Annotated in this window: 49 protein-coding genes and 1 pseudogene (2 of these 50 running past the window's edge); 37 read left to right on the plus strand and 13 right to left on the minus strand. The window is 64.2% G+C overall.

The window, feature by feature from the left end:
• From AC1DQ3_RS06800 to AC1DQ3_RS06810, 3 genes are all read left to right on the plus strand, one after another.
• Positions 1 to 571, plus strand: the 3' end of a protein-coding gene (locus AC1DQ3_RS06800; RefSeq protein WP_477119414.1) for a PepSY-associated TM helix domain-containing protein. The gene continues 662 nt to the left of window position 1, outside the view; 571 of the gene's 1,233 nt are visible here — the last part of the coding sequence; its start codon lies off the left edge, out of view; its stop codon occupies positions 569 to 571.
• A gap of 105 nt (positions 572 to 676) precedes the next feature.
• Positions 677 to 1,357: a helix-turn-helix transcriptional regulator gene (locus tag AC1DQ3_RS06805; protein ID WP_477119415.1), complete on the plus strand. Its 681-nt coding sequence runs from the start codon at positions 677 to 679 to the stop codon at positions 1,355 to 1,357.
• Between the two features lie 153 nt (positions 1,358 to 1,510).
• Positions 1,511 to 1,714 (plus strand): hypothetical protein, encoded by a 204-nt coding sequence (locus AC1DQ3_RS06810; RefSeq protein WP_477119416.1) that lies wholly within the window; start codon positions 1,511 to 1,513, stop codon positions 1,712 to 1,714.
• A 44-nt stretch (positions 1,715 to 1,758) separates the two neighbouring features.
• Here AC1DQ3_RS06810 and panC read toward each other — a convergent pair whose 3' ends face one another.
• From panC to AC1DQ3_RS06825, 3 genes are all read right to left on the minus strand, one after another.
• Positions 1,759 to 2,607 (minus strand): pantoate--beta-alanine ligase, encoded by an 849-nt coding sequence (panC, locus tag AC1DQ3_RS06815; RefSeq protein ID WP_477119417.1) that lies wholly within the window; start codon positions 2,605 to 2,607, stop codon positions 1,759 to 1,761.
• A gap of 141 nt (positions 2,608 to 2,748) precedes the next feature.
• Entirely contained in the window at positions 2,749 to 3,630 is an 882-nt protein-coding gene (locus tag AC1DQ3_RS06820) for a segregation and condensation protein A (protein WP_477119418.1), read from the minus strand.
• A 44-nt stretch (positions 3,631 to 3,674) separates the two neighbouring features.
• A complete protein-coding gene (locus AC1DQ3_RS06825) occupies positions 3,675 to 3,863 on the minus strand; it encodes a DUF3460 family protein (protein ID WP_477119419.1) in 189 nt (62 codons plus the stop codon).
• A 209-nt stretch (positions 3,864 to 4,072) separates the two neighbouring features.
• Here AC1DQ3_RS06825 and AC1DQ3_RS06830 point away from each other — a divergent pair, with 209 nt between their 5' ends.
• The 3 genes from AC1DQ3_RS06830 to bamE all read left to right on the plus strand — a co-directional run bounded on the left by AC1DQ3_RS06830 (position 4,073) and on the right by bamE (position 10,707).
• Positions 4,073 to 5,953, plus strand: a complete 1,881-nt coding sequence (locus tag AC1DQ3_RS06830) for an autotransporter assembly complex protein TamA (protein ID WP_477119420.1) — start codon at positions 4,073 to 4,075, stop codon at positions 5,951 to 5,953.
• A 64-nt stretch (positions 5,954 to 6,017) separates the two neighbouring features.
• Positions 6,018 to 10,097: a translocation/assembly module TamB domain-containing protein gene (locus tag AC1DQ3_RS06835; protein ID WP_477119421.1), complete on the plus strand. Its 4,080-nt coding sequence runs from the start codon at positions 6,018 to 6,020 to the stop codon at positions 10,095 to 10,097.
• A 61-nt stretch (positions 10,098 to 10,158) separates the two neighbouring features.
• Positions 10,159 to 10,707 (plus strand): outer membrane protein assembly factor BamE domain-containing protein, encoded by a 549-nt coding sequence (gene bamE / locus AC1DQ3_RS06840; RefSeq protein WP_477119422.1) that lies wholly within the window; start codon positions 10,159 to 10,161, stop codon positions 10,705 to 10,707.
• A gap of 55 nt (positions 10,708 to 10,762) precedes the next feature.
• Here bamE and metG read toward each other — a convergent pair whose 3' ends face one another.
• Together metG and AC1DQ3_RS06850 are read right to left on the minus strand one after the other, a co-directional pair.
• Positions 10,763 to 12,832, minus strand: coding sequence for a methionine--tRNA ligase (gene metG / locus AC1DQ3_RS06845; RefSeq protein WP_477119423.1), 2,070 nt, complete (start codon positions 12,830 to 12,832; stop codon positions 10,763 to 10,765).
• 314 nt (positions 12,833 to 13,146) lie between these two features.
• On the minus strand, positions 13,147 to 13,779 hold the full coding sequence (locus AC1DQ3_RS06850; RefSeq protein WP_477119424.1) for a YiaD family glycine zipper/OmpA-like lipoprotein: 633 nt from the start codon (positions 13,777 to 13,779) through the stop codon (positions 13,147 to 13,149).
• 319 nt (positions 13,780 to 14,098) lie between these two features.
• On the opposite strand from AC1DQ3_RS06850, the gene apbC reads away from it, so the two are divergent.
• From apbC to AC1DQ3_RS06925, 15 genes are all read left to right on the plus strand, one after another.
• Entirely contained in the window at positions 14,099 to 15,187 is a 1,089-nt protein-coding gene (apbC, locus tag AC1DQ3_RS06855; protein WP_477119425.1) for an iron-sulfur cluster carrier protein ApbC, read from the plus strand.
• Between the two features lie 5 nt (positions 15,188 to 15,192).
• Positions 15,193 to 15,780 carry a DUF3305 domain-containing protein gene (locus tag AC1DQ3_RS06860; protein WP_477119426.1) on the plus strand — a complete coding sequence of 196 codons (588 nt, stop codon included), beginning with the start codon at positions 15,193 to 15,195 and terminating at the stop codon, positions 15,778 to 15,780.
• Between the two features lie 16 nt (positions 15,781 to 15,796).
• Entirely contained in the window at positions 15,797 to 16,417 is a 621-nt protein-coding gene (locus AC1DQ3_RS06865; protein WP_477119427.1) for a DUF3306 domain-containing protein, read from the plus strand.
• Positions 16,418 to 16,522: 105 nt separating this feature from the next.
• A complete protein-coding gene (locus AC1DQ3_RS06870; protein ID WP_477119428.1) occupies positions 16,523 to 18,694 on the plus strand; it encodes a 4Fe-4S binding protein in 2,172 nt (723 codons plus the stop codon).
• Positions 18,695 to 18,802: 108 nt separating this feature from the next.
• Positions 18,803 to 19,441 carry a TorD/DmsD family molecular chaperone gene (locus AC1DQ3_RS06875; RefSeq protein ID WP_477119429.1) on the plus strand — a complete coding sequence of 213 codons (639 nt, stop codon included), beginning with the start codon at positions 18,803 to 18,805 and terminating at the stop codon, positions 19,439 to 19,441.
• Positions 19,442 to 19,605: 164 nt separating this feature from the next.
• The gene (locus AC1DQ3_RS06880; protein ID WP_477119430.1) at positions 19,606 to 19,821 is read left to right on the plus strand and encodes a formate dehydrogenase; all 216 of its coding nucleotides are present in this window, start codon (positions 19,606 to 19,608) and stop codon (positions 19,819 to 19,821) included.
• Between the two features lie 57 nt (positions 19,822 to 19,878).
• Positions 19,879 to 22,899, plus strand: a complete 3,021-nt coding sequence (locus tag AC1DQ3_RS06885; protein WP_477119431.1) for a molybdopterin-dependent oxidoreductase — start codon at positions 19,879 to 19,881, stop codon at positions 22,897 to 22,899.
• 43 nt (positions 22,900 to 22,942) lie between these two features.
• Complete coding sequence (gene fdh3B / locus AC1DQ3_RS06890) at positions 22,943 to 23,608, plus strand: formate dehydrogenase FDH3 subunit beta (RefSeq protein ID WP_477119432.1); 666 nt, start codon at positions 22,943 to 22,945, stop codon at positions 23,606 to 23,608.
• Positions 23,605 to 23,838, plus strand: coding sequence for a hypothetical protein (locus AC1DQ3_RS06895; protein WP_477119433.1), 234 nt, complete (start codon positions 23,605 to 23,607; stop codon positions 23,836 to 23,838). The genes fdh3B and AC1DQ3_RS06895 overlap by 4 nt, the downstream gene beginning before the upstream one ends.
• 52 nt (positions 23,839 to 23,890) lie before the next feature.
• Positions 23,891 to 25,102 (plus strand): formate dehydrogenase subunit gamma, encoded by a 1,212-nt coding sequence (locus tag AC1DQ3_RS06900; RefSeq protein WP_477119434.1) that lies wholly within the window; start codon positions 23,891 to 23,893, stop codon positions 25,100 to 25,102.
• Between the two features lie 60 nt (positions 25,103 to 25,162).
• On the plus strand, positions 25,163 to 25,564 hold the full coding sequence (locus tag AC1DQ3_RS06905; protein WP_477119435.1) for a hypothetical protein: 402 nt from the start codon (positions 25,163 to 25,165) through the stop codon (positions 25,562 to 25,564).
• A 13-nt stretch (positions 25,565 to 25,577) separates the two neighbouring features.
• Positions 25,578 to 26,120 (plus strand): superoxide dismutase family protein, encoded by a 543-nt coding sequence (locus AC1DQ3_RS06910; protein WP_477119436.1) that lies wholly within the window; start codon positions 25,578 to 25,580, stop codon positions 26,118 to 26,120.
• Positions 26,121 to 26,183: 63 nt separating this feature from the next.
• Positions 26,184 to 27,014: a formate dehydrogenase accessory sulfurtransferase FdhD gene (locus tag AC1DQ3_RS06915; protein ID WP_477119437.1), complete on the plus strand. Its 831-nt coding sequence runs from the start codon at positions 26,184 to 26,186 to the stop codon at positions 27,012 to 27,014.
• Positions 27,015 to 27,205: 191 nt separating this feature from the next.
• Positions 27,206 to 27,772 carry a dCTP deaminase gene (gene dcd, locus AC1DQ3_RS06920; protein ID WP_477119438.1) on the plus strand — a complete coding sequence of 189 codons (567 nt, stop codon included), beginning with the start codon at positions 27,206 to 27,208 and terminating at the stop codon, positions 27,770 to 27,772.
• Between the two features lie 143 nt (positions 27,773 to 27,915).
• Positions 27,916 to 30,180: an Orn/Lys/Arg family decarboxylase gene (locus tag AC1DQ3_RS06925; RefSeq protein ID WP_477119439.1), complete on the plus strand. Its 2,265-nt coding sequence runs from the start codon at positions 27,916 to 27,918 to the stop codon at positions 30,178 to 30,180.
• 206 nt (positions 30,181 to 30,386) lie between these two features.
• On the opposite strand, the pseudogene AC1DQ3_RS06930 reads toward AC1DQ3_RS06925, so the two are convergent.
• The 6 genes and pseudogenes from AC1DQ3_RS06930 to AC1DQ3_RS06955 all read right to left on the minus strand — a co-directional run.
• Positions 30,387 to 30,693: pseudogene (locus AC1DQ3_RS06930) on the minus strand (IS4 family transposase); the annotation flags it as partial.
• A gap of 188 nt (positions 30,694 to 30,881) precedes the next feature.
• Complete coding sequence (locus AC1DQ3_RS06935) at positions 30,882 to 31,802, minus strand: methionyl-tRNA formyltransferase (RefSeq protein ID WP_477119440.1); 921 nt, start codon at positions 31,800 to 31,802, stop codon at positions 30,882 to 30,884.
• Entirely contained in the window at positions 31,802 to 32,515 is a 714-nt protein-coding gene (locus AC1DQ3_RS06940; protein WP_477119441.1) for a polysaccharide deacetylase WbmS family protein, read from the minus strand. Before AC1DQ3_RS06940 ends, AC1DQ3_RS06935 begins: the two co-directional genes overlap by 1 nt.
• A gap of 242 nt (positions 32,516 to 32,757) precedes the next feature.
• Positions 32,758 to 33,594, minus strand: a complete 837-nt coding sequence (locus AC1DQ3_RS06945; RefSeq protein ID WP_477119442.1) for a class I SAM-dependent methyltransferase — start codon at positions 33,592 to 33,594, stop codon at positions 32,758 to 32,760.
• 98 nt (positions 33,595 to 33,692) lie between these two features.
• A complete protein-coding gene (locus tag AC1DQ3_RS06950; RefSeq protein WP_477119443.1) occupies positions 33,693 to 35,432 on the minus strand; it encodes a TRAP transporter large permease in 1,740 nt (579 codons plus the stop codon).
• Positions 35,429 to 35,971: a TRAP transporter small permease subunit gene (locus tag AC1DQ3_RS06955; RefSeq protein WP_477119444.1), complete on the minus strand. Its 543-nt coding sequence runs from the start codon at positions 35,969 to 35,971 to the stop codon at positions 35,429 to 35,431. Before AC1DQ3_RS06955 ends, AC1DQ3_RS06950 begins: the two co-directional genes overlap by 4 nt.
• An 862-nt stretch (positions 35,972 to 36,833) precedes the next feature.
• Between AC1DQ3_RS06955 and AC1DQ3_RS06960 the strand changes: the two genes are divergently transcribed.
• The 9 genes from AC1DQ3_RS06960 to AC1DQ3_RS07000 all read left to right on the plus strand — a co-directional run bounded on the left by AC1DQ3_RS06960 (position 36,834) and on the right by AC1DQ3_RS07000 (position 48,458).
• A complete protein-coding gene (locus tag AC1DQ3_RS06960; protein WP_477119445.1) occupies positions 36,834 to 38,138 on the plus strand; it encodes a nucleotide sugar dehydrogenase in 1,305 nt (434 codons plus the stop codon).
• Between the two features lie 9 nt (positions 38,139 to 38,147).
• Positions 38,148 to 39,209 (plus strand): Gfo/Idh/MocA family protein, encoded by a 1,062-nt coding sequence (locus AC1DQ3_RS06965; RefSeq protein ID WP_477119446.1) that lies wholly within the window; start codon positions 38,148 to 38,150, stop codon positions 39,207 to 39,209.
• A gap of 1 nt (position 39,210) precedes the next feature.
• On the plus strand, positions 39,211 to 39,771 hold the full coding sequence (locus tag AC1DQ3_RS06970) for an acyltransferase (protein ID WP_477119447.1): 561 nt from the start codon (positions 39,211 to 39,213) through the stop codon (positions 39,769 to 39,771).
• A gap of 17 nt (positions 39,772 to 39,788) precedes the next feature.
• Entirely contained in the window at positions 39,789 to 40,892 is a 1,104-nt protein-coding gene (locus AC1DQ3_RS06975; protein WP_477119541.1) for a DegT/DnrJ/EryC1/StrS family aminotransferase, read from the plus strand.
• Positions 40,893 to 41,192: 300 nt separating this feature from the next.
• Positions 41,193 to 43,022: an asparagine synthase (glutamine-hydrolyzing) gene (asnB, locus tag AC1DQ3_RS06980; RefSeq protein WP_477119448.1), complete on the plus strand. Its 1,830-nt coding sequence runs from the start codon at positions 41,193 to 41,195 to the stop codon at positions 43,020 to 43,022.
• A complete protein-coding gene (locus AC1DQ3_RS06985; RefSeq protein WP_477119449.1) occupies positions 43,019 to 44,143 on the plus strand; it encodes a glycosyltransferase family 4 protein in 1,125 nt (374 codons plus the stop codon). The genes asnB (AC1DQ3_RS06980) and AC1DQ3_RS06985 overlap by 4 nt, the downstream gene beginning before the upstream one ends.
• Positions 44,140 to 45,387, plus strand: coding sequence for a glycosyltransferase family 4 protein (locus AC1DQ3_RS06990; RefSeq protein WP_477119450.1), 1,248 nt, complete (start codon positions 44,140 to 44,142; stop codon positions 45,385 to 45,387). The genes AC1DQ3_RS06985 and AC1DQ3_RS06990 overlap by 4 nt, the downstream gene beginning before the upstream one ends.
• Positions 45,384 to 46,415, plus strand: coding sequence for an MraY family glycosyltransferase (locus tag AC1DQ3_RS06995; RefSeq protein WP_477119451.1), 1,032 nt, complete (start codon positions 45,384 to 45,386; stop codon positions 46,413 to 46,415). Before AC1DQ3_RS06990 ends, AC1DQ3_RS06995 begins: the two co-directional genes overlap by 4 nt.
• Positions 46,416 to 46,583: 168 nt before the next feature.
• Positions 46,584 to 48,458, plus strand: a complete 1,875-nt coding sequence (locus AC1DQ3_RS07000) for a polysaccharide biosynthesis protein (RefSeq protein WP_477119452.1) — start codon at positions 46,584 to 46,586, stop codon at positions 48,456 to 48,458.
• Between the two features lie 57 nt (positions 48,459 to 48,515).
• Here AC1DQ3_RS07000 and wecB read toward each other — a convergent pair whose 3' ends face one another.
• Both wecB and AC1DQ3_RS07010 read right to left on the minus strand, forming a co-directional pair.
• Positions 48,516 to 49,607 carry a non-hydrolyzing UDP-N-acetylglucosamine 2-epimerase gene (gene wecB, locus AC1DQ3_RS07005; protein WP_477119453.1) on the minus strand — a complete coding sequence of 364 codons (1,092 nt, stop codon included), beginning with the start codon at positions 49,605 to 49,607 and terminating at the stop codon, positions 48,516 to 48,518.
• Between the two features lie 166 nt (positions 49,608 to 49,773).
• Positions 49,774 to 50,283 carry a GNAT family N-acetyltransferase gene (locus tag AC1DQ3_RS07010; protein ID WP_477119454.1) on the minus strand — a complete coding sequence of 170 codons (510 nt, stop codon included), beginning with the start codon at positions 50,281 to 50,283 and terminating at the stop codon, positions 49,774 to 49,776.
• 179 nt (positions 50,284 to 50,462) lie between these two features.
• Here AC1DQ3_RS07010 and AC1DQ3_RS07015 point away from each other — a divergent pair, with 179 nt between their 5' ends.
• From AC1DQ3_RS07015 to AC1DQ3_RS07045, 7 genes are all read left to right on the plus strand, one after another.
• Entirely contained in the window at positions 50,463 to 51,440 is a 978-nt protein-coding gene (locus AC1DQ3_RS07015; protein ID WP_477119455.1) for an NAD-dependent epimerase/dehydratase family protein, read from the plus strand.
• Entirely contained in the window at positions 51,437 to 52,597 is a 1,161-nt protein-coding gene (locus AC1DQ3_RS07020; protein ID WP_477119456.1) for a DegT/DnrJ/EryC1/StrS family aminotransferase, read from the plus strand. The genes AC1DQ3_RS07015 and AC1DQ3_RS07020 overlap by 4 nt, the downstream gene beginning before the upstream one ends.
• 119 nt (positions 52,598 to 52,716) lie before the next feature.
• Complete coding sequence (gene asnB, locus AC1DQ3_RS07025; protein ID WP_477119542.1) at positions 52,717 to 54,633, plus strand: asparagine synthase (glutamine-hydrolyzing); 1,917 nt, start codon at positions 52,717 to 52,719, stop codon at positions 54,631 to 54,633.
• Positions 54,630 to 55,556: an NAD-dependent epimerase/dehydratase family protein gene (locus tag AC1DQ3_RS07030; RefSeq protein WP_477119457.1), complete on the plus strand. Its 927-nt coding sequence runs from the start codon at positions 54,630 to 54,632 to the stop codon at positions 55,554 to 55,556. Before asnB (AC1DQ3_RS07025) ends, AC1DQ3_RS07030 begins: the two co-directional genes overlap by 4 nt.
• Positions 55,534 to 56,217, plus strand: a complete 684-nt coding sequence (locus AC1DQ3_RS07035) for a metallophosphoesterase family protein (protein ID WP_477119458.1) — start codon at positions 55,534 to 55,536, stop codon at positions 56,215 to 56,217. Before AC1DQ3_RS07030 ends, AC1DQ3_RS07035 begins: the two co-directional genes overlap by 23 nt.
• A gap of 3 nt (positions 56,218 to 56,220) precedes the next feature.
• A complete protein-coding gene (locus tag AC1DQ3_RS07040; protein WP_477119459.1) occupies positions 56,221 to 57,306 on the plus strand; it encodes an ATP-grasp domain-containing protein in 1,086 nt (361 codons plus the stop codon).
• Positions 57,303 to 57,671: the start of a class I SAM-dependent methyltransferase gene (locus AC1DQ3_RS07045; RefSeq protein WP_477119460.1), read on the plus strand. 786 nt of this gene lie beyond the right edge of the window; only the first 369 of its 1,155 coding nucleotides appear in the window; the start codon lies at positions 57,303 to 57,305; the stop codon falls past the right edge of the window. The genes AC1DQ3_RS07040 and AC1DQ3_RS07045 overlap by 4 nt, the downstream gene beginning before the upstream one ends.

Raw genomic sequence — 57,671 nt, forward strand, 5'->3', positions numbered from 1 at the left:
TTCAGGCTGGTACCTGAACCTGCCCAAATGGGTGACGCCGGTTGTCGCCAGCGTGATGACGGTGACGCCGCCCGGCAAACCGGCATCGGCGCCTGCGCCCGCCGGCACGCCCGCGCTGGGCGCAGCGCAGGCCGTGAGCGCGGCACAGGCGCTCTATCCGGCAGCGCTGGTCACGCGCGTGAGTTTTCCGCGCAAAGCCGGCGATCCCTTCGAGGTCCGCGTGCGCCAGCCTGGCGAGGTGCGGCAGGGCAGCGGTGCCACCCGGATCTGGCTTGATGCCTACACGGGCAAGCGCCTGGGCGTACGCGACCCGATGGATGCGCCCGCCGGCGATACCTTCCTCAACTGGATGTACCCGTTGCATACCGGCGAAGCCTTCGGTTTGCCCGGACGGGTCTTTATCTCGGTGTTCGGACTGGTGCCGCTGCTGTTCGCCGTGACCGGGGTACTGATCTGGTGGAAGCGGCGGCGCGGGCATCGGCGCCACGTGGCCCGGATGCTGCAGCGCGCGGGGAGCGGGCAGCCGGCTCAGGCCGAGCCTGTTCTGGCGCGGCAGGCCCTGGAAAGATAAAAAAGAAGCGGCCCTAACAAAAAGTGTTCAAATAGTTCGTCCGGCAGCGTTTATATGTCCAATATATTGGACAAAAAACGGGAATCAGACTAGTGTACTGAACATATGCCAGCCTTTTCGGATACCACCACCGTCCTTGAACGCCAGTTGCTGCTGCAATTGGGCGATCGCATCAAGCGCCTCAGAAAGGCGCAAGGCATCAATACGGTCGAAATGGCCCGGCGAGTGGGCATTTCAAGAACCACACTTAGCTCAGTGGAAGCAGGAGACCCGGCGCCGACGATTGGCACGTACCTGCGTGTCATGTCAGTTCTGGGCGTTGCTGGCGACTTGGCCTTGTTGGTCAGTGACACCTTCCAGCCGCCTCCAGCTAGCTCCGCGGCGGGAAAGTCCAGACGCCCGCGCCCCCAGGTGCAGGTTCTGGTCACTACTGATTCTGGGCAACATCAGGCTCAAGACCTGCAGAGCATGGCGCTTCACAAGGAGGCGATCCGGCTGATTCAGGAAGACCCGGCGTTACTGCAGCGCGCCTTGGATACACTCGGGCAGTGGCGCGCCAAGGGCGGGGCTCGCTCCCAGTCCCTTTGGGAGGAATGGGAGGCGATTCTTATTCGACGCTCGTGGCGCAAAGTTCTTGGCCGGACGAGGCGTGCCCAGGAACTTCGCCAAGCTTCGCCTTTGCCAACGGTATTACCTGAAAACGTCAGGCGTGATGTGCTTGCCCAGATGCAAGCACTGAAGAAGGGGGTTGTTTTGGGCGACAAAAGGGAAGAGGGGCTCACATGAACCGCGAAGATTTGGACCCACGGTTATTACGCGCAGGGTGTCGGGCCAGAGACGGCCTGCCTGCCAGCCGGTTGGGAAGCTCGCCTGCAGCGTATTCAGAACGCCGGGACCAACGGCCGTGTGGCCTATTGCCTGGATGTGCTTGATCTCTTCATGGCCAAGGCGGTGGCTGATCGAGACAAGGACCGGATCTTCAACATGGCGCTGCTGCAATACGGCTTTGTAGCGCCAGACAAGGCGCTCGAGATGGTCGATGACATGCCGATCGATAAGGCCGCGAAGGGGCGGTTACGTGCACGGATCAAGCGCTGGACGAAGACCTTGCGAGAACAAGGACACCCGATCGCTGATGAGTAGGACAGCCGAAATTCATGGAGGCGCGGCGATCGCCGCGCCCGGGGTCAGATCTCGAGGTTGTCGATCAGCCGCGTAGCCCCCAGCTTGGCCGCCGTCAGGATCACCAGCGGCTCGCCGGCCACATATTCGTCGCGGGTCGGCGGCTGCAGGTCTACCTGCTTGCGAATGGCAATGTAGTCCGGCTTCCAGCCGCGCGCCTGCAGCGCGGCCTGGGCATTGGCCTCGATCGCGGCCAGGTCGGCGCTGGCGCTGTTGGCGGCCAGCACGGTATTGCGCACGTCATGCAGCGTCTTGTAGAGCACCGGTGCCTCGGCGCGCTCGTCGGGCGTCAGGTAGCGGTTGCGCGAGGACAAGGCCAGGCCGTCCTCGGCGCGCACGGTCTCGGCCGGCACGATGTCGATCGGCAGCGCGAACTGGTTCGCCATGCGGCGCACGATCATCAACTGCTGGTAGTCCTTCTTGCCGAACACGGCCACGCGCGGCTGCGCGCAGGAGAACAGCTTCATCACCACGGTGCAGACGCCCTTGAAGAAGCCGGGGCGGAACTCGCCTTCGAGGATGTCGCCCAGGTCGTGCGGCGGCTCCACGCGGTATTCCTGCGGCTCGGGGTACATATCCCGCTCGGTGGGGGCGAACAGCACGTACACGCCTTCCTTTTGCAGCTTCTCGATGTCGTCCTGCAGCGTGCGCGGGTACTTGTCGAAATCCTCATTGGGGCCGAACTGGAGCCGGTTGACGAAGATCGACGCGACCACCGGGTCACCGTGCTGGCGCGCCAGGCGCATCAGCGACAGGTGGCCTTCGTGCAGGTTGCCCATGGTCGGCACGAAGGCCGCCCGGTTCTGTCCGCGCAACTGGTCCCGCAACTCGTGAATGGAGGAGATGACTTTCATGAAGTTGGTGTGCTGGTCGTGATAGGAGTGACCCTGGCGCTATGCGCGCCCGAGAAGGCCGGTCTGGTGCTCTTGGTGGCGCCGACTGTCGGCGGATTGTAGAGCATGTGGCCCGGGGAGGTCGGTGCTCCTGGTGCCCGCCTAGCTGGGAATGTACGCCAATCGCACATAAATGGGCGCAAAGGGCTCCGCCTGGGTGATCTCCACCAGCGCTTCGCGCGACAGCTCCAGCATGGCGATGAAGTTGACCACCACCACGGGCACGCCCTTGCCGGAGCGCACGGCTTCGTCGAAGAGTTCGGAGAACTCCATGAAGCGGGTGTGCTGCAGGCGGCGCAGGATATGGCTCATATGCTCGCGCACCGACAACTCCTCGCGCGAGATCTTGTGGTGCTGGTTGAGCCTGGCACGCTTGAGCACATCGGCCCAGGCGGCTTGCAGGTCGACGACCTCGACATCGGGGAAACGCGGCGCGAGGCTTTGCTCGATATAGACCTGCGAATGCAGGAAATCGCGGCCGAGCTGCGGTATCTGGTCGATGCGCATGGCCGCCAGCTTCATCTGCTCGTATTCGAGCAGGCGGCGCACCAGTTCGGCACGCGGATCCTCTTCTTCCTCGTCGCTGTCGGATTTTTTCACCGGCAGCAGCATGCGCGACTTGATCTCGATCAGCATCGCCGCCATCAGCAGATACTCGGCGGCCAGTTCAAGATTGCTCTTGCGGATCTGCTCGATATAGGTGAGGTACTGGCGCGTCACCTGCGCCATCGGGATATCGAGGACGTTGAAGTTCTGCTTGCGGATCAGGTAGAGCAGCAGGTCCAGCGGCCCTTCGAACGCTTCCAGGAAGATTTCCAGCGCATCCGGCGGGATGTACAGGTCCTGCGGCAGCTTGAACAGCGGCTCGCCGTACAGGCGCGCGAAGGCCATGCCGTCGAGGGCGGCCGGCGTGGAATCCTTCTCGGGTGCCACGCTGGGCAGTTCGACCGGGGGCTTCAGCTTGTCCTGCTCGCTCTGGTTCATCTAGGGAACGGGGCGTCGATGGGCGTCGATGGACGGATATGGCTTCAGTCCAGCGAGTAGACGTAAGGCTTCTGCGCCACGCGCGAGGCGTCGGCGCGGGCACGCTCTTCGAGGTTGATCGGGGTCTTGTCCCACAGCAGCGCGCGGCCCTGGCGTTGTTCCGCTTCCAGGGAAGGGCGCTCGTCCTTGAGCGACTTCAGGAACTGGGTGATATCCGATTCGTAGAGAGCCATGGCGTGAAACAGTGTGAATTGACGAACGAGCCCGGATTTTACCGTATCGGCAGGGCCAGCAACGCGATTGCGCGCGATTCCGCCATTTTGCTCCCCCCGTCCCATGCGTGGCGCGGCTGCCGGGGCGTTCTTTTTGGCGCCATCGGGCAGGCTGGCCGCGTGGGTGTGGTCAAATATCGACTTTGCTTGACGTGCACCAATCGATGAGGATGGATCCAGCGAACCCGCGCACCGTGCATGCCGGCTCTGTCGCCGCCTCCGGCGGACGGCTGGGGGCGCCGGTCGTGCTGCGCCGCCTGGTGCCGCCGTTGCTGGCTGCCATGGCGCTGTGCGCGGGGCCTGCTGCCGCCGCCTACAAGGTCGAGGTGGACGCGCCCAAGGCGATCAAGGACATCCTGCAAGAACACCTGGACCTGTCGCGCTACCGCACACGCGACGACATCTCGCCTGACCAGTTCAGCTACATGGTCGAAACGGTCGGCGACCAGGTCCGCCAGTTCACCTCCACCGAAGGTTATTTCGATCCGCAAACCACCGCGAAAGTGGAGGGCAGCGGCGATGCGCGCACCGTGACCATCACGGTGGACCCTGGCGCACGCACCGTGATTCGCGCGGTAGACGTGAACGTGAGCGGCCCCGCCGCCACCCAGTCGCCGGAGCAAATTGCCGAAATCCGGGCCAGATGGGGCCTGCCGGCGGGCGAGCCGTTCCGCCAGGCGGACTGGTCCAAGGCCAAGGAAGACGCGCTGGTGGAGCTGCAGAGCCATACCTACTACGGCGCCCGCCTGGCCGGCTCGCAGGCGCGCATCGAGCCGGACGAGCATGCGGCGGACCTCAGCGCGCGTTTTGCCAGCGGCCCGGCCTATAGCATGGGGCCACTGAAGATCAGCGGACTGCGGCGTTATCCCGAGCAGATCATCCGCAACGTCAATCCGCTGTCAGAGGGCGAGCCGTACCGCGTGGAGCGCCTGCTGGAATTCCAGCGAGCGCTCCAGAACCAGCCCTATTTTTCCAACGTGCAGATCGACCTGGGCCAGCAGGAGTCGACGGATGAGGGCAAGGTGACCGAAGCCGGCACGGCCAGCGATGCCGCGCCACCAGTCGACATGAACGCCGACAAGGTCACCGTGCCGGTGTACGTGCGCGTGCGCGAGTATCCCGTCCACCGGCTCTCGTCCGGCGTGGGCTACACCACCGATACCGGCGCCCAGATCGAAGGCCGCTATTCCTACTACAACCTGTTCAACCGCGCCTGGGTGTTCGACGCGCAGGCGCGCATCGAGCAAAAGCGCCAGTACGCGTTCGCCGAGGTTGCCATGCCGCCCGATAGCAGGACGTACCGCAACAGCGTCTACGGCAGCTACGAGCGCACCATCGACCAGGAAAGCACCGACCTGACCAGCCTGCGCACGGGCCTGAAGCGCTCCCGCTCGCGCGAGAAGTACGACACCACCATGTCGCTGGACTACTACGATGACAACCTCCAGCCCTTCGGCCAGGCGGACCAGCTCAGCCGGGCGCTGGTGCCCGCCTTCGCGTGGGTGCGGCGCGACGTGGACAACCCGGTTTTCCCGCGCCGCGGCAACGTCATCAACACGCAGATTGGCGTCGCGGGCAAGCACCTGCTGAGCGACGAAACCTTCCTCCGCCTCTACGGCCGCATCCGCCAGTACATTCCGGTGGGCAAGCGCGACCTGGTGGTGGCCCGGCTGGAGCTGGGCGCCGATATCACCCACGGCGACGTCACCAAGGTGCCGGCCTCGCTGCGCTTTCGCGCCGGCGGCACCGACTCGATCCGGGGCTACAGCTACCAGTCGATCGGCACCCAGAGTGGCGCCAGCGTGCTGCCCGCCAAATACCTCGGCACCGCCAGTCTGGAGTACCAGTACTGGTTCCTGCACGATTGGGGCGCCGCGGTATTCTGGGATGTGGGTACCGCCACCGACAGCCTGACCGGCGTCAAGCTCTTCAACGGCGTGGGCATCGGCGCGCGCTGGCGCAGCCCGGTCGGGCCGGTGCAGCTCGATATCGGCTACGGCATCCAGGACAAGCAGTTCCGTCCGCATATTTCATTGGGGGTCGCGTTCTGATGACAATGCGAACCCGCCGGCAGGCCGGCCATCCCCATCCACGCAGCCATATGGTGCTGGCCGCATGAGCATCCCCGACATGCCTCCCGTTCCCGCGCGCGACAAGAGCGCACCGGGGCCCGAGCGCCCGCGCCGCGGCCGCTTTGGTCGCTCGGGGCGCTGGCTGGCGTGGCTGGCCGTGGTGGTGCTCGTGCTGGTGATGGCTGCGCTGGCGGCCACGGTGCTGGCCCTGCGCACCGAGGCCGGCACGCGCCAGTTGTGGTCGCTGGCTACGCGCCTGTCCGCCGGCACCTTGTCCGGCAAGCTGGAGGGCGGCACGGTGGCCCACGGCCTGCGCCTGCGCGACGTGGTGTTCGCGAGCGGCGAGACGCACGTGACGGTGGACCGCCTCGAAGGCAGCTGGTCGTTCAACTGGTCGCCGGCCCGCTTGCATGTCGACTGGCTGCGCATTGGCGCGGTCACGCTGCGCTTGCCCGCGGCGCAGCCGGAGAGCGCGCCCGCCACGCTGCCCAAATCGCTCGAGCTGCCCCTGGCGGTGGACGTGGATGTGCTGACGCTGCAACGCCTGGCCTGGCTGCAGGGGCCGCCGGCCACGCCCAGCGAGATGGTGTTTGCCGGCCTGGCGGGCTCGCTGCATTCCGACGGGCAGCGCCATCGCGTTGGCATCGAGCGCCTGGTCACGCCGTATGGCAAGCTGGCCGCCAATGCACAGATCGCTGTCCAGGCGCCGTTCGCGTTGAATGGCGCGGCCCTGCTGGAGGGCAGCTGGCAGCAGGAGTCGTTCAGCCTCAGCGCCAATCTGCGCGGTTCGCTCGCCGCCCTGCGCGCGCAAGTCGAGGCCAGCGGCGATCGCCTGCACGGCCGCGCCGAGGCCGACCTGACACCGTTCGGCAAAGTGCCGTTTACCCATGTGCGGGTCAACGGCGAGCACATCAATCCGCGCCTGTTCAGCCCCTCGGCCCCGCAAGCCGACCTGTCCGTGCAGGCCGAGCTGCGCCCCGTGGCCGGCGCGAAGCCCGCCGGCGCCGGCGACAAGATGCCCCTGCGGGTGGCGGGCGACGTGCACATCGTCAACCATGAAGCCGGCAAGCTCGACGCCGAGCGCCTGCCGGTGGCATCGGTGCAGGCGCACATCGAAGTGAGCGAGGCGGCGCAGTCGGTGCGCGACCTGCGCGTGGCGCTGGCCGGCGGCGGCGAGATCAGCGGCGGCGGCACGCTGCGCGAGGGCCGCGGCGGCTTCGACCTCGACGTGCGCAATCTCGACCCGCAAGCCCTCTACGGCAGCCTGAGGCGCGTGCGCTTGTCCGGCCCGGTCATCCTGCGGCTGGAGCCCGGACGCCAGAGCGCGGCGCTGGATCTTGCCGGCGGCGAGTTCAAGCTGTTCGCCGATGTGCGCCTGGATGCCGAGGCCTTGACGCTGACCGCGCTGCGCGCCGGCATCGGCGCGGGCACGCTGAACGCCGAGGGCAAGCTTTCGCTGAAGGATGAACAGCCCTTCAGCTTCAAGGGCAAGCTCACGAATTTCGATCCCGCGCGCGTCGCCGCGGTGGCGCCCGGCCGTATCAATGCGGATTTCACCACCAGCGGCACGCTCGCGCCGCAGCGGCGCGTGGCGCTCGACTTCGCGGTGCGCGACAGCGTCTACGCCGGGTTGCCGATGCGCGGCGAGGGCAAGCTGCGCCTGGCCGGCGAGCGCCTGCTGCCGAGCCAGGCCACCATCGACATGGCCGGCAACCAGGCCCGGCTCAACGGCAGTTTCGGCGCGCGCGGCGACCGCCTGCAACTGCATGTGGACGCGCCCCAGCTGGAGCGGCTCAAGTTCGGCGTGGCCGGCGTGCTCAAGCTCGATGCCGACATCACCGGCACCCTGTCGCGGCCGGAAATCGTGGGCACCTATAGCGCCCGGTCGCTGGTGGTGGGTCCGCACCATGTGGCCAGCGCCAGCGGCAGCGCCGAGCTGCGCGGGGGGCTGGACGGCACGCTCGCGCTGCAACTGAGCGCGCGCGACTATCGCGGCCCGGTTGCCACGCTGCGCACGCTCGACGTGACGCTCAGCGGCACGCAGACCAGGCACAGCTTCGAGCTGAAGGCGGCGGGCGCGCTGCGTGACAGGCCGATGCAGCTGACCCTGGCCGGGCAGGGCGCGTGGCAGGGCAAGGCCGGCTGGAACGGCACCATCCGCACCCTGGAAGAACGCGGCATCGCCAATGTGCGGCTGATCGCGCCGACGCAGCTCCTGGTGGCCGACCAGCGTGTGCGGCTGGGCCCCGCCGGCCTGCAGTTCGAGCACGCCCGCGTCAATGTGGACGCGTTCGAGTTCGATCATGGCCGCATCCGTACCCAGGGCAAGCTCGACGGCCTCCAGCTTGCCAATGTGCTGCGGCTCGCCGAGGCGCTGACTGGCGAAGCGCCGCCGGTGCGCTCGGACCTGGTGCTGGATGGCCGCTGGAACATCACGCTGGCCGAGACCGCCTCCGGCTTTGCCGAACTGCGGCGGCGCAGCGGCGACGTCTCGGTGAGCGCGGGGCGCGGCTACACCACGCTGGGTCTTGGCGAAACCGGGCTGCGTGCCGAGTTTGCCGGCAGCCGCCTCAACCTGCGCGGCGGCGTCGAAGCCTCGCGGATCGGCAAGGTGGTGGTGGATGCGTCTGCCGGGCTGATCCAGGAGCAGGGTTTGATGACGGTGACGCCGGCCTCCACGCTGGCGGGCAAGGTGTCGCTGGAGGTGCCGAAGATCAAGGCGCTGGAAGCGTTCAGCGGGCCGCAATACGCGTTCGACGGCACGCTGGCGGCTTCCCTGCAGCTGGCCGGCACGGTCGGCAACCCATTGCTCACCGGCAAGATCGACGGCAGCGGTATCGCTCTCACGCTGTACGACCTGGGCATCCGGCTCACCGACGGTATTGTGCATGTGGTGCTCGACCAGAACACCATCGAACTCAAGCAAGTGGAGTTCCGCGGCGGCGACGGCAAGATCGTGGCCACCGGCAACGTGAAGCTGGGCGAGACCAATCCCAACCTGACCGGCAAGATCGTGGCCGACAAGCTCCAGCTGTTCGCCAGCCCCGAGCGCACGCTGATCGTTTCCGGCGATGCCAGCATCGTCAACGAGAACCGGCAGATCGTGATTCGCGGCAAGTTCCGCGTGGACCACGGCCTGTTCGACCTGCCCAAGGCCGGTGCCCCGGAACTGGGCGACGACGTGGTGGTGGTGCGCCGCCGCGACCAGCGCGCAATCAAGACCGCCGCCACGCCCGTGCCAGAAGAGAAGCCGGCCGCCCGCTTCAGCCCGCTGATCGACCTCACGCTCGACCTGGGCAACAGCTTCCGCTTCCGCGGCGCCGGCGCGGACCTGCGCCTGGGCGGCGAGCTCGGCATCCGCAGCGCGCCGCTGACGCCGCTGCGCGCCACCGGCACCATCCGCGTGACCGACGGCACCTATGAGGCGTTCGGGCGCAAGCTGAACATCGAGCGCGGCATCATCAACTTCAACGGGCCGGTGGACAATCCTAATGTCAACATCCGCGCCATGCGCCGCAACCAGGAAGTGGAGGCTGGCGTGGAGGTGACGGGTACCGTGCGGCTGCCCCGGGTCAAGCTGGTGTCCGAGCCGAATGTGCCGGAGGAGGATAAGCTGTCATGGCTGATGTTCGGCTACGGCGCGGAAGGCGCCGGCGCCGGCCAGCAGCGGCAACTCGGCGCCGGGGCCCTGGGTGGCGCGGCGCTGGGCGTGCTCGGCGGACGCGCGGGCAAGGGCATCGTGCAACATCTTGGCATCGACGAGTTCTCGATCGGGCCCAGCACGTCCGGGCTCAACGACCAGCAGGTGGTAACCGTGGGCAAGACCGTGACCGAGCAGATCTCGGTGGGCTACGAACAGAGCCTGACCAGCGCCACCAATGTGGTCAAGCTGACCTGGGCCTTCTCGCGGCGCTGGTCGCTGATTGCCAAGGGGGGCTCGATCAACGGGCTCTCGGTGCTGTTTAACCGCCGCTTCAGTAACTGGGGCAATTTGTTCAGCGGCACCTCCAACCGTGCCGGAACCGAAAGGAGCCAGACCGATGCCAGCCAAGTTTCCGACAGCAGTGCAAAGGGCAACGCGCCAGGCGCCGCCTCGGCTGCGGCCGCGCCCGCGCAGCGCTGAGACGCGGTCTGCCGCCTCCACCACGTTCGCCACTGCCGCGTCTTGCCGACGCCTTGCCGCCATGGGACTGATTTCCTCCGTGCTCGCCCTGTTCGGGTGCGACCAGCAAAAGGTCGACGAAGCCATGAAGAAGGCGGGCGATACCGCGCGCGCCACCTGGAACTCGGTCAAGCCCGACAGCCAGTTGTTCAAGGGTATCGTGGCAGGCGAGTCCAGTGAGGACGACGTGCGGCGCCAGGCCGGGCGCCCGGAGATCGTGTGGGAGGAAGATGACGGCGGGCGCCGCCTCGAATATCCGCGCGGGCCGGAGGGTGCCACCACCTGGATGGTGACGATCGGCGCCGATGGCAAGGTGCGCGCCATCGAGCAGGCCCTGACCGCGGAAAACTTCGCGCGGGTGCGTGCCGGCATGAGCCGCGACGCGATCCGCCGCCTGCTCGGCAAGCCCACCAAGGTGGAGGCCTTCGCGCTCAAGAAGGAAGAGGTGTGGGGCTACCGCTGGTGGGAAAGCCCGCAGGAAAAGGCCTTCTTCAACGTGCATTTCGACGCGCAGGGCACGGTGACGCACACCTCGCGCAGCGACGATCCCTCGAAGATGCAGGGCGGCTAGTCCGCCGCCGCGGCGCCAACCGGCGCCGCGCCATGGCGTATCGAGTATCGGCGGATCAGCGGATGCGCATGCCCGGCACCGCGCCTTCGTGCGGCTCCAGGATCCAGAGCCCGGGCGTGGCTTTCTCGTCCGCCGCGGAAGCGGCCAGCACCATGCCTTCGGACAGGCCGAACTTCATCTTGCGCGGCGCCAGGTTGGCCACCATCACCGTGAGCTTGCCCACCAGTTGTTCCGGCTTGTAGGCGGACTGGATGCCGGAGAAGACGTTGCGCGTCTTGCCTTCGCCCAGGTCCAGCGTGAGCTGCAGCAGCTTGTTCGAGCCTTCTACCGTCTGGCAAGCCACGATCCTGGCCACGCGCAGGTCGATCCTGGCGAAGTCGTCGATGGTAATGGCCCCGTCGATCGGTTCGATCGACGGGGCGGCCGCGTCCGCCGCGGCCGCCGGCGCGGTGGCTTGCAGCGAGTCGCGGTTGGCGGCCAGCAGCGCATCGACCTGCTTGGCATCCACGCGGGTCATCAGGTGCGAGTACGGCTGCACCGGGCGCGAGGCCGACAGCTGCTTGTCGATGCCGCGCCAGTCCAGCGGCTCGATATTGAGGAAGCGCTCCACGCCGGCGGCCATCTGCGGCACCACTGGCTTGAGATAGACCGTCAGCAGGCGGAAGGCTTCCAGCGAGACCGAGCAGGCCGCGTGCAGGGCCGTGCGCTTGCTTTCGTCCTTGGCCAGTTCCCACGGCTTTTCGGTATCGACGAAGGCGTTCACGGCATCGGTGAGTTCCATCACCAGGCGCAGCGCCTTGCTGTACTCCCGGCCTTCGTAGAACTGCGCCACCTGCGGCGCGGCTTCACGCAGTTGCTTGAGCAGCGGATGGGCCAGCGCGGCTTCGTCCACCACGCCTTCGAAACGCTTGACCAGGAAGCCGGCGGCGCGGCTGGCGATATTGACGTACTTGCCGATCAGGTCGCTGTTCACGCGCGCGATGAAGTCATCGAGGTTCAGGTCGAGGTCTTCCATGCTCGCGTTGAGCTTGGCGCCGAAGTAGTAGCGCAGCCATTCCGGGTTCATGCCGGTATCGATATAGCTCTGCGCGGTGATGAAGGTGCCGCGCGACTTGCTCATCTTGGCGCCGTCGACCGTCAGGAAGCCGTGCGCGAACACGTTGGTGGGCGTGCGGTAGCCCGAGAAGCGCAGCATGGCCGGCCAGAACAGCGTGTGGAAATACAGGATGTCCTTGCCGATGAAGTGGTACTGCTCGGCGTTGGAGTGCGGGCCGACCCAGGCGTCGAAATCGATGCCCTTCTTTTCGGCCAGGTTCTTGAAGCTGGCGTAGTAGCCGATCGGCGCATCCAGCCACACGTAGAAATACTTGCCGGGCGCACCGGGAATCTCGAAGCCGAAGTAGGGCGCGTCGCGCGAGATGTCCCAGTCCGACAGGGTCGAGGCCTCGCCTTCGGCGCCCAGCCACTCCTGCATCTTGTTGACCGCTTCCGGCTGGGCCAGGTCGCCCACCCACTCGCGCAGGAAGGTTTCGCAGCGCGGGTCGGAAAGCTTGAAGAAGTAATGGGCGGAGGACTTGCGCACCGGCGTGGCGCCGGACACCACCGAGTACGGATTCTTCAGGTCGGTGGGCACGTAGGTCGTGCCGCAGACCTCGCAGGAATCGCCATACTGGTCCTTGGCGCCGCACTTCGGGCATTCCCCCTTGATGAAGCGGTCCGGCAGKAACATGTTCTTGACCGGGTCGTAGAACTGCTCGACCTCGCGCTCGGCGATCAGGTCCTGGGCCTTGAGAGCCAGGTAGATCTTCTCGGAGAGCTGCTTGTTCTCATCGGAGTCGGTGCTGTAGTAATTGTCGAACGACACCATGAAGCTGTCGAAGTCGCGCTTGTGCTCGGTCCACACGCGGTCGATCAGCTGCCTGGGCGTGATGCCTTCCTTTTCGGCCCGCAGCATCACCGGGGTGCCGTGGGTGTCGTCCGCGCCGACGTAGTACACCTCGTTGCCCATCATGCGCTGGAAGCGCACCCAGATGTCGGTCTGGATGTACTCCACCAAGTGGCCGATATGGATCTGGCCGTTGGCGTATGGCAGGGCAGATGTGACGAGGATGCGACGTGCGGTCATGGAAGAATTGCCGGTCAGGAGGGGGTTGGACAGTAAGGCGGGGGCGCCGCCGCGAAATACAGGCGGGCACCGTGAGAGGGCTATTCTAGCAAGCGAGGCAGGCAGCGCGTGCACTCCGGGCGGGCGGAGCGGGAAGCGCGTGTTTTTAGTGATCTGTAAATCACTAAAAAGCATCCGGGCAAAAAAAGCGCCGGTTAGGTACCGGCGCAGCTTTCCACAACGGAAAAGGAGGAGAAATCAGGTACCGCCCGGGAGGTCAGCCACCCATCGCGAGCCAGCAACGGTGACAAGCGGTACCTGTTTCTATGACAGCATCATCGCTGAATTGGTTTCAAATAAATTTCGACACGGCGGTTTTGTGCACGACCCGCCTCAGTGGCGTTGTCCGCCACCGGCTGGGTTTGCCCCCGGCCTTCGGCTGCCAGGCGGGTCCGGGCCACACCGTGGTCACCCAGGTAGCTGGCCACGCTTTGCGCGCGGCGCTGCGACAACTGCATGTTGTAGCCGGAATTGCCGGTGCTGTCGGTATGGCCAACCACGGTGGCCGAGATGTCCTGTTGCTGGGCAAGGGTCTGCGAGACCTGGTCGAGCACCGAGCGGAACGAGGGCTTGATGGTGGCGCTGTCCGTGTCGAAGGTCACGTGGCTCGGGATATTCATCTTGAGCGAGCCGTCCGGCTGCTCGGTGATCTGGGTGCCCGTGCCCGCCGTGTCCTTGTTCAGCTTGCCGCGGATCGCGTTCCAGTTGTAACCCGTGGCGCCGCCGACGGCCCCGCCCACTGCCGCGCCCACAAGCGTGCCGGTCGTGTTGCCGCCGATCAGGTTGCCGAGGCCGGCGCCTACTGCGGCGCCCACGCCGGTCCCAACCGCGGTATGCGTTCCCTGTTCTGTAGCGCAGCCGGCGGCAAGAATGGCGACAACGGCAAGGCTGGCAAGCTTAAGTTTCATGCTTTCTCCTTCAGGACGAATCTGAATTCTGTTGAGACGACTGTTGAGGTGGTGTTGGCAACACCGATAGAAATAACGCGGAAGTCACGTGAATACAAGGGCCCGCGCCGGATTCCGCGGGCCTGCGTTCCTGGCGCACTACAATAGGAAGATGAAGCCGCGCGCACAAGCCTGATGCTGTGACAGTTGTAAGTGCGTGTAATTCCACGCCCCTGTCATGGGCTTGTCGTCCGCGCGCCACCCGTGCCCGGCGCTTCGTTCATACTTTGATACAGTACGCGCCTTCCCCCTATTCCCATATTCAGAAGCGGAGATTGTCTTGAGCCTCACCGTCGACCAGGTTACCGAAGTCCTGCGCACCGTGATCGACCCGAACACGGGCCGGGATCTGGTGTCCACCCGTTCTGCCCGCAACGTCCGGGTCGATGGCGGCGAAGTGTCGCTCGAAGTCGAGCTGGGATACCCCGGCAAGAGCCAGCTGGAACCGATTCGCAAGCAGGTGGTTGATGCACTGCGGCAACTGCCGGGCGTGACCGGCGCCAGCGTGGCCGTCAGCATGAAGATCGTGGCCCATGCGGTACAGCGCGGCGTCAAGCTGCTGCCGGGCGTGAAGAACGTGATCGCCGTGGCGTCGGGCAAGGGCGGGGTGGGCAAGTCCACCACCGCCGTCAACCTGGCGCTGGCGTTGTCCGCCGAGGGCGCCCGGGTGGGCATGCTCGATGCCGACATCTACGGTCCCAGCCTGCCGATGATGCTCGGCATCGACGGCCGCCCCGAGTCGGCCGACGGCAAGACCATGGAGCCGCTCGAAGGCCACGGCCTGCAGGCCAACTCCATCGGTTTCCTGATCGAGCAGGACAATCCCATGGTCTGGCGCGGCCCGATGGTGACCTCGGCGCTGGAGCAGTTGCTGCGCCAGACCAACTGGCACGATCTCGACTACCTGATCGTCGACATGCCGCCCGGCACCGGCGATATCCAGCTGACCTTGTCGCAGAAGGTACCGGTTACGGGTGCCATTATCGTCACGACACCGCAGGACATCGCCTTGCTGGACGCCAGGAAGGGCCTGAAGATGTTCGAGAAGGTGGGGATTCCCATTCTCGGCCTTGTCGAGAACATGGCGGTCTACTGCTGCCCGAACTGCGGTCACGTCGAGCATATCTTCGGCGAAGGCGGCGGCGAGAAGATGTGCGAGGACTATGGCGTGGACCTGCTGGGCAGCCTGCCGCTGAACCGCTCGATCCGCGAGCAGGCCGACACGGGCCGCCCCACCGTCGTATCCGACCCCGACAGCCCGATCGCTGAGCTTTACCGCGCCATGGCGCGCAAGGTGGCCGTGAAGGTGGCCGACCGTGCCCGCGACATGACCAGCAAGTTCCCCAGCATCGTGGTGCAGAACACCTGAGCGCCATGGGCACGCCGGCCGACTCCATCGCGGGCATTCCGGCCACCGGGGCCGAAGCCGTGCCGGCTGGCCGGCCCAGTGTCACCGTGGCCGTGGTGATGCGCCGCGTGGCGCTGCGCAGTCCCTGGCAGCCCTGGAAATGGGAGCTCGACGCCGTGCTGCCGGATCTCGGCGAGTTCGGCGCCGCGTCCCACTGCCTGGCGCAGGACGAGCATGGCGCGCGCTGGCTGTATCCGGGCTACGAAGTCACCCTGTTCCGCGACGAGGCCGAGGGATACTACCTCAACCTCACCGCCACCGCGCCCTGCTGGTTCGTGCTGTGGCGCATGGCGGAGGAGGGCGGCCAGGCTGTTCAGGCTGTTGTCCCAGCATCGGGCGGCGGCGAGCCGCTGCCCGTGCCGGTCACCGTGACGCTGTCCTACAACGAGGCCGGACGCTGGCTCGATGCCGGCGAAACCGTCGAGAATGTGCCGCTGGCACCTGAGCAGCTCGACTGGCTGCAAGCCTACGTGGCCGAGCATTATCGCCCCGAACCCAAGAAACGCCGCCGGCCGGAATCGTTCAAGGCGCCACAGGACCGGGCGCGCTACTGATGCAGGCAGGTCGCCCATGAGCGATGACTCCTTCCTGTCGCGCTGGTCCCGCCGCAAGGCCGCGGCGCGCCAGGGGCAGCCGCTTGCGCCCGAGCCGGCGCCGCCCGTCCACGCCGACCCGCCGGTGCGCGTTGCCCAGCCGCCGGCTGAGCCAGCCCCGGCGGCCGAGCCGCTCCCGACGCTGGCCGACGCCGCCTTGCTGCGGCCAGGCGACAGCATTGCGCGCTTCGTGGCCCGCGGCGTCGACGAAACCGTCAAGCGCGCCGCGCTCAAGACATTGTTTGCCGATCCGCATTTCAATGTGATGGACGGGCTCGATACCTATATCGACGACTACGGCAAGCCCGACCCGATCCCCCTCGACGTGCTGCGGCGCATGCGCCAGTCCGAGACGCTCGGCCTGTTCGCGCCGACCGAAGACGAACTGGCCGCGGCGCGCGCGGCGGAACAGGCGGCGGAAGCGCCCGGAGCGCCTGTGGAGGAGCCGCAGCGGGCAACCTCGGATCAGCCCGCGGCACTGGAGTCCCCGGATACCGTGCCGCCTGGAACGCAGCCTCATGCACCGCTCGCCGCCGGCCACGCGTTGCCCGGCACTGCGCGCCAGCCGGACGATTCCGCTCCAGGCAAACACGCGTAGCCGCCGCTGCCGCCGCGGCCTACAATGGGCTTCCCCCCCCCAAGATTGGCCGTCGGCAAGACTCCTTAAGAAATGGGGCAGCCAGGCCGGCCAGCCGCATTCACCATGCCGACGCTGATTTGCAATTGCAACGACACCATGCCGCTTGACGGGGCTGCCTTGTCGGGCAATGGCCCCAACGCCGCAGCCGGCACCGGGCCGCAGCTCAAGGTCCACCATTTGCTGTGCCGCCGCGAGATCGGCGACTTCACCGAGGCGCTCGATGGCACGGACGACGTCATCGTGGCCTGTACGCAGGAGCGCGCGCTGTTCACCGAGGTGGCTGCCCGGCGCCAGGCCGACGGTGGGATGACGGCGCCGGTGCGCTTCGTCAATATCCGGGAAACCGGTGGCTGGTCGCAGGGTGCGCGGCGCGACCCCAAGACCGCCAATGCCAAGATCGCCGCGCTGCTGGCCGTTGCCGCGCTGCCCGATCCGGAACCGGTGCCCGTGGTGGACTACCACGCGGGCAGGGCCGTGCTGGTGCTCGGCCCTGCCGCCCGCGCCATGCCCTGGGCCGGCAAGCTGGCCGAATCCGGCATGGAAGTGTCGGTACTGCTTGGTGGCGCCGGCGAGGCCATGGCCGCAGCCGGCCAGCCCGCCTCGCGGGACTTCCCGGTGCACAGCGGCAAACTGGTCAAGCTCGGCGGCTGGCTCGGCGCCTTCGAGGCCAGTTGGGAGACCGGCGCGGGGCGCAGCAACCCGATCGACCTGGATCTTTGCACGCGCTGCAACGCCTGCATCGAGGCTTGCCCCGAGGACGCCATCGATTTCAGCTACCAGATCGACCTGGACCGTTGCCGTTCGCACCGCGCCTGCGTGAAGGCTTGCGGCGCCGCCGCCGCGATCGACTTCGAGCGTCCCGTCAAGACCGCCACCGAGCGCTTCGACCTGGTGTTCGACCTGGCCGATGTGGCGGCCTTCACCATGCACGCGCCGCCGCAAGGCTACCTGTACGCCKGCGCGGATCCGATGCGCCAGCAGACGCAGGCACTGGCCCTCATCCAGATGGTCGGTGAGTTCGAGAAGCCGAAGTTCTTCCAGTACAAGGAGAAAATCTGCGCGCACGGCCGCAACAAGACCACCGGCTGCACGGCCTGCATCGATATCTGTTCCGCCGAAGCGATCCGCTCGCAGTGGCATGACGGGCGCGGCCGGATCGAGGTCACGCCCAACCTGTGCATGGGCTGCGGCGCCTGCACCACGGTGTGCCCGACCGGGGCCATCAGCTACGCCTATCCCAAGCCGGATTACCTCGGCGAGCGCCTGCGCATCCTGATCTCGACCTATCGTGCGGCGGGCGGCCGCGACGCCGTGCTGCTGCTGCATGGCGAGGCATACGGAAACGCGTCCATCCTGGCGCTGGGCCGCGCCGCGCGCGCCGGCCAGGCCCGCGGCGTGCCGCCCAACGTGATGCCGGTGGCGCTGTTCCATCCGGCCGCGAGCGGACTCGAGTTGTGGCTGTCGGCCATTGGCTGGGGAGCCAGCCGCGTCGCCGTGATGCTCACGGGCGACGAAGCGCCGCAATATCGCACGGCGCTGGCGGAGCAGATGGCAGTGGGGCAGGCCATCCTGGCGGGCCTCGGCTATGAGGGCGAATACCTGTCGCTGGTGGATGGCCCCGATGCCGCCACGCTGGACGCGCAACTGGCGCAATTGAGCGCGCCCGGCCCCGGCCGGCCGGCGTTGCCGCCGGCGCCTTTCCACGCCGCTGCCGCCAAGCGCGAGACGCTGGATTTCGCGCTCGACCACCTGGTGCGCAACGCCCCGCGCCCGCAGGCCAGCGTGCCGCTGCCAGCCAGCGCGCCGCTGGGCGCGGTGGCAGTGGATACCGGGCGCTGCACCCTGTGCATGGCCTGTGTCGGCGCCTGTCCCTCGCAGGCCCTGCGCGATAACCCCGAGCGTCCGGTGCTGGGCTTCCTGGAGCGCAACTGCGTACAGTGCGGCTTGTGCGAAAGCACCTGCCCGGAAGATGCCATCACCCTGGTGCCGCGCTTGCTTACCGGCGAGGCCGCGCGCCGTACCGTGACGCTCGCCGAGACCGAGCCATTCCACTGCATCCGCTGCGGCAAGCCGTTTGGCACCGCGCAGATGATGCATGCCATGCTGGACAGGCTGGCGGACCACCCGGCGTTCGCCGGCGAGGCTGCCGAACGCCTGAAGATGTGCGGCGATTGCCGCGTCATCGATATGATGGAAAAGAGCAGCGGCACCCCCAGTGGTACGGCAGTGCAGTAGCTCAGCCCCGTGGGGGCGCAAGCCGTCTTGCCGCGTGGGTGGCAAGGCGCGCCTGCGCCGGCCAAATCCGCAATCCGATCTCCCGGTACCCTTGAGAACCATCACGAAATGACAGATTTCCAGCCGATCCAGCTGATCCCCCCGGTCATCGAAGCCACGGCCAATGCCGAGGACACCGCCCGCGCGGACCTGTACGGCCTGCTGGCCACCTTGTTGTATCGCGCTCCCGATGCCGCGCTGCTGCACCATATCGCCGCCAACCGTGCCATTGGCGAAGACGCCGCGACCAGGCTGGGCGAAGCCTGGAATGGCTTGTGCAACGCAGCATCGATCGCCACGGCCGCCGGGACTGCCGACGAATACCAGCAATTGTTCATCGGGGTGGGCAAGCCGGAAGTCCTTCTCTACGGCTCCTACTACCAGACCGGATTCCTCAACGAACGCCCGGTGGTGGCGCTGCGCGACGACCTGGCGCGCTATGGCCTGGTGCGCCAGGACAATGTCAGCGAGACCGAGGACCATATCGCCACGCTGTGCGAGGTGATGCGCTTCCTGGTGGCGGGCGAGGATGCGGGCATTGCCAGTCTTGCCGAGCAGCAGTACTTCTTTTCGCGCCATCTGCAGTCATGGGTGGAGACGCTGTGCGATGCCATGGCGGCCCATCCGCAAGCCCGTTTTTACGTGCAGGTGGCCGTTTTGCTGAAAGCCTTCATGGCGGTCGAGGCGATCGCGCTCGACATGCATTGAGCCTTCGGGACGGATGGCCGGAAGCGGGCGCGCAAGCCGTCTTCAAGCGCCGGCATCAGTAGAAACCCGCGCATGGCATGGTCTTTCGACACATATCAACCTAATATAAATAAAAGACTACATGACTTGATTGGCAACCGGTTTCATTTTGCCAGGGAGTTCCCATGAAGGACGAGCAGCACAGGGCCGCACGCCGTACATTCCTTGCCGGCGCAGGTGTCGTTGCCGCTGCCGGCGCCGCCGCCGCGCTGACCTCGCGCGGTCCCGCCGTGCCCGTTACGGCCACAACCTCGGCCATTCCGGATGTCACGCCCAGCGACAACGAGGGCTACCGGGTTACCGAACATATTCGCAAGTACTATCGGACAGCGCTGGTGTGAGCCGCGTCGCGCCTTTGCGCGCGTCTCGCCCGGCCTGGTTCCATCCAGGGGTGATCCATGATCTTGACCCGCAAGCGCGCGGCGCAGGGCAGCGCATCCTCGCAGCTGGCTGGCACCGTCGCCGGGCACGCCACCGGCCGGCTTTCCGAGCGCCTGGCCGCCGGCCTGGCCGGCGCGATGCCCACCATGGACCGCCGCAGCTTTCTCAAGCGCTCCGGCATCGGGGTAGGCGCCGGCCTGGCCGCCGCGCAGCTGACGCTGCTGCGCCGGGCGGATGCCGCGGACGCGGGGAGCGCGGCGAGCGCTGAAGGCAACAGCAATATCGTTGTGCGCCGCACCGTCTGCGGCCATTGCTCGGTGGGCTGCGCGGTCGATGCGGTGGTGCAGAACGGCGTGTGGATCCGCCAGGAGCCGGTCTTCGATTCGCCGATCAACATGGGCGCGCACTGCGCCAAGGGCGCCGCACTGCGCGAGCACGGCCACGGCGAGTATCGCCTGAAGTACCCGATGAAGCTGGTCGACGGCAAGTACCAGCGCATCAGCTGGGACCAGGCGCTCGACGAAGTCACCGCGAAGATGAAGGAGATCCGCCAGCAGACCGGGCCGGACTCGATGTTCTTCATCGGCTCCTCCAAGCACAGCAACGAGGGCGCATACCTGCTGCGCAAGTGGGTGTCGTTCTTCGGCACCAACAACACCGACCACCAGGCGCGCATCTGCCACTCCACCACGGTGGCCGGCGTGGCCAATACCTGGGGCTACGGTGCGATGACCAACTCGTACAACGATATGCAGAACGCCAGGGCAGCGCTGTATATCGGCTCCAACGCGGCCGAGGCGCACCCGGTGTCGATGCTGCACCTGCTGCATGCCAAGGAAAACGGCTGCAAGGTGATCGTGGTCGATCCGCGCTACACCCGCACGGCGGCCAAGTCCGACCACTATGTGCGGATTCGCTCCGGCACCGATATCGCCTTCCTGTTCGGCATGCTGTACCACATCTTCAAGAACGGCTGGGAAGACCAGAAGTTCCTGAACGACCGCGTCTACGGCATGGACAAGGTCAAGGAGGAAGTCCTCGCCAAGTGGACGCCGGACAAGGTCGAGGAAGTCTGCGGCGTGCCCGAGGCCGAGGTCTACATGGTCGCCGAGATCATGGCCAGGAACCGCCCCAGCACGCTGGTGTGGTGCATGGGCCAGACCCAGCACTCCATCGGCAATGCCATCGTGCGCGCCTCCTGCATCGTGCAGCTGGCGCTGGGCAATATCGGCGTGTCGGGCGGCGGCGCCAACATTTTCCGCGGCCACGACAACGTGCAGGGCGCTACCGACGTAGGCCCCAACCCCGACTCGCTGCCGGGCTACTACGGACTCGCCGCCGGCGCATGGAAGCACTATGCCGCGGTGTGGGGCGTGGACTACGAATGGATCAAGAAGCAATACGCCTCGCAGGCGATGATGGAGAAGTCCGGCACCACGGTGTCGCGATGGATCGATATCGTCACCGAGAAGCCCGAGCTGATCGACCAGGACAACAATGTGCGCGGCGTGGTCTTCTGGGGCCACGCACCCAACTCGCAGACGCGCGGCCTGGAGATGAAGAAGGCGCTGGACAAGCTCGACCTGCTGGTGGTCATCGACCCCTATCCGTCGGCCACCGCGGCGATGGCCAATATGCCGCCGCCCGAAGGCGACAAGGTCAACCCGAACCGCGCGGTCTACCTGCTGCCGGCCTGCACGCAGTTCGAGACCTCCGGCACCTGCACGGCCTCCAACCGCTCGCTGCAATGGCGCGAGAAGGTGATCGAGCCGCTGTTCGAATCCATGCCGGACCACACCATCATGCAGGCCTTCGCGGAGCGCCTTGGGTTTGGCAAAGAGCTGTCGAAGAACTTCAAGATGCTGGAGGTCAAGCGCGCCGGGCGTACCTGGATGGAGCCGGAACCCGAGTCCATCCTGCGCGAGATCAACGCCAGCAACTGGACCATCGGCTACACCGGGCAATCGCCCGAGCGGCTCAAGTCGCATATGCGCAATATGCAGATGTTCGACGTGCGCACGCTGCGCTGCAAGGGCGGCAAGGATCCGCTGACCGGCTACGACCTGACCGGCGATTATTTCGGCCTGCCGTGGCCGTGCTACGGCACGCCGGAACTCAAGCACCCCGGCACGGCCAACCTGTACGACACCAGCAGGCACGTCATGGATGGCGGCGGCAACTTCCGCGCCAACTTTGGCGTGGAGCGGGATGGCGTCAACCTGCTGGCCGAGGACGGCTCGTATTCGAAGGGCGCGGACATCACCACCGGTTACCCCGAGTTCGACCACGTGCTGCTGAAGAAACTGGGCTGGTGGGATGAGCTGACCGATGCCGAGAAGCAGAAGGCCGAGGGCAAGAACTGGAAGACCGACCTGTCCGGCGGCATCCAGCGCGTGGTGCTGAAGAACCACGGCTGCCATCCCTTCGGCAATGCCAAGGCCCGCGCCATCGTGTGGAATTTCCCCGACCCGATTCCGCAGCACCGCGAGCCGCTATATGGCACGCGGCCGGACCTGGTCGCCAAGTACCCGACGCACGACGACAAGATGGCGTTCTGGCGCCTGCCCACGCTGTACAAGTCGCTGCAGCAGCGCAATATCGAGAACAAGCTCTACGAGAAGTTTCCGATCATCCTCACCTCGGGCCGCCTGGTCGAGTACGAGGGCGGTGGCGAGGAAACCCGTTCCAATCCGTGGCTGGCCGAGCTGCAGCAAGAGAACTTCGTCGAGATCAACCCGCGCGCGGCCTCCGAGCGCGGCATCCGCAACGGCGACTACTGCTGGGTCAGGACACCCACCGGCGCGCGGATCAAGGTGCGCGCCCTCGTGACCGAGCGGGTCGGCGTGGACACCGCCTTCATCCCCTTCCACTTCTCGGGCTGGTGGCAGGGCAAGGACCTCAAGGACTCCTACCCCGAAGGCGCGATGCCGATCGTGCGCGGCGAGGCCGTCAACACCGCCACCACCTACGGCTACGACGCGGTGACGATGATGCAGGAAACCAAGACCACGATCTGCCAGATCGAACGGTTCGCCTGATTGCGACAGAGACAGAGACTGGGATCAAGGGCAAGGAACGACCATGGCACGCATGAAATTCATCTGTGACGCCGAGCGATGCATCGAATGCAACAGCTGCGTTACCGCCTGCAAGAACGAGCACGAAGTGCCGTGGGGTGTCAACCGGCGCCGCGTGGTGACGATCAACGACGGCATCGTCGGCGCCGAGAAATCGATCTCGGTGGCCTGCATGCACTGCTCGGACGCGCCCTGCATGGCGGTTTGCCCGGTCGATTGCTTCTACCGCACCGATGACGGCGTGGTGCTGCACGACAAGGACGTCTGCATCGGCTGCGGCTACTGCTCTTACGCCTGCCCGTTCGGCGCGCCCCAGTTCCCCAGCGAGGGGACTTTCGGCGTGCGCGGCAAGATGGACAAGTGCACCTTCTGCGCGGGCGGGCCGGAGAAGAACGGCAGCGAGGCAGAGTTCGAGAAATACGGCCGCAACCGGCTGGCGGAAGGCAAGCTGCCCCTGTGCGCGGAAATGTGCTCGACCAAGGCGCTGCTGGGCGGCGACGGCGACGTGATCGCCGACATCCTGCGCAACCGCGTGATCAAGCGCGGCAAGGGCGGCGATGTGTTCGGCTGGGGCACGGCCTATGGCAACAAGGGTGCCGCGCAGGGCGCGCCGGGTGCGCCCGCAGCCCCGGCTGCCGCGCCACCCGCATCGGGAGCGCAGCCATCATGACCCGCCTGCTCCTGATCCTGCTGGCCGCCGCCAGCACCGCGCTGGCCGCCTGCGGCGAACGCCCGCAGACCGCCACCGCGGCGCACAAGAAAACCGACGCGCCGGCCTACGAGGGCGCGCCGGGCGATCCTTTCGTGGTCAAGGGCTGGACGCCGGGCGACAAGACCAGCTGGCAGAACCAGATCCACGAGCGCAACCAGTACCAGAACGAATACAACCGCACGCCATGACCCCGGCGCTGCGAAGCCCGGGGGTAACCCTGGCCGACCCGATGGAGGACATATGAAGCCGACGCGCAGTCCTGGCTGGTTCCGCTATCTGGCGGGGGCGGCCTGTGCGCTGGCCATGGTGCTGGCGCCGCTTGGGGCCGCGCAGGCCCAGGCGCCGGCCGCGGGTGGTGCATCCGCCGCACAGGCCGCCGGCGTGCCCGCCGATGCCAACAATCCGGCCACGCACCCGGCGCAGCCGTTCGCGGGCATCGCCTCGGAGAACATCTTCAACGTGCCGCGCCGCGACATCGCGGCCGAGGCCCAGGCCCAGCAGGCGCGTACGCAGTCGCAGCCCGGCAATAACGCGCCGGTATGGCGCGAGGTGAATTCCGACCAGGCGCACTACAGCAGCCTGCCCGCCAAGGAAGCCGGCGTGCTGATCCAGCGCACCGGCCAGAAGTGGCGGCTGTTCCGCAACGGCGTGATCACGGTCTGGGGCGGCTGGCTGGTGGTGCTGGTGCCCGCCGCGATCCTGGCCTTTTTCGCCTGGCGCGGCGCCATTCCCCTCAAGACGCCGCGCACCGGCCGCATGATCCAGCGCTTCACGCCCGTGGAGCGCATGGTGCACTGGACCATGGCGATCGCCTTCGTGACGCTGGCGGTGTCGGGCATCGTCATGCTGTTCGGCAAGCATTTCCTGTTGCCGCTGATGGGCCATACGCTGTTCGGCTGGCTGACCTACCTGCTGAAGAACGTGCACAACGTCGTCGGGCCGGTCTTCACCCTGGCGGTGATCGTCGGCTTCGTGATCTTCGTGCGCGACAACCTGCCGGCCCGCGAGGACTGGCAGTGGGTCGCCAAACTGGGCGGGCTGGTCTCCGGCAAGCACGTGCCAAGCGGGCGCTTCAACGCCGGCGAGAAAGCCTGGTTCTGGGGCGGGCTGGTGCTGTTCGGCCTGATCCTGTCCGCCTCCGGCTGGGTGCTCGACATGATCGTGCCCGGCATGGATTTCTACCGTGCCACCATGCAGATCGCCAATGTGGTCCATGGCATCGCGGCGGTGCTGATGATCGCCATGGCTTGCGGCCATATCTACATGGGCACCATCGGCATGGAAGGGGCCTACCGCGCCATGCGCGACGGCTGGGTCGACGAAGCCTGGGCCCAGGAGCACCATGAGCTCTGGTACGACGATATCAAGTCCGGCAAGATCCCCGCGCAGCGTGCTGCCGAGCCGAAGCCCGGCGAGCACGCCGGCGGCCGGGCCAGCACCGGCGAGGCCTGAACGGACACGGGCCCGCGCGCCAGCCCCGGAGCCAGAGAACGAGGAAGAGGAACCCGACCGATGACACGCATCCTGATGCTGCTTGCCCTGGCCCTTTGCGGCACAAGCGCCCTGGCCAGGCTGCCGCCCCCCACCGAGGCGCAAAAGCTCAAGGCCGACGAGGCCAAGGCCCGCGCCGGCTGGTCCGACAAAGTGGCCGCCTACCAGCTCTGCCTGGCGCAGGACAAGGTGGCGGCACGTTACTACAGCGAGATGAAAACCAGGGGCAAGGACGTGCCACCTGCGCCCGCTGCCGCGCCATGCGCCGATCCAGGCCCGTTCGTGGCCCCGCCGCCTGCCGCCGCCGATGCCGCCAGCATCGCCGGAGGGCCTTCCACGGCGCCCGGGGTGGCGCCTTCTGATCACAAACCGGCCGCAGCGCCGGGCACGGGAGCGGTACAATCGCCCCGGACATCACCGTGAGAGGAGGTTCGGCATGACGCATGTACGTGTACTTTTCGGTCTGGCGGTAGCGGGAGCCTTGGCCGGCGGCCTGGCAGGCTGCTCCAGTATGGGGATGGGCGGCGGATCGGATACCGCCGTCGCCGCCCTGGAGTCCAGGAGCGGCACCGCGACGCAGGGCACCGTGACATTCACCCAGCGTGGCGATACGGTGCTGGTCAAGGCCGACGTGACGGGCCTGCCGCCGAATACCGAGCACGGCTTCCATGTGCACGACAAGGGCGATTGCTCGGCACCCGACGCCATGAGCGCCGGCGGCCACTTCAACCCGACCGGCAAGCCGCACGGATCGATGTCGATGCCCGACCACCATGCCGGCGATATCAACAACCTGAAGGCCGACGACAGCGGGCGCGCCCAGGCCAGCTTCGAGCTGACCGGCGTGACCGTGGCCCCCGGCCCTACCAGCGTGGTGGGCCGCGCCGTGGTCGTCCACAAGGATCCGGACGACTACAAGACCCAGCCCACCGGCAACTCCGGCGGCCGTATCGCCTGCGGCGTGATCGCCAAGTCCTGACGGACGGGGCAGGGCGGCGCGCACCGGCAGCACCCGGCGCGCGCGCCCATTCTCCTCATACCCATGCCACTGCGCCCCGAACTGACCCACGCTTCGGTTCCCCTGATCGAAGAAGTCGAAGTGGTCGACGAGCAGGGGCGTGTGCGGCCAGCCTTCCTGCCCGGCGAGCGTCCGCTCACGGTCTACCTGGACAAGCGCGAGCTGGTGACGCTGATGACGCTGGGCGGCGCGCCCGAGGCCCTGGTGCTGGGCTATCTGCGCAACCAGCGGCTGGTCGGGTCGATCGAGGATATCGCCGCGATCCAGGTCGACTGGGAGACCGAATCCGCCGCCGTCACGACCCGCACGGGCGTGGACCGCATCGAGGAGCGCACGGCACGCCGCGTGGTGACCACCGGCTGCGGCCAGGGCACCGTGTTCGGCTCGCTGCTGGACGAAGTCGACAATATCCGGCTGCCGGACGACGCCACGCTCGACCAGGAAACGCTCTACGGCATCGTCGACACCATCCGCCTGCAGCAGTCGGTCTACAAGCAGGCCGGCTCGGTGCATGGCTGCGCGCTGTTCCGCGGGCGCGAACTGCTGATGTTCATCGAGGATGTGGGCCGCCACAACGCCGTGGATGCCATCGCCGGCCTGATGTGGCTGGAAGACATGAGCGGCGCCGACAAGGTGTTCTACACCACCGGCCGGCTGACTTCCGAGATGGTGATCAAGGGTGCCCAGATGGGCATTCCCTTCCTGCTGTCGCGCTCCGGCGTGACCCAGATGGGCTACCGGATGGCCCAGCGCGTCAACCTGGCCCTGTTCGCCCGATGCACCGGGCGCCACTTCCTGCTGTATACCGGCCGCGAGCGCTTCCGGTACCAGTTGCCGGAGCAGGCCACCGCCTGAAGCCGGAGCAGGGACCGGCTCTTCCCGGCCGTGGGCGCCATTGCGGCGGCGACGCCGGTTTTTGGTTGTACAATGCGCCCCATCGCAAGGCCCCGGCAGGTCCGGCGCGCCTGTGAACAAATGCGAGCAGCGTTCCCGGTCCGTCCCGGCCGCGCCCGAGCCTGCCCGCATTTGTTCATCCCGATACCCCTATGAGCATCAAATCCGATAAGTGGATCCGCCGCATGGCGGAACAGCACGGCATGATCGAGCCGTTCGAGCCCGGCCAGGTACGGGAGGAAGACGGCCGCAAGATCGTGTCGTACGGCACCTCGAGCTACGGCTACGATATCCGCTGCGCCGACGAATTCAAGATCTTCACCAATATCAACAGCACCATCGTCGATCCCAAGAACTTCGACGAGAAGTCCTTTGTCGACTTCAGGGGCGATGTCTGCATCATCCCGCCCAACTCGTTCGCGCTGGCGCGCACCATGGAGTATTTCCGCATCCCGCGCAGCGTGCTGACCATCTGCCTGGGCAAGAGCACCTATGCGCGTTGCGGCATCATCGTCAACGTAACCCCGTTCGAACCGGAGTGGGAAGGCTATGTGACGCTGGAGTTTTCCAACACCACGCCGCTGCCCGCCAAGATCTACGCCGGCGAAGGCTGCGCCCAGGTGCTGTTCTTCGAAAGCGACGAGATCTGCGAGACTTCCTACCGCGACCGCGGTGGCAAGTACCAGGGTCAGCAGGGTGTCACATTGCCGAAGACCTGATCGCATACAATGCGCGCGTTGCGGTATCGCCGGGCGTCCCCGGGGCCGCACGCCAAGCCTGAACATCGAGCCACATGCCGACCCAGGGGGATGCGTCCCCGGGCCATGTGGCTCAAGTCCTTCCTGCCGTCCAAGGATGCCAAATGAAATTCCGCTTCCCCGTCATCATCATCGATGAAGACTTCCGCTCCGAGAACATTTCCGGCTCGGGCATCCGTGCGCTGGCCGAGGCCATCGAGCAGGAAGGCATGGAGGTCATGGGCCTGACCAGCTATGGCGACCTGACCTCGTTCGCACAGCAGTCCAGCCGCGCCTCCTCGTTCATCGTATCGATCGACGACGACGAATTCGTCAGCGAGGACGACCGGCCCGAAGCGGCGGCCATCGAGAAGCTGCGCGCCTTCATCAAGGAAGTGCGCCGCCGCAATACCGACCTGCCCATCTTCCTGTACGGCGAGACCCGCACCTCGCGGCATATCCCCAACGATATCCTGCGCGAGCTGCACGGCTTCATCCATATGTTCGAGGACACGCCGGAATTCGTCGCGCGCCACATCATCCGCGAGGCCCGGGTCTACCTGGATTCGCTGGCGCCGCCGTTCTTCAAGGCGCTGATCGCCTACGCGCAGGACAGCTCCTACTCGTGGCACTGCCCCGGCCACTCCGGCGGCGTGGCCTTCCTGAAGAGCCCGGTCGGCCAGGTGTTCCACCAGTTCTTCGGCGAGAACATGCTGCGCGCCGACGTCTGCAACGCGGTGGACGAACTCGGCCAGCTGCTCGACCACACCGGCCCGGTGGCGGCCTCGGAGCGCAATGCCGCGCGCATCTTCAACTCCGACCACATGTATTTCGTCACCAACGGCACCTCCACCTCGAACAAGATGGTGTGGCATGCCAACGTGGCGCCGGGCGACATCGTGGTGGTGGACCGCAACTGCCACAAGTCGATCCTGCACGCGATCATGATGACAGGAGCCATCCCCGTCTTCCTGATGCCGACGCGCAACCACTACGGCATCATCGGCCCGATCCCGAAGAGCGAGTTCGATCCGGAGACCATCCGCCGCAAGATCGAGGCGCACCCGTTCGCCAGCCAGGCCAAGAACCAGAAGCCGCGCATCCTGACCATCACTCAGGGTACCTACGACGGCGTGCTGTACAACGCCGAGCAGATCAAGGAAATGCTGGCCACCGAGATCGACACGCTGCATTTCGATGAAGCCTGGCTGCCGCACGCGGCATTCCACGACTTCTATCACAACATGCACGCGATCGGCAAAGACCGCCCGCGCAGCAAGGACGCGCTGGTATTCGCCACGCAATCCACGCACAAGCTGCTGGCCGGTCTGTCGCAGGCCTCGCAGATCCTCGTGCAAGATTCGGACACGCGCAAGCTGGACCGCTACCGGTTCAACGAGGCGTACCTGATGCACACGTCCACCAGCCCGCAGTACTCGATCATCGCCTCCTGCGACGTGGCGGCGGCGATGATGGAAGCCCCTGGCGGCACCGCGCTGGTGGAAGAGAGCATCCAGGAAGCGATCGACTTCCGCCGCGCCATGCGCAAGGTGGAAGGCGACTACGACGCCGGCAACAACGGCGACTGGTGGTTCAAGGTATGGGGCCCCGACGCGCTGGTCGAGGACGGCATCGGCGACCGCGAGGAATGGATGCTCAAGTCCAACGAGCGCTGGCACGGCTTCGGCGACCTCGCCGACGGTTTCAACCTGCTCGACCCGATCAAGGCCACCATCATCACCCCGGGCCTGAACGTGGACGGCGAGTTCAGCGAACGCGGCATCCCGGCGGCCATCGTCACCAAGTACCTGGCCGAGCACGGCATCATCATCGAGAAGACCGGGCTGTACTCGTTCTTCATCATGTTCACCATCGGCATCACCAAGGGCCGCTGGAACTCGCTGGTGACCGAACTGCAGCAGTTCAAGGACGACTACGACCAGAACCAGCCGCTGTGGCGCGTGCTGCCGGAGTTCGTCGGCAAGCATCCGCAGTACGAGCGCCTGGGCCTGCGCGACCTGTGCGACGCCATCCATAGCGTCTACAAGGCCAATGACGTGGCTCGCGTGACCACCGAGATGTACCTGTCGGACATGGAACCGGCGATGAAGCCCTCGGACGCCTGGGCCATGATGGCCCACCGCGAGATCGAGCGCGTGGCGGTCGACGAACTGGAAGGCCGCGTCACCGCCATCCTGCTCACGCCGTACCCGCCAGGCATCCCGCTGCTGATCCCGGGTGAACGCTTCAACCACATCATCGTGCAGTACCTGAAGTTCGCGCGCGACTTCAACAAGCTGTTCCCCGGCTTCGAAACCGATATCCACGGGCTGGTCGAGGAAGAGGTGGAAGGCGGCGGCAAGGCGTACTTCGTGGATTGCGTGAAGTAAGGCAAGGCGGCGGAAAAAGGGGGGCGGGCAGCTTGCTGCCTGCCTCGTCTCGGGAAAAAAAGCCTCGCACGTGAGTAATGCCGTTCGGTCAAGATTCTTTTAGATGTCGAACGGTATAACGATGAGGGGCGCGATTTGAAGACCCGGTCGCATGCGTGGCTGGGTCGTTTCTCGTTGGGCAGCGACCTGAGTCGTTCATGCATGTGGATAGCCCGCGCAGTCCAGAGTTCAGCTAATGCGGGGCACTGCTTGCGCGCCTGCGGCGAGACACGCATGCGTACCGTTGCATTGTCCGGCTTGCGAGCAACCACCCTCCCAGCAAGTGTGGGACTTGGCGGGAATCAGGAAGTGGCGGTTACGCCCGCTCATCGTAAGGCCACACAGGACCCTGGCAGCCACGAAGTCCTTGTCGAACACCGTCAGCGAATCATCCGGTATCTGCGGCAGAAGGCTCTGGGCATACACCATTTCGTTGGTGTCATAGCGGCCGACGTTGATGTCGGTCACCAGATGCCTCCAACCGATGTTGTTCGATAGCAGCGGCGACAGCGGTCCGTCTTGCGGCGTGCTCGATCACCCCACCACGCATCCGCCCCGCTTCCAGATACCGCAGGATTAGCTTGAGCACCCGGGCGTCTCTCACTTGTCGTGTCGCCCGCGACATCAGGGCATAAACCGAAGGATGCGCGCCGAATTGCTAATCAGGAGAGTCTTTTTCTGATAGAAGAAACAACGAGGCTAGGTGGCTTGATCTCTCCCGACACCTCTATTTCCTTAAGGCGTAATTTTCCATTCTTGGTGGCAACTTCGACAAAGCCATCTGTGATCATCGTGACTTGGCCAGGAATTGCAAGAAAGTTCTCCTCGGGAGCGAGTTCTGCGTCCCAAACAATCAGCTTTTGATCATCTAGGAAACAGAACGCGCCGGCATACGGTCGATTGCACGCATTGACCAACCGCAGAATTTCCGCCGCACTCAAAGACCAGTCGATACGACCGTCCTCTGGACGCCGAGGGTAACAGCGGAGGGCATCTTTAGGGTCTTTTGACTGTCGCTCTAGGACAAACCTTGGGTCGTCCTCCAAGTGCCTGATCGCTTCCTCAAAGAGGTCTGGGATCTGCTCGCTCATCCATTGATAGACTGCCGTGACCTTCGTATCAATGGTGATGGGAAAGTAGCTTCGTGCAATGATGTCCCCACTATCGAGTTCGCCACCAATCATCCTATGGATGCAGAGGCCAATGCGGTCCTCGCCATTGAGGATGGCCCAAGCTTGGCATGCATTGCCGCGATAACGGGGTAGGTCGCCGCCATGGGAGTTCAGAATCCCCAATGGGAAAAGATCGATAACAGAACTAGGAATGATTCCGCTGTAGTTCAGGCTGACGCCGATATCGATAGGTGGCAAGTCGCGAATGGATGTAATGGCTTCTTCAATTCGAGGAGTGTTGATGAACGGCACATTCAATTGATTCGCGAGTCGACAAAAATCATTCGATGTTTTTGTATATTCTGAAGCCTCTTTTGCTGTAATTATAAGAGCAATTTCATGGCCTTTATCGCGGAGCCGTTCAGTGGTTTCAAAAAGAATTTCCGTCCTGCCAATAATAGCGATTCGCATCAGTTCAACCTCAGTATTTCCTTTAAGTGCGAGCGAGTGCCTGTGCCCGTATATCTATGCTTACTGAGCTCTTTGGGGTCTCGATGAATTTCGCGGGTGCCCTCATATCGATCGAGTGATTCTGTATTTAGAAACACATGGATGGGATGAAAGTCAAAAACACGCACTCCGTTTCTTTTTGTTAGCTCTTGGATTGGCGTGTTTTCCTTATAAAGGCAGGCAACATCGTCTTCCCAGAGGTAGGGAATTTTAATTAATCCATTCCATAGGCGCCATGGCTTTAATTCAATGGCGGCTTGCTCTGGAATAAAGTGATTGGCTTCGTGCGTCAATCCATTGTCGGCGAAGATTTGGAGAATATTGCTACTCTGGGTCAACGAGTGGCTGCGTACGGTTTTCGCCTCCGGTACGATGGCCAATAGTCGCTTTACAACCTCCTGTGCTGTCCCCCCATTGCGGGCATCACCGTTAAGCAAGAAGTTGAAGTTAGGATGGATGCCAATCTCGAAAGCAGGGTTGGAGCGGAGGCGTTTCAGCACCGGCGTATCGTGGGTTACAAACCACGTAGCAGAAATCCCGGATGATTCCACCAAATCAATCGTATCTTCCAATACCTCATCGCAAGCCCAATCGATATCGAAAGTAAGGACGCAATTCCATGTGTCTGGATTGCTTGGGTCAATTTCTGAGAGTTTGATAAACGTATTGGGCACTGCTATTGCTCCTCGGGAATTCGTCGCACCGATTCTATGGTTTACTATTGCTGGCTTTGCGAGGGGCTTAACTAAATCTCGATATTACTCGTCGTTTGGTTACGCTAAGTCTGCCAAAGAGAACGCTAGATTGTTTGTCTTTGTCCGCAGGAGAAATAATCGTTATCTCGTTAATTATCTAGAACCCGTCCGTCCGGATTCGACTGAAGGCGGCTGTTGCCGCGTGCGAGCGAGCCCGCGGGTTACTTCACTGCGGTCGCGTAGAGGTCCAACCCGCAGATACTCGGCCAGCGCGTTTTGAGCAATGCTTCGCGTAGTGTTTTCGCGAACGGCGGCGTCTGATCAATATTTTCGATTTTGCCGGAGAATTCGCTGAATTGCCGGCAGAGCTGCTTCAGCGATCTCTTCGAGATCCAGTCAGTGTGCGGCGCGGCTTGGCCGTCGGCATTGGAATCGTACGAGGCGCGTGCAGTCTCGTTTGACTTCGCGACAACTCCCTTGTAGCCAGTCATTTCGCGCCAGAGGTAGCCCAGCGTCGTTTCGCGTTCGTCCCGGAAACGTCGGTACGAGTAAGCGTAATAGACCATGAAGATCAGACGGCCACCAGGCTTGAGCATGCGGTGGCACTCAGAAATCGCTTTCTGCAGGTCACCGGTGTGATGCAGGCAGCCAATGGCCACAATATAATCAAAGCGCTGGCTTTCGAAAGGTGCGTTGAGGATGCTGCCTACGCGGACATCGCCGGACAAACCATTTTGGTTGAGTCGGTGCTGCACCATCGATACTGGGCCCGGCGAAATATCCAGCCCGTGATAAATTGCACCAGATTCTGCCAGCCGCTGGGAAACCGTGCCGTATCCCAAGCCGACCTCGAGCACCGATTTGTCCTTCATCGCCTGAAACGGGATGTGATCGAACAGATAGGGGTAGTAATCGAAATACCAATCATCAAAACGAACAAGTGATTCCTTGGAGGAATCGGTCACTCCCAGGGTACGAGCGAGACTGCTGCCACACAATTCTGACCAGAATGAAGCATTGTCCTGGTCCAGGTTCAGTTGGGAAGTTGTAGTCGTCATGTGGGATATCAGAATCTTTGATTTTCCCGCAGTATACACGTTCCTACTATGGCACTATTTGAGCTGCCGGCGACCACGGCCGCCGGCAATTGCACCAGTTATTTCTTCTTGTCGAACTCGAACTGCGGTGCGGCGGGTTCGCTCTCGGCCGGCGCCGCCGGCAGTTCCAGCGTGCCGCTGCCAGGGCTGCCGGCCGGCAATGGCGCCGAAGCTGGCCCACTACTTTCGCCACCCAGCGGGATACTCACCTCCGCCGCATTGGTATGGTGCAGCGAGCCCTTGTCGAGGAACATCGTCACCATGCCCGGCCAGAACATCACCAGCGCCACCATGATCAGCTGCAGGCCGACCCAGGGCAGCGCGCCCCAGTAGATGTCGGAGCTTTTCACTTCCTTGGGCGCGATGCCGCGCAGGTAGAACAGCGCGAAGCCGAACGGCGGGTGCATGAAGGATGTCTGCATGTTCACGCACAGCATCACGCCGAACCACACCAGCGCGGCGGTGGCCGCCGCTTCCGGATTGCCGCCCATCGAATCGGCGACGACCGGCGCCAGCACCTTGACGGCCACGGGCGCCAGCATCGGCACCACGATGAACGCGATCTCGAAGAAGTCCAGGAAGAAGGCGAGAAAGAAGATGAACAGGTTGACCACCAGCAGGAAACCGATCCAGCCACCAGGCAGCGAGGTGAACATGTGCTCCACCCAGGCACCGCCGTCCACGCCCTGGAACACCACCGAGAAGCAGGTGGAACCGATCAGGATGAACACCACCATGGCCGTGATGCGCGCCGTGGACTGGTAAGCCTCGATGATCAGCCCGCGCAGCTCGGTCAGTTGCCCGGCGCGCAGCAACAGCCACGCGATCACGAGGTAGACCACCGCCAGCGGAATGCGGAAGGCATGCGAGCCAAACGCGACGGTGCCGGCGATGATGGCCACGCCCGTGGCGGCAAGGCCGATACGGTAGATGTTGCGGTCGAGCTTGCCGAAGCCGGGGTCGCGCAGCACCGCCAGCACCAGCGCGCCGACCGCGCCCATGGCGCCGGATTCGGTCGGCGTGGCGATGCCCAGCATGATCGTGCCCAGCACCAGGAAGATCAGCACCGCGCAGGGAATGATGCCGCGCAGGCATTTGCGCCACAGGGGCCAGCCGCGCAGCGTGCGTTCTTCCACCGGCACCGGCGGCAGCCAGTCGGGCTTGATGCGGGCCAGCACGAAGGTGTACAGCGCGAACAGCGCGATCTGGATCACCGACGGGCCCCAGGCGCCCAGGTACATGCTGCCCACGTCGGCGCTGCCCATCGGCGTCTTGAGCTGGTCGGCCAACACCACCAGCACCAGCGACGGCGGCACCAGCTGCGTGATGGTGCCGGATGCCGCCAGCACGCCGGTGGCGTACTTCATGTTGTAGCGGTAGCGCATCATCACCGGCAGCGAGATCATCGCCATGGCGATCACCTGGGCCGCCACGGTGCCGGTAATGGCCCCGAGGATAAAGCCCACGATGATGACCGAGTAGCCCAGGCCGCCGCGCACCGGTCCGAACAGCTGGCCCATGGAGTCGAGCATGTCCTCGGCCAGCCCGCACTTCTCCAGGATCGCCCCCATGAAGGTGAAGAACGGGATGGCCAGCAGCAGCTCGTTGGCCAGCACGCTGCCGAACACGCGGCTCGGCACCGCCTGCAGGAAGCTGACCGGGAAGTAACCAAACTGGATGGACAGGATGCCGAAGGCAAGGCCCACCGCCGACAGCGAAAATGCGACCGGGAAACCGATCAGCATGAATACCACCAGGCCGCCGAACATTAGCGGCGGCATATATTCCAATGGAATCATTGCACCGGCCTCTCGTATTTCGATTCGATGCGCACCAGGCCCTTGAGGGCGGCAACGCGCTTGATCAGCTCGGATACGCCCTGCAAGGCAAGCAGGCCGAAACCGAGGGGCACCACCAGCTTGATCGGGTAACGCGGCAGGCCGCCGGAATTACCGGATTGCTCCAGGATGCGCCACGAGGGCAGGAACAGCGAGTCCCACGATAGCCACATGAACAGCACGCAGGAAGGCAGCAGGAAGAAGATAATGCCGAAGATGTCGATCCAGTGTTGCGCGCGCTCCGATACGTTGCCGTAGATCAGATCCACGCGCACGTGCTCGTTGCGCTGGAATGTGTAGGACGCGCCGAACATCACCGCGATGGCGAACATGTACCACTGCAGTTCGAGCGGCCAGTTGTCGCTGAGGTTGAAGCCGTAACGCAGCAGGGCGTTGCCCGCGCTGATCAGGCACGACAGCAGGATCATGATGTTTGCAAGCCTGCCCGTGTGCTGATTCAACCTGTCGATCTGTCGTGACAGACCAAGCAAGTAATACATGGGTTGTCTCCCCTGTTTTTGCGGCGATTAGTTTATCTGTAACAAAATGCTTCGGCGCTTGGGGCTAATACCTATCACATTGTGCAAAAATAAGGTGTCTTGTGGTGCCCCTTTGGGCGCATGGCAATACGCGCCTGACCGCGGCAATGCAACGGCGTGTTACCGGCCTGGGGCCGGGCGGCTGGCCAGGCTGGACCCAGGCCGAAGGTGCAAGCGCTGCCGGGCGCCATGGCTGCCTGCGCCGCGTGGCATGAAGGGCAACGCCGAGGGCCAATGCCATGGCGGCGTAGCAACGGTGCGACGTTTCCTAACGCTCGGAAAGTTCAGTGGTCAACGGAAGAAATTACGCTATAATTCGCGCTTTGTTAGGTTGGTGGTCAAGCTGGAAAAGTGCCGCGTTCGCAATATGAAGGTTGGGGTCGGTGCCATCCCCGCCCCATCAACGAATCCAGGTGAGTGAGCCGGCCGATCGGCTTATTTGTCAATCCCTCGCATGCGGGTATTAAAGTGTCGGGGCGCAAGTGCAACCGGGCAGGCGTCGGTAGCCTTCAGCGTGTCCGACCTGATATTGGTGCGTGGCCAAGCTGCCAGAAGCGGTGCCGAATGCCATCTTATGAACGTAATTCAGTAGCCGTGGCCCTCGGCGTAATGCCATTTGCGTACGCTTGAATGCAGAAGCGCATGCTGAATGTTGAATAAGCTCGTCATGAGCGATGGTTGCATCGGTCGGGGTTGTCATTATCTCGGTTCGCCTGTCAAGGGTTGTTGAATCGCCGGGATATTGCTGCATGCCCAATCAGTGCAGGTAAGATTAGATCAGAAGCATACTCGAATTAGGCTGTTTGCTAAGGAGCATTAGGCAGTGAAGTCTGAACTCGTTCGAAAACTGGACGCAAAAAGCGCCACCATCGGTATTGTCGGGCTTGGCTACGTTGGCCTGCCGCTCATGCTGCGTTATTCGGAAGTCGGCTATCGTGTAGTCGGCTTTGACGTGGACGAGTCGAAAGTGCAGGCACTGCGTGACGGCAGGAGTTATATCGAGCACATCCCCGGCGAATCCATTGCGAATGCGCTCAAGCAAGGCTTTGAGGCAACCACCGATTTTTCCCGTGCCAGTGAAGTCGACGCACTGATCCTGTGCGTGCCGACGCCGCTCAACAAGTACCGCGAGCCGGACCTGAGCTTCGTCCTGAATACGACTGACTCGCTGGTGCCATATTTGCGCCCGGGCCAGGTGGTGTCGCTCGAAAGCACGACTTATCCGGGCACGACCGACGAGGAATTGCTGCCGCGCGTAGAGTCGCGCGGTTTCAAGGTCGGCAAGGACGTCTTCCTGGTGTTCTCGCCCGAGCGCGAGGATCCGGGCAATCCGAATTTCACGACCCGCTCGATTCCGAAGGTCTGCGGCGGCCACACCAAGGACTGCCTCGAGGTCGGGCTCGCGCTGTATGGTCAGGTCATCGACAAGGTTGTGCCGGTGAGCTCCACGCGTGCGGCGGAACTCACCAAGCTGCTCGAGAATATTCACCGTGCCGTCAACATTGGACTCGTCAACGAAATGAAGATCGTTGCCGACAAGATGGACATCGATATCCACGAGGTCATCCGCGCGGCCGCGACCAAGCCTTTCGGCTTTGTGCCGTACTACCCGGGACCTGGCCTCGGTGGCCACTGCATTCCCATCGATCCGTTCTACCTGACGTGGAAGGCGCGCGAGTATGGCGTGCACACGCGTTTCATCGAGCTGGCTGGCGAAGTGAATTCGTCGATGCCGGAGTATGTGATCAACAAGATCGCTGGCGCGCTGAACCTGCGTCAGAAGGCGATCAACGGTAGTCGTGTGCTGGTGCTCGGCATCGCCTACAAGAAGAACGTGGATGACATGCGCGAATCGCCGTGCGTGATGATGATGGAACGTCTGCGCGCGCTGGGTGCCAAGGTATCGTACAGCGATCCGCACATCCCGGAATTCCCGAAGATGCGCGAGCACCAGTTCGATCTGTCGAGCGTGCCGCTCACGGCAACGTCTCTGGCTGGCTATGACTGCGTGTTGCTGGCCACGGATCACGACCGCTTCGACTACGAACTGATCAAGGCGCATGCGCCGCTGATCGTCGATTCGCGCGGCCGCTATCTCGAGTCCGCTCCTCACATTGTCAAGGCGTAAGGCGTACACATGCGTAATTTCCCGGGTCCCATCACTGAGCGCAAGGTCCGTTTTGCCATCATCGGCTGCGGCCGCATCGCCAAGAACCACATGATGGCGCTGCAGACCCATGCCGGTCGCGCCGAGATCGTCGCAGTCTGCGACACGGATCCGGCCGCGCTCCGGGCGGCGGCCGAGCTAACCGGCGCCAAGGCGTACAGCAACCTGCGCGACTTGCTCGCGCACAGCGATGCGGATGTCGTCGTGCTGACCACGCCGAGCGGGCTGCATCCGGAGCAAGCGGTTGAAGTCGCCGCCAGCGGCCGCCACGTGATGACCGAGAAGCCGATGGCCACGCGCTGGCACGACGGCGTGCGCATGGTCAAGGCCTGCGACGACGCCAACGTGCGCCTGTTCGTGGTCAAGCAGAACCGCCGCAACGCCACCCTGCAGTTGCTCAAGCGTGCCGTCGAGGCGCAGCGCTTCGGCCGCATCTACATGGTCAACATCAACGTGTTCTGGACGCGTCCCCAGGAGTACTACGACAGCGCCGCATGGCGCGGCACGTGGGAGTTCGACGGCGGCGCATTCATGAACCAGGCGAGCCACTACATCGATTTGCTGGACTGGCTGATTGGCCCGATCGAAAGCCTGCAGGCCTACACCGCCACGCTCGCGCGCAACATCGAAGTCGAAGACACCGGTGTGATCAGCGTCAAATGGCGCTCGGGCGCGCTTGGCTCGATGAACGTGACGATGCTTACCTACCCGAAGAACCTCGAGGGCAGCATCACGATCATCGGGGAGAAGGGCACGGTCCGCGTGGGCGGCGTCGCCGTCAACGAGATCCAGCAGTGGGAGTTCGCAGAGCCGCATCCGGACGATGAAAACGTCAAGCATGCGAGCTACGAAACGACTTCGGTCTACGGCTTCGGCCATCCGCTGTACTACGACAACGTGATCAACGTGCTGCGCGGCGAGGCCGAACCGGAAACGGACGGCCGCGAAGGGCTGAAGTCGCTTGAGGTGCTGATCGCGGCATACCTCTCTGCGCGCGACGGCAAGCGCATTGCCCTGCCCCTGGACTATTGATATGGCCGTATCCATTCACGAAACCGCGATTGTCGACGACGGCGCGCAAATTGGTGATGGCAGTCGCGTCTGGCACTGGGTGCATGTGTGCGGCGGTGCCAACATCGGCGAGAAATGCTCGCTCGGGCAGAACGTCTTCGTCGGCAACGACGTGGTAATCGGCAACAACGTCAAGATTCAGAACAATGTGTCGGTGTACGACGCCGTGCATATCGAGGACGACGTATTTTGCGGCCCGAGCATGGTGTTTACGAACGTCTACAATCCGCGTTCCGCCATCGTCCGGAAGAACGAGTATCGCAAGACCCTGGTCAAGCGCGGTGCGACGCTCGGTGCCAATTCGACGATCGTTTGCGGCGTGACCGTCGGTGAATTCGCGTTCGTCGGTGCAGGCGCGGTCGTTAACCGGGACGTGTCGGCTCATGCATTGATGCTCGGCGTGCCCGCGCGCCGCGTAGGGTGGATGTGCAAGTGCGGCGTTCAGTTGAAGGGCCAGGGCGCCGTGCATTGCGAATGCGGCGCTACCTATCGAATTGATGCAACCTCCTGCACTGCGCAATAACAATGTCTACTCCCTCGATTCCATTTATTGACCTGAAATCCCAGTACGCCGATCTTAAGACGACGATCGACGCGCGCATCCAGGCTGTGCTCGATCACGGCCAGTACATCATGGGGCCGGAGGTCAAGCAGCTCGAGGAGAAGCTCGAGGCCTACACCGGCGCGACGCACTGCGTCACGGTGGCGTCGGGGACCGAGGCCTTGCTGATCGCGCTGATGGCGCTCGGCGTGAAGGCTGGCGACGAAGTCATCACGACGCCCTTCACGTTTGCGGCCACCGCCGAAGTCATCGCGCTGGTCGGCGCGACGCCGGTATTCATCGATATCGATCCGGACACCTGCAACCTGGATCCGTCCCTGATCGAAGCGGCTATCACTGACAAGACGCGCGCAATCATGCCCGTCTCTCTGTACGGTCAGGTCGCGGACATGGACGAGATCAATGCCATCGCCGCGCGCCACGGCAACATCCCGGTGATCGAGGATGCCGCGCAGAGCTTCGGTGCGAGTTACAAAGGCCGCAAGAGTTGCAACCTGTCCACGATCGGTTGTACGAGCTTCTTCCCGAGCAAGCCGCTCGGGTGCTATGGCGACGGCGGTGCGATTTTCACGAGCGATGCCGCGCTGGCCAAAGCCATGCGGGAAATCCGCGTGCACGGACAGGAGCGTCGCTACTATCACACGCGCGTGGGCGTCGGCGGCCGCATGGACACGCTGCAATGCGCCGTGTTGCTTGGCAAGCTCGAAAAATTCGAGTGGGAGACTGCCCGGCGCATCGAAATCGGCCAGCGCTATATCGAGCTGCTGGCATCGGTCGACGGCGTCGACGCGCCGAAGGTCGGCCCGGATCGCGACTCGGTGTGGGGCCAGTTCACCGTACAGGCCGACAACCGCGAAGCGCTGCTCGAGCGGCTGAAGACGCTCGCCGTGCCGACGGCTTTGCATTACCCCGTGCCGTTGCACTTCCAGCCGGCCTACAAGGACACGTGCCGCATCGTCGGCTCGCTGCGCCACTCGGAGCAGGCCGCATCGCGCGTCTTCAGCCTGCCGATGCATCCGTATCTCGATGCGCAAACGCAGCAGTTGATCGTTGATCGTCTTGCGGAAGCTGCAGCAGTGTAGTGTCACGATACGTTCGGCACCGTGGGCGCGGGCAGCCTTGTCCGCGGTGACCCGACGATCGCTCTGCGGCCGACGTCCGTCAAGGGCACATTGCGATGAGCCCCATGCCACGATGCCTGGCACTGCCGCTCAAGGGCACAACGTTGCCCGCCCTTCGCGAATTCCCGCTGCCTGGGGCGGCTGCTTCGCGCACTGCCTTCGATCCTCGACGCCGCGCTGTGGGGCCGCTGTAGCCTGATACGGTCGCTGGCGACGCTGTTTGCTCGCACCGGCGAGTGGCTCAACTGGAGGTAACTCATTATGTGCGGCATCGCGGGCATCATTCGTCGTGACGAGGCCAATGCGGACCTGGCGCGGATCGACCGGATGTTGGCGGCGGTCTTGCACCGGGGGCCGGATGGCGGCGCAACGGAGGGATTCGGCAAGGTGGCTTTCGGCCATCGGCGGCTGGCCATCCTCGACCTCAGCGACGAAGGCAAACAGCCGATGCATTCCCATTCAGGGGATTGCGTCATCACCTATAACGGCGAAGTCTACAACTACATCGAGTTGCGCGAGGAACTCGCCGCGCTTGGTCATCAGTTCCGCTCGGGTTCGGACACCGAGGTCATCCTGGCAGCCTACGAGGCGTGGGGGCCGGCCTGTGTCGAACGTTTCAACGGCATGTGGGCGTTCGCCTTGCTCGATCGACGCCGCAACATCGTGTTCTGCTCGCGCGACCGGTTTGGCGTCAAGCCATTCTATTTTCGCGAAGACGGCCATGCCTTTGTCTTTGGCTCGGAAATCCGCCAGCTGCTGGAGGGTGCCACGGTTTGCGCCAACGACAGGATCGTGCTCGATTTCATTGTCACGGGGTTCGCCGATCACGAGGACGAGACGTTCTTCGAGGGTGTGCGCAAACTGCCCGCGGGCAGCAATCTCGTCTACGACCTGGCGTCCGACACGTACCGGATTGAGCGTTACTACACAATTCCCCGGCGGGCCAATTGGCAAGCCCTCGACGCCGAGACGGCAGCGCGGGACTATACGGCTCTGCTCGACGACGCGGTCAAGTTGCGCCTGCGCTCCGATGTCCCGGTTGGAACGTGCCTGAGCGGCGGTCTCGATAGCTCGAGCGTGGCCACCCTGGCGGCCGCCCGCTACACGCCGAGCGGTGCCGCGGGCCGTTTCGTAGGCATCACGGCAGTGAGCGAGTCGAAGCGTTCCGACGAATCGGCATTTGCGCAGGCTGTGGCCGAACGCGCTGATCTGGAATGGGTGCCGTTGCGTCCCACGTACGAAGACTTCGTGACCACCTTGCCCGAGGTCGTGCGCGCACAGGAGGAGCCTTACGCCGGCCCGTCGATCAACATGCAGTGGTTCGTCATGCGGGCGGCGCGCGCGCATGGCCTGACCGTGCTGCTCGATGGACAGGGCGGCGACGAAACCCTGCTGGGCTACGAGAAATATTATGCGGCGCACGTCGCCACGGTATGGCGCGAGCGCGGCCCGTGGGCGGCTTGGGGCGCCGTGTCGCAGGCACGCCGCAATAATGCCAAGCTAGGCTTTCTCAACATGGCCAAGTTCCTGGTTGGGGGGCTGTCGGCACCCGCGCGCTATGCGTTCTACCGGTGGCGCCACAGCTACGTGCGCAACATGCCGGTGCGGCCGGCGCACCTGACCGCCTATGCCAAGGCATGCCTCGACGAGTTCAAGCTGCAGAATCTCGAAATGACGAGCACAAACCTCCCGATTCTGCTGCGCTACGAGGACAAGAATTCGATGGCGCACAGCATCGAGACGCGACTGCCGTTTCTGGACTACAGGGCGGTCGAGGCGGCGCTCGCGATTCGCGCCGAACACAAGATTCGCGGTGGCTGGTCGAAGTGGGTGCTGCGCCGTGGCATGGCTGACCGCTTGCCCGAATCGGTGACCTGGCGCAAGAACAAGTTCGGATTCGAGGCGCCCGAGGATCTTTGGCTGCCGCGCCACGCGCCGCAGATGCTGGCCGCTATCAAGCGTTCCAGGTTGCTGGCGAAATTGTGCGAACCAGGCAAGATCGAGGCTGCTTTCGCCGGCATGGACCTGCGTTCCCGCTGGCGCCTGTACAGCGTTGCCCTTTGGGAAGACACCTTCGGCGTGGTCGCATGACGCGGGTTTGCCACCTGACGTCGGCCCACCCGTGGGATGACACGCGTATCTTCCACAAGCAGGCGAAGTCCCTTGCGGCGGCCGGGTACGACGTGCATCTCGTCGCCGCCAATACCGACTCGAAGACCTGCGACGGTGTCCATGTCCACGGTGTGCCGGGGCCGCGTGGTGGCCGCCTGGCGCGCATGCTCGGCACGACCTGGCGGGTCTTTCGCACCGGCCGGCGTCTGCGCGCGGATATCTACCATTTCCACGATCCGGAACTGCTGCCCTGGGTCTGGTTCTTGCGGCTGTGCGGTGCCTGCGTTGTCTATGACGTGCACGAAGACTTGCCGCGCGACATCATGACCAAGGCCTGGATCCCGTCGCGCCTGCGGCGTCTTGCGGCAGGGTTTTTCGAGGTCGTCGAGAATGTGGCAGCCCGGCGCATGAGCGCTGTCGTTGCGGCGACACCGCACATCCGCGACCGGTTCGCGCGCATCGGCGCGCGCAGCATCGCAGTGTGCAATTTCCCGCGGCTGGAGGAGCTCGTGCCCGCAGCGCCCGACGTGCTGCCGCGCCGGCAGGTGTGCTACGTCGGTGGGCTTGCACCCGTGCGTGGGCTGCGCGAACTGGTGTTGGCGATCGATGCAGTGGCCGGCGTCGAGTTGGCCTTGTGCGGCGATTTTTCCGACCCGGCGTTCGAAGCCGAGCTGCGCGCATTGCCTGGCTGGTCGAAAGTGCGTTACCACGGTTACGTCGGCCGTGCCGAGATCGGCCGCGTGCTGGCCGAATCGAGCGCGGGACTGGTTGTGCTCAAACCCGTGGCGAGCTACATGGACGCCTTGCCCGTCAAGATGTTCGAATACATGGCGAGTGGCATACCCGTGATCGCCTCCGATTTTCCGCTTTGGCGCGGAATCGTCGAAGCCAACCAATGCGGCGTGTGCGTGACACCCGAAGCGCCCGAAGCGATTGCCCGCGCCATCTCCGGCCTGCTCGACAATCGCGGCATGGCCACCCAATATGGCGCGAATGGCCGTCGCGCCGTGGAACAGCACTTCAACTGGGCCGTCGAGGCCAGTCGTCTGGTCGCACTCTACCGGGAACTGGCTCCCGCTTGCGAGGCACGCCCGGCATGAGTGCTTCTCCACAACGCAGGCGCATTCTGATCGTGTCGCAATACGCTGGCAGCGCCCGGCATGGCATGGTGTTCCGCAACTACGTGCACGCCCGCGAATGGGTCAAGGCCGGGCACGAGGTGACCATCGCGGCGGCATCGTATTCGCATACCCGCCGGGAACAGCCGGTTGTGGCGGGGCGCGCAGCGGTCGAGACGATCGACGGCATCCGTTATCTTTGGTTGCGCACCCCTGAATACAATCCAAAGAGCCTGCTCGGTCGCGTGCTGAGCATGTTCCGGTTTACTGCGCGCTTATATGGACGGCATCCTGTGTTGCGCGAGCCGTACGATCTCGTCGTGCTCTCCGTGCCGCAGCCGTTTGCAATCTATCCGGTGCGCCGCATCGCACGTCAGTGGCGCGCGCCGCTGATTGTCGATATTCGCGACCTGTGGCCCTTGACGCTGATCCTGCTGGGCGGCACGTCGCCGCGGCATCCGTTCATTCGCCTCGTCAGCGCCGCGGAAGCGGCAGCGTGCAGCGCCACCGACCTTGTCACAGCGGTGCCGCGCAATGCCGAGGCGTACCTGATATCGCGCGGCCTGCGGCCCGGACGTTTTCTGCCGCTGGGCAACGGTGTATTGGCGGAAGAACTCTGCACCGAGCCGTTGCCCGCGCCGCACGCGGAGCGACTTGCACGGCTGCGCGCCGATGGTGCGTTTCTGCTTGGCTACGCGGGCGCCGTGGGGGTTGCCAACGCGATGCACGTGGCGGTGGATGCGTTGGCTGCGCTCGAACATGTGCACCTCGTGATCGTGGGCGAAGGCCCCGAGCGCGATGCGCTGCAGGCGCGGGCGGCACGGCTCGGCGTGCAGGACCGGCTGCATTGGCTGCCGCCCGTGCGGCGCACGCAGGTTCCCGATTTCCTTGCGCGTATCGACGTGGCGTATGCCGGCGCACTGGCTTCGCCGCTGTACCAGTACGGTGCGAGCTTTACCAAGCTGAACGACTATATGATGGCCCGCAAGCCGATCGTCTATGCAGTCGGTGATCCCGGCAACGGGGTCGAGGCGTCGGGCTGCGGCATCTCGTGTGCCGCCGAGGACGCAATCGCCGTGGCGGCCGGCATCGAGCGCCTGATGGCGTTGCCGGCCGATGCACTCGCGGCGCTGGGCGAGCGGGGACACGCATGGTGCCTCACCCACCAGGATGCCGCGCGGCAGGCACAGCAGATACTCGATACCCTTGAGGAGGTCGCCAAGTGATTGCGATCCTGGCACTGGCTGCCGCCTACGTGATTTCGCTTGGCGTGACGGGCGCCGTGCGGCGCTATGCACTATCGAGGCAATTGCTCGATGTGCCCAACGCGCGCAGTTCCCACATGGTGCCGACGCCACGCGGCGGCGGGATGGGGATCGTCGTGGCCATGATCGCGCTGGCGCTGGTCGCGCCGCAGTTCGGCCTGGCCAGCGTGCCGCAGGCCGTGATCTTCGGGGCCTGCGGCGGCCTGGTGGCCCTGCTCGGCTTTCTCGACGATCACGGTCACGTGCCCGCCGGCTGGCGCCTGGCCGGCCATTTCGCGGCGGCGATCGCCGCGGTGGCGCTGACAGGCGGGCTGCCTGAAATCGTGGTTTTCGGACACGTGCTGGCCTTGGGCTGGGCCGGTCATTCGCTGGCAGTGCTGGTAGTCGTGTGGATGCTCAACCTGTTCAACTTCATGGACGGTATCGACGGACTTGCCGGCAGCGAGGCGGTGTTGACGGGTGCCATCGGCGCGGTGCTGTTGCTGCCGGTCACAGGCATGCGCGCCGAGGCGCTCTGGCTGTTCGGCGTGGCGGCGGCCGCGGCTGGCTTCCTGGCGTGGAACTGGCCGCCCGCGAAGATCTTCATGGGCGATGCCGGCAGCGGCTTCCTGGGGTTCGCATTCGGCATCGCGCCTATTCTGGCGGCCAAGGTCGCGCCGATGTTCCTGTGGGTTATGCTGATCCTGCCCGGCGTGTTCGTGGTGGATGCCACAATCACCCTCTTTCGCCGGGTGATTCGCGGTCAACGTCCCCACGTGGCGCATCGTAGCCATGCGTACCAATATGCCTCGCGCAGGTTTGGCGGCCATCGGCCCGTGACGGTGGTGTGCGCAGTGTTGACCGCTTGCTGGTGCGGTCCGCTTGCGTGGGCGGTTGCCGCCGGGGTGCTGGATGGCGCCCTTGGATTGCTCATTGCCTATACTCCGTTGGCGGCGCTGGCGGTGGCCAACAAGGCCGGTGCGGCTGAATTGCAGGGCGCTGACTGCTAAAACGTTCGCGCCGATGGCCCGCCTGGCGGCGGGCATCGTCCCCAGGGCTCGCCAGCAGGCGTTGGGCGAGGCAGGGCGAGTTATTAAAGAGACACTAGTGTGATAGAAATACGAAAGATGCCGCTACATCGGCTATTGGCTGCGCCGCGCTCGACCAAGCAGGCCATCATGATCCTGTTCGACGTGGTGTTGCTGTTGTTCGCAGGCTGGGCGGCTTACGCATTGCGTTTGAGCCAGTGGTACGTGCCGACCCCGCAGCAGATGCTGCTGTTGCTCGCCGCGCCGGTGCTGGCCTTGCCGGTTTTCGTCAAATGCGGCATGTACCGGTCGGTCATTCGCTATATGGGCGAGTACGCCATGTGGGCGACCGTGCGGGCAATGACGTTCGCTACCATGCTCTGGACGGCGTTGGCGTTCCTGACCGAAATGACCGGCCACACGGGGATGCCGCGTTCGGTCCCGCTGCTGTTCTGGATGTTCGGTACGCTCACCATCGGCGGCAGCCGGTTCCTTGCTCGCTGGCTGCTATGGGTCCCCGTGCGTGAACGTTTCAAGGGCCGTCAGGTATTGATTTACGGTGCCGGTGATGCTGGCCGCCAGTTGGCGGCGTCGCTCGGGCAGGGGCGCGATTTCTTTCCGGCGGGCTTTATCGACGACGCAGCCGGGCTGCAGGGCACGGATGTCGGCGGTCTGCGGGTCTACTCGCCGCAAGCCTTGCCGAAGCTGATCGAGCAATTCGATATCCGCGATGTCATCGTCACGTTGCCAAACGCCTCGAACGCGCGACGCCACGAGGTGGTTGCATTCCTGGAGACCTTCCCGGTACGGGTGCGCATCCTGCCGGCGGTCGTCGACATTGCCAACGGCCGGCATCTGGTCAATATGGTCCGTGAAGTCAGCATCAGCGACCTGCTCGGGCGTGACCCGGTGGGGGCCGATCGCACACTGCTGGGACGCTGCATCACGGGCAAGCGGGTCCTGGTGACCGGCGCCGGCGGATCGATCGGTTCTGAACTCTGTCACCAGATCATCGCGCAGGCACCGGAATCACTGATATTGCTTGATGCATGCGAACATACGCTCTATCAGGTGGAGCGCCACATCAGCCAGCAGACCGACTGTACGCTCGTGCCGTGCCTCGGGTCTGTCGAGGACCGCGCACTGGTCGAGGCGCTGATCAGCGAGCACGGCATCGAGACGATCTATCACGCCGCCGCGCACAAGCACGTGCCGCTGGTCGAGGCGAATGTGGTCGAGGGAGCGCGCAACAACGTACTCGGTACGCTTGCCGTGGCGGAGGCCGCGTTCGACGCGGGCGTCGAGACCTTCGTCCTGATCTCGACGGACAAGGCGGTGCGGCCGACCAACGTCATGGGTGCCACCAAGCGTTGCGCTGAATTGATCGTGCAGGAATTCGCACGACGGGCGAGTGACGAGCAGACCGGACAGCGTTTTTGTGCCGTGCGTTTTGGCAATGTGCTGGGTTCGAGTGGCTCGGTGATCCCGCTGTTCCAGGAGCAGATTGCGAAGGGCGGGCCGGTTACGCTAACCCACGAGGAAGTGACGCGCTATTTCATGTCGATCCACGAAGCGGTCGAACTCGTGATCCAGGCGGGCAGCCTGGCGCAAGGGGGAGAAGTGTTCCTGCTCGACATGGGTGAGCCGGTGAAGATCCTGGACCTGGCCCGCAACATGATCCGCCTGGCCGGTCATTCGGTGCTCGACGAGCGCAACCCCGACGGTGATATCGAGATTGCCATTACGGGCTTGCGCCCTGGCGAGAAGCTTTACGAAGAACTGTTGATCGCGAGCGCGAACTCCAGCGCCACGGATCACCCGAAGATCATGAAGGCGGACGAGCCGTGCCTGACGGCCGAGCAATTGCGCATGATGCTCGCGCGCCTGCGGGCGGGCATCGATGCGCGTAGCGCCGACAGTCTCCGGGCCCTGTTGATGGGCGTGGCCTTGCGCATGGACGTCGGCGGCAAGGAAACGGCCGGCATGACGGTGAATCCGCTGGCCGTCGAGGCGAACCGGGCCTGAGCCCGGTCGCGGGGCTGGAGAGGGCGGCTGAGCCCCGCCCGAAGCACAAATGTATAGTCAGGCGCTCGTTTGCAGCAGATGCGCCAGGATGTCTTGCGCAGCACATCCGCGCCCATAGGGTGCGACCTCGGTCGGCGCTGGCGGCCGTGTCATTGCAGCGTCGGCCGCCGCGACGATCGCGTCGTGCGAGGCGCCGGTCAGCGTGTTCCAGCCGAGTTCCACGGTTTCCACCCACTCCGTTTCGTCGCGCATGGTGATGCAGGGCACGCCATAGAAAAACGCCTCCTTCTGCACACCGCCGGAATCGGTCAGGATCAGGCGCGCGGCCTGTTCGAGGGCCACCATGTCCAGGAAGGGCAGCGGGTCGGTGACGGTCAATGCCGCAAGATGGTGGGCCAGCCCGTGCTCGGCAATCAGCTTGCGCGTGCGCGGATGCAACGGCAGCACGACGGGCAGGGTCCGCGCGACGGCGGCCAGCCCGCCGAGAATGGCGCCGAGCCGGGCGGGCGAGTCGGTATTCTCCGCCCGATGGCAGGTGGCCAGCGCGTATTCGCCGGCGGTCAGGCCCAGCGTCGCCAGAATGTGGCTTTCCAGCCGTGCACGCTCGCGGCTATAGAGCGCGACGTCATACATGACGTCGCCGACGTTGTGCACGCCCGCGCGCACGCCCTCCGCAGCCAGGTTCCGCACGGCCGTGTCGGTCGGGCAAAAAAGCAGCCTGGAAACACGGTCGGCGAGGACACGGTTGACTTCCTCGGGCATGCGCATATTGAACGAGCGCAGACCTGCCTCGACGTGTGCGACCGGGATGTGCAACTTGGCAGCCGCCAGCGCGCCGGCGAGCGTGGAGTTGGTGTCGCCATAGATCAGCAGCCAGTCTGGCCGCTCGCGCAGCAGTACGCTTTCGACGGCTTCGAGCATGCGGCCGGTCATCGCACCGTGCTGGCCACCGGAGATCTCGAGATGATGGTCCGGCGGCGGGATGTCAAGCTCGTCGAAGAAAACCTTCGACATATTGTTGTCGTAGTGCTGGCCGGTGTGGACGAGCACCTCCTGAAGGCGGTCGTGCGCGACGTCGCGAATGGCGCGCGACAGGGCGGCGGCCTTGATGAACTGGGGGCGGGCGCCGACAACGGTGACGATTTTCATACGGTCAGCTCCGGGAAAGTGGAAATACAGACAAACAGACAACGGTAACGAGCATGTCGTGACAACTCATGCGGGAAATGGGGGTAGGGCGGCAGGCGCGATCCCGGTGTTCGCACCGGCTGGCGATGGCAGAATCGGTATTCTGTATGGCGAACGCGGGGGGCTGCTATCGAATCACGGCCATGATGATTTCGTCGAGCCATTGGCCCTGGCTGAAGACCGCCTTGCGCATCGTGCCTTCCTCGGTCAGGCCGGCCTTTCTGTACGCGGCGACCGCGCGCGCGTTGGTCGCGAACACGCGCAGCCATACGCGCACCAGGTTCAGGTCATCGAGCGCGAACGCCGTGGCGACCTTCACCGCCTCGGTCCCGAGGCCCTGGCCGCGATCGGCTTCGGCGCCGATCCGGATAATGAGCTCAGCCGAACGGTGCACGGGGTGAATGTCGATCAACTGCACTGTGCCGATGATCGCGGGCCGGTCGCGCAGGCGAATGGCGAAGATGACCCGGGACGGCGAGCGCCCAAGTTCGTCGAACCACCGGCAGTGGCTCTCCCAGTCCACGGGGCGGTAGGTCGCATTGAAGCGCACTGTCTCCGCGTCGTTGATCCAGCGGAAAAGCGCCTCCTTGTCCTCCGGACGTATTTCCGTCAGTTCGACACGTTCACCGCGCAGCATGTTGGCCTGTTAGATTCAGAAGAGAGATACTCGCGACATTCTAAGGGTTTGACCGTTGCGACGCCAGCCGCGGCGCCGCGAATGACGGCTGCGCCTCGTGGAGAGGGGGCGTCGGCTCAGGCGGCCCGTCGTTTCTGTTAAGATCATGCCTTTCTGATTCATGCCTTGAGGCAGATTTCATGAAGCTTTCAGGTTCGAAAATCCTGGTCGTGGGCGGTGCCGGTTTCATCGGCAGCTTTGTCGTTGCCGAATTGCTGAAACACGATGTCGCAGAGGTTGTCATCTATGACAATTTTGCGCGTGGAAAACAGAGCAATATTGCCGAATATCTTGCGGATCCGCGTTGTCGCCTCTATCCGAACGGCGGTGATATTCGTGACATCGACCTTCTGAACGACGCCATGCAGGGCATGGACGGCGTGATTCACCTGGCGGCCATGTGGCTGCTGCATTGCAAGGATTTCCCGCGCACTGCGTTCCACGTGAACATCGAGGGTACGTTCAATGTGCTCGAAGCGTGCGTGAAGAACAACATTAAGCGCCTCGTGTATTCCTCCTCGGCATCGGTATACGGCGATGCTGTCGAAGTGCCGATGACGGAAGAGCACCCGTTCAACAATCGGAACTTCTATGGCGCGAGCAAGATCGCCGGCGAAGCCATGTGTCATGCGTTCCACGATCGCTACGGGCTGAGCTACGTCGGCATGCGGTACATGAACGTGTACGGCCCGCACCAGGACCAGACCGCGGCCTACACCGGCGTGATCCCGATCATGCTCAACAAGATCGACGCGAACGAGCCGCCGGTCATCAATGGCGACGGCACGCAAGCCTACGATTTCATCTACGTCGAGGATGTCGCGCGCTGCAATGTGCTGGCCCTGGAAGCCGAGGTGACCGACGAGTTCTACAACGTCGGCACGGGCGTCCAGACCTCCATCAAGGAACTGTGCGACACGATTCTCGAGATGCGCCAGTCGTCGCTGAAGGTCGAGTACCGGCCGTACAGCGCGGACGATGCGCGCCGCATGGTGCAGAACCGCATCGGCTGTCCCAAGAAGGCCGCGCACGACCTGGACTTCACCTTCAAGTACGACCTGCGCGAAGGGTTGCAAAGACTGATCGATTGGCGTGCGCAGCACGGGGGTGAAGAGTGAGCGCAAACAAGCCGGTTCGCAACATCGCCATTTCGCTGCCGAGCACCGGCGAAGAAGAGTGGCAGGCCGTTCGCGAACCGCTGATGAGCGGCTGGCTGACGCAGGGTCCCAAAGTCGCGGCGTTCGAGAAGCTGTTCGCCGAGCGTCACCAGGTGGCGCACGCGCTCGCCGTCACGTCGTGCACGACCGGCTTGCATCTCGCGCTGGCCGGGCTCGGTATCGGGCCGGGTGACGAGGTCATCGTCCCCGCCTTCACGTGGGTCGCCACGGCCAATGCCGTCCTGTATTGCGGTGCCACGCCGGTATTCGTCGACGTGAGCCGCGAGAACTTCAATCTCGACATCGCGGCGGTTGCGACCAAGGTGACAGCGCGCACGCGCGCGGTGATCGCGGTCCACCTGTTCGGTTTGTGTGCGGATATCGACGCACTGCGCGCGGTGCTGCCCGCATCCGTGGCGATTGTCGAGGATGCGGCCTGTGCCGCAGGCGCCGCCTGGGCCGGGCGCCCGGCTGGCAGTCTCGGCACGATCGGCGTGTTCTCGTTCCATCCCCGCAAGTCGGTCACCACCGGCGAAGGCGGCATGGTGACGACGCAGGACGGGGAGTTGGCAGAGCGCATGAACCAGATGCGCAACCATGGCGCCGCGATCTCGGAAGAACAGCGTCACCATGGCCCGCGGCCGTGGCTGCTGCCTGATTTCGACATGTTGGGCTACAACTATCGGATGACAGACCTGCAAGGCGCTGTCGGCGTGGTGCAGCTCGGCAAGCTTGACGCGTTCATCGACGAGCGCGCGCGCTGGGCCGAGTTCTACCGCACGGAGTTGGCTGGCGTCGAGTGGCTGCGCTTGCCGCAGGCACCGGCCGGTGCGCGCCATGGATGGCAATCCTATGTCACGTGGGTCGATGCCGAGCGCGCGCCGTTGCCGCGCAACGAGATCATGCAGCGCTTGCAGGCCTTGGGCATCGCCACGCGCCCCGGCACGCACGCGGTCCATATGCTGAACTACTATCGGGACCGCTTTGGCTACAGTCCGGAGGATTTTCCGGCGGCACGCGACTGTAACGACCAGACGATGGCGATCCCCCTGCACAACCGAATGACCGCTGACGACTACCATTACGTCGTCGACGCGATTCTTGKTTTGAATCGCTGAGTTTGCGTCATTGATTGCGCCGCGCCCGTCGCCAGACGGGCGCGGTCTCCACTATGAAGGTGCCGGTTGACCCGACCGGCGACACAGAGGCGCCCGAACGAGGCGCGCTACCCGACAGTATGTGCGGTATTACAGGCTTGATCCACATTGACGGCAAGGCCGTGCCTCTTGACGTCCTCAAGGGCATGGCGGATGCGATCGCGCACCGCGGGCCGGACGGCGAAGGGTTTTGGGTCGAGGGCAATGTTGGCCTGGGGCATCGGCGCCTGGCAATCATCGACCTGTCGCCGGGCGGCCATCAGCCAATGGTGTCAATGGACGCACGGTACGTCGTGACATACAACGGTGAGCTCTATAATTACCGCGAATTGCGCGTCGAGCTGGAGAAGCAGGGCGTCCGGTTTCGCTCCCGCAGTGACACCGAGGTGCTGCTGGCAGCGGTGACGACATGGGGCGTGGACAAGGCGCTCGCACGGTTCAATGGCATGTTCGCGTTCGCGCTGTGGGACCGGCAGGCACGAACGCTGCTGCTGGCGCGTGACCGCTATGGCGTGAAGCCGCTTTACTACGCTACACAGGGCGGTACCTTTTCCTTCGGCTCGGAGCAGAAGGCCATTCTTGCCCTGCCGGGATTCCGTCGCGTGCTCGACAAGCCGGCATTGCTCGAGTATTTCACGTTCCAGAACATCTTCTCGAGCGGTACGCTGCTCCAGGATATCAACATCCTGCCCGCCGGCTACTATGGGGTGCTCGACCTTGGCGCTTTGCGTCCGGCGCTGCGGCTCACGCAGTACTGGGATTTCGATTTCCGCGAACCAGAGCGGCCGCTGCGCGACGAGGAGTACAGGGAGGAGCTGGACCGCCTTTTCCGTCAGGCGGTCAATCGGCAACTGGTCACTGACGTCGAACTCGGCAGCTACCTGAGTGGCGGCATGGACTCAGGTTCCATTACCGCGATCGCCGCGCAGTCGTATCCGTACATCAAGACCTTCACTTGCGGCTTCGACCTGAACTCCGCCTCAGGGATCGAGCTGGCTTTCGACGAGCGCAGCAAGGCTGAGTACATGTCGTACCATTTCCGCACCGAGCACTACGAGATGGTGCTGAAGGCGGGCGACATGGAACGTGTGCTGCCGAAACTCGCGTGGCACCTCGAGGAGCCGCGCGTCGGGCAAAGCTATCCGAATTATTATGCGGCGAAGCTGGCGTCAAAGTTCGTCAAAGTCGTATTGTCCGGCGCCGCCGGCGACGAGCTTTTCGGAGGGTATCCCTGGCGCTACTACCGGGCCGTCGTTAACGACGACTTCGAGCATTACGTCGACAAGTATTACCAGTTCTGGCAGCGGCTGATTCCGAATTCCGCATTGAAGAGCGTGTTTGCGCCGATCTGGCGCGACGTCGAGCATGTCTGGACGCGCGACATCTTCGCCGGCGTGTTCAAGCACCATGCCGACCAATTGTATTCGCCGGAAGATTACATCAATCACTCCCTGTATTTCGAGGCGAAGACCTTCCTGCATGGATTGCTGGTAGTCGAGGACAAACTGAGCATGGCGCACGGACTGGAATCGCGCGTGCCATTTCTCGATAACGATCTGGTGGACTTCGCGATGCGTTGTCCCGTGCACTTGAAGTTGAACAACCTTGCTGACGTCGTCAAGCTCAACGAGAACGAGCCAGGCCAGAAGAGCCAGATTTACTTTGAACGCACGCACGACGGCAAGCAGATCCTGCGTGACGCCATGCAGCGGCATATTCCCGCGGACGTGGTCAAGGCGGCCAAGCAAGGCTTTTCCGCGCCAGACGCGAGCTGGTTCAAGGGCGAGAGCATTGACTTCGTAAAGCGCAAGCTGCTCCGCGACGATGCCCGGATTTACGAAGTCATGGATCCCGGCGCCGTTCATAAATTGGTAAATGAACATCTGTCTGGCGAGAAAAACCGGCGCCTGTTGATCTGGTCGTTGTTGAACGTCGATGCCTGGCTCGAACAATTCCTCGACGCCGGCGCCGGTGGCCATGTGCAGGTGGCGTCATGACGGAGCGCATTGTCGTCACCGGGGCAGCTGGGTTGATCGGTGCGCATGCCTCAGCGGCACTGCGCCGGCAGGGTTATGAGGTCGTGGACGTCGTGCGCGTACCGGCTGCGTTGCCTTGTACGGCGGGACAGCAGGTCGTCCTGGATCTGAGCACGCCGCACGCTGTTGACGGCTTGCGGGCGCTTCTTCCGGTGTCCACGCTCGTGCACTGTGCGGCATCCCTGCCGACGGCTTTCGAGGGACATGACTCGCAGCGCGTGGCGGAAGTCAATCGCGCGATCGACCACTCGGCCATCGAGTTCTGTGCAGCGCATGGTGTGCGGCTTGTATACTGCTCAGGGACGGCGGTCTATGGATCGTTGCTCGAAGCCACGCCAGTAGGCGAGGCACACGAACTGGCGCCTCACGAAGGCTACATCGCGGAGAAGGTTTGGGCCGAGCGGGAGATCATGGCTCATGTCCCGTCAAATGCGATACTACGGATCTGCGCTCCCTATGGCGTGGGACAGCGTTCCCGAACCGTCATGCGCATCTTCATCGAGCGTGCGATTGCGGGGCAGGCCATCGGATTTTTTGGCAGCGGGACGCGTGAGCAGGACTTCCTGCACGTCGACGATCTCGCCGCGCTGATCCTGCATGCGGTGGCGCGCGGTGACGTGACGGGTGTCTTCAACGCGTCGGGCGGGCGACCGGTCACGATGAGGGAGCTCGCGTTGCTCGTCAGCCGCGTCGTGTCCAATGGGGCTGTCGAAGTCTGCGGCACCGATCAGCCAGACCCGCAGGATGGTGTGCGTGCGCGGTTTGACCTGGCGCAAGCAGGTACGCAACTGGGCTGGAGTCCGGTGATTTCGCTCGAAACGGGCATCGCCGACTGGGCTCGGTCGTTGCGGGAGGAGAAACATGCGTCTCGCGATCATTTCTGACATTCACGGCAACCTGCCCGTGCTCGAAGCTTGCCTGGCAGAAATCGCCGCCAGGCAGTGCGACCGCATCATCTGTCTCGGCGACGTATTTGGCTACTTTCCGGATGGCGCCGCTTGTGCGGAACGGCTGCAGGATGCCGGTGCCGAGTGCCTGATGGGGAATCACGAGGCAATGCTGCTAGGGCAACTGCCGTTGCCGGATGCCAAGGATCAGGTGTATCGACTCGCCGAGCAACGCAGTCGGATGCCGGCGGGGTTAATGCGGAAGATTCAGGGGTGGCTGCCCTACGCCACGGAAACGATCGGCGCCACGCGGCTCCTGATGGTCCACGGTTCGCCATGGCAGCCTTTGACCGAGTACGTCTACCCGGACGCCGACCTTTCGCGTTTCGCGTCGTTGCCGTTTGACGCGGTATTCATGGGCCATACCCATCACGCGTTCGTCCGGCGCGTAGGTGATGTCCATGTGTGCAATACCGGTTCGTGCGGGTTGCCCCGCGACATCGGGCGGCCATCGTTTGCCGTCTTTGACGCGCCGGCCGGCAACATCGAACTGGTCCGCCTCGAAGTGGATCTGGCGCAACTCCGCAGTCGCTATCCGGAGTTGCATTCTTCCATATACAGTGTGTGGTCACGCGGCATTCAAGCTGACAAAGAGTAAACGATGGAAAAGATTGCAGTCATGGTCACCGGCGTCGGCGGTGGCGGTCACGGGGAACAGATCCTGAAGGCGCTTCGGCTGGCCCGGACGCCTTTCTACGTGATCGGCGGCGACATGAATCCCTACAGCATGGGGTTAGCGGAAGTTGACGTACCCTACCTGCTGCCCCCGGCGACCGACCCGCGCTATATCGACGAGGTCCTGAAGATCTGCGCGCGGCATGACGTCAAGGCGTTGTTCCACGGCAGCGAGCCCGAACTGAAGGCGATGAGTGCCCAGCGTGACCGGATTGTCGGCCAGGGTATCTTCCTGCCTATCAATCCCGCTAGCGTGATCGATCTGTGCATGGACAAGGCGGCGACTTCTGCCTGGTTGCTCGACAATGGTTTCGACGTGCCGCGCACGATCGCGATCGAGCAACTCTCGGACCTCGAGCAAGTGGACTTTTTCCCGGCGGTGCTCAAGCCGTCCGTGGGCGGCGGCGGGTCGAACAATATTTTTCTCGCACAGGATCGAGCGGAACTGAATTTCCTGGGCACATGTCTGTTCCAGACGATCGGCACATACATCGTCCAGGAGTACGTCGGTGACACGGATTCGGAGTTCACCGTCGGCGTTCTGTGTGACATGGACGGTGCGCTGCTAAACTCGATCGCGGTGCGCCGCATGATCCTCTCTGGACTGAGCAATCGTATCCGCGTAAAGAACCGCACTGGCAATCCCGCCTTGGGTGACATTCTGGCAATCAGCAGTGGCGTGTCGCAGGGCGAGGTTGGGCCATTCCCTGAAGTCACGGGCGTGTGTGAGCGGCTGGCCACTGCGCTTGGTTGCCGCGGTGCCGTCAATATCCAGTGCCGTTATGCGAACGGCAAAGTGTATGTCTTCGAGATCAATCCGCGTTTTTCGGGAACCACGTCGCTGCGCGCGATGGTCGGCTATAACGAGCCGGACGTGCTGATCCGCAAGCACGTTCTCGGCGAATCGATCGCGCCGCGTTTCCCTTATCGGTCGGGCCGCGTCGTGCGCGGCCTGGCCGAAGTGCTGATGCCAGACAATCTGCTGGACCGGAATCGGGAGGCGGGCCAATGAACCGCGTCGAGTCCTGGGCAGTGGGCTCGCTGCCTTTCTTTTACACGTGTCAACCGAATCCCACCAACGCGGCGCAGGGGTTGCCGGACAAGCTGCCATTCGAACTCGAATTTGATCCTGACGACGGGCTGGTGCGCCAGCGCTGGCGTCCGGAAGTCGATCAAGCGCTGAGCGCTGGTTATCTGCATGGCTCCGAGATATCCGGCATGATGGAGGCGGAAGGGATTGGCCGCTTCTATGCCGACGATTTTCTGGCGTTCATCGAGCGCGGCGAGGGCCCGTTGGCTGGCAAGCGCATCCTCGAGATCGGCTGTGGCACGGGTTATCTGCTGTCGCGCTTGCGCGATCTGGGTGCGGAGGTGACC

Source organism: Cupriavidus sp. 01T418 (assembly GCF_056398885.1).

Bases quoted from the DNA above. Each gene is read 5' to 3' on its own strand.
- AC1DQ3_RS06860 (WP_477119426.1), top strand. From the start codon at position 15,193: ATGGGCACGCCGGCCGACTCCATCGCGGGCATTCCGGCCACCGGGGCC.
- AC1DQ3_RS07015 (WP_477119455.1), top strand. From the start codon at position 50,463: ATGAAGCTTTCAGGTTCGAAAATCCTGGTCGTGGGCGGTGCCGGTTTC.
- wecB (WP_477119453.1), bottom strand. From the start codon at position 49,607: ATGAAAATCGTCACCGTTGTCGGCGCCCGCCCCCAGTTCATCAAGGCC.
- AC1DQ3_RS07040 (WP_477119459.1), top strand. From the start codon at position 56,221: ATGGAAAAGATTGCAGTCATGGTCACCGGCGTCGGCGGTGGCGGTCAC.
- AC1DQ3_RS06825 (WP_477119419.1), bottom strand. From the start codon at position 3,863: ATGGCTCTCTACGAATCGGATATCACCCAGTTCCTGAAGTCGCTCAAG.
- AC1DQ3_RS06850 (WP_477119424.1), bottom strand. From the start codon at position 13,779: ATGAAACTTAAGCTTGCCAGCCTTGCCGTTGTCGCCATTCTTGCCGCC.
- AC1DQ3_RS06985 (WP_477119449.1), top strand. From the start codon at position 43,019: ATGACGCGGGTTTGCCACCTGACGTCGGCCCACCCGTGGGATGACACG.
- fdh3B (WP_477119432.1), top strand. From the start codon at position 22,943: ATGGCACGCATGAAATTCATCTGTGACGCCGAGCGATGCATCGAATGC.
- AC1DQ3_RS06925 (WP_477119439.1), top strand. From the start codon at position 27,916: ATGAAATTCCGCTTCCCCGTCATCATCATCGATGAAGACTTCCGCTCC.
- AC1DQ3_RS06910 (WP_477119436.1), top strand. From the start codon at position 25,578: ATGACGCATGTACGTGTACTTTTCGGTCTGGCGGTAGCGGGAGCCTTG.
- AC1DQ3_RS06830 (WP_477119420.1), top strand. From the start codon at position 4,073: ATGGATCCAGCGAACCCGCGCACCGTGCATGCCGGCTCTGTCGCCGCC.
- AC1DQ3_RS07035 (WP_477119458.1), top strand. From the start codon at position 55,534: ATGCGTCTCGCGATCATTTCTGACATTCACGGCAACCTGCCCGTGCTC.
- AC1DQ3_RS07000 (WP_477119452.1), top strand. From the start codon at position 46,584: ATGATCCTGTTCGACGTGGTGTTGCTGTTGTTCGCAGGCTGGGCGGCT.
- asnB (WP_477119542.1), top strand. From the start codon at position 52,717: ATGTGCGGTATTACAGGCTTGATCCACATTGACGGCAAGGCCGTGCCT.
- asnB (WP_477119448.1), top strand. From the start codon at position 41,193: ATGTGCGGCATCGCGGGCATCATTCGTCGTGACGAGGCCAATGCGGAC.
- AC1DQ3_RS06865 (WP_477119427.1), top strand. From the start codon at position 15,797: ATGAGCGATGACTCCTTCCTGTCGCGCTGGTCCCGCCGCAAGGCCGCG.
- AC1DQ3_RS06820 (WP_477119418.1), bottom strand. From the start codon at position 3,630: ATGAACCAGAGCGAGCAGGACAAGCTGAAGCCCCCGGTCGAACTGCCC.
- AC1DQ3_RS06805 (WP_477119415.1), top strand. From the start codon at position 677: ATGCCAGCCTTTTCGGATACCACCACCGTCCTTGAACGCCAGTTGCTG.
- AC1DQ3_RS06935 (WP_477119440.1), bottom strand. From the start codon at position 31,802: ATGCGAATCGCTATTATTGGCAGGACGGAAATTCTTTTTGAAACCACT.
- AC1DQ3_RS06915 (WP_477119437.1), top strand. From the start codon at position 26,184: ATGCCACTGCGCCCCGAACTGACCCACGCTTCGGTTCCCCTGATCGAA.
- AC1DQ3_RS06835 (WP_477119421.1), top strand. From the start codon at position 6,018: ATGAGCATCCCCGACATGCCTCCCGTTCCCGCGCGCGACAAGAGCGCA.
- AC1DQ3_RS06895 (WP_477119433.1), top strand. From the start codon at position 23,605: ATGACCCGCCTGCTCCTGATCCTGCTGGCCGCCGCCAGCACCGCGCTG.
- dcd (WP_477119438.1), top strand. From the start codon at position 27,206: ATGAGCATCAAATCCGATAAGTGGATCCGCCGCATGGCGGAACAGCAC.
- AC1DQ3_RS06945 (WP_477119442.1), bottom strand. From the start codon at position 33,594: ATGACGACTACAACTTCCCAACTGAACCTGGACCAGGACAATGCTTCA.
- AC1DQ3_RS06810 (WP_477119416.1), top strand. From the start codon at position 1,511: ATGGCCAAGGCGGTGGCTGATCGAGACAAGGACCGGATCTTCAACATG.
- AC1DQ3_RS06905 (WP_477119435.1), top strand. From the start codon at position 25,163: ATGACACGCATCCTGATGCTGCTTGCCCTGGCCCTTTGCGGCACAAGC.
- AC1DQ3_RS06885 (WP_477119431.1), top strand. From the start codon at position 19,879: ATGATCTTGACCCGCAAGCGCGCGGCGCAGGGCAGCGCATCCTCGCAG.
- AC1DQ3_RS06970 (WP_477119447.1), top strand. From the start codon at position 39,211: ATGGCCGTATCCATTCACGAAACCGCGATTGTCGACGACGGCGCGCAA.
- AC1DQ3_RS06950 (WP_477119443.1), bottom strand. From the start codon at position 35,432: ATGATTCCATTGGAATATATGCCGCCGCTAATGTTCGGCGGCCTGGTG.
- AC1DQ3_RS06955 (WP_477119444.1), bottom strand. From the start codon at position 35,971: ATGTATTACTTGCTTGGTCTGTCACGACAGATCGACAGGTTGAATCAG.
- AC1DQ3_RS07010 (WP_477119454.1), bottom strand. From the start codon at position 50,283: ATGCTGCGCGGTGAACGTGTCGAACTGACGGAAATACGTCCGGAGGAC.
- panC (WP_477119417.1), bottom strand. From the start codon at position 2,607: ATGAAAGTCATCTCCTCCATTCACGAGTTGCGGGACCAGTTGCGCGGA.
- AC1DQ3_RS07030 (WP_477119457.1), top strand. From the start codon at position 54,630: ATGACGGAGCGCATTGTCGTCACCGGGGCAGCTGGGTTGATCGGTGCG.
- bamE (WP_477119422.1), top strand. From the start codon at position 10,159: ATGGGACTGATTTCCTCCGTGCTCGCCCTGTTCGGGTGCGACCAGCAA.
- AC1DQ3_RS06875 (WP_477119429.1), top strand. From the start codon at position 18,803: ATGACAGATTTCCAGCCGATCCAGCTGATCCCCCCGGTCATCGAAGCC.
- AC1DQ3_RS06880 (WP_477119430.1), top strand. From the start codon at position 19,606: ATGAAGGACGAGCAGCACAGGGCCGCACGCCGTACATTCCTTGCCGGC.
- AC1DQ3_RS06965 (WP_477119446.1), top strand. From the start codon at position 38,148: ATGCGTAATTTCCCGGGTCCCATCACTGAGCGCAAGGTCCGTTTTGCC.
- AC1DQ3_RS06900 (WP_477119434.1), top strand. From the start codon at position 23,891: ATGAAGCCGACGCGCAGTCCTGGCTGGTTCCGCTATCTGGCGGGGGCG.
- AC1DQ3_RS06990 (WP_477119450.1), top strand. From the start codon at position 44,140: ATGAGTGCTTCTCCACAACGCAGGCGCATTCTGATCGTGTCGCAATAC.